The 55,624-nt window shown below is 70.7% G+C and carries 53 protein-coding genes and 2 pseudogenes (2 of these 55 only partly in view); 31 read left to right on the top strand and 24 right to left on the bottom strand.

Features of this window, described 5'->3' with window-relative positions; translation table 11 throughout:
- Nucleotides 1-1,874: the 5' portion of a serine/threonine-protein kinase gene (locus QSK10_RS14340; RefSeq protein ID WP_285663281.1), read on the bottom strand. 151 nt of this gene lie to the left of the window's left edge; the window shows 1,874 of its 2,025 coding nt (coding positions 1-1,874); the start codon lies at nucleotides 1,872-1,874; the stop codon falls past the left edge of the window.
- A 241-nt stretch (nucleotides 1,875-2,115) separates the two neighbouring features.
- Between QSK10_RS14340 and QSK10_RS14335 the strand changes: the two genes are divergently transcribed.
- From QSK10_RS14335 to QSK10_RS14320, 4 genes are read left to right on the top strand one after another with little or no spacing between them, the layout of a single operon-like run.
- Nucleotides 2,116-2,805 carry a vWA domain-containing protein gene (locus QSK10_RS14335; protein WP_285663280.1) on the top strand — a complete coding sequence of 230 codons (690 nt, stop codon included), beginning with the start codon at nucleotides 2,116-2,118 and terminating at the stop codon, nucleotides 2,803-2,805.
- 2 nt (nucleotides 2,806-2,807) lie between these two features.
- The gene (locus QSK10_RS14330; RefSeq protein ID WP_285663279.1) at nucleotides 2,808-3,815 is read left to right on the top strand and encodes a protein phosphatase 2C domain-containing protein; all 1,008 of its coding nucleotides are present in this window, start codon (nucleotides 2,808-2,810) and stop codon (nucleotides 3,813-3,815) included.
- Nucleotides 3,805-4,602 carry an FHA domain-containing protein gene (locus QSK10_RS14325; RefSeq protein ID WP_285663278.1) on the top strand — a complete coding sequence of 266 codons (798 nt, stop codon included), beginning with the start codon at nucleotides 3,805-3,807 and terminating at the stop codon, nucleotides 4,600-4,602. The genes QSK10_RS14330 and QSK10_RS14325 overlap by 11 nt, the downstream gene beginning before the upstream one ends.
- On the top strand, nucleotides 4,599-6,050 hold the full coding sequence (locus tag QSK10_RS14320; protein WP_285663277.1) for a hypothetical protein: 1,452 nt from the start codon (nucleotides 4,599-4,601) through the stop codon (nucleotides 6,048-6,050). Before QSK10_RS14325 ends, QSK10_RS14320 begins: the two co-directional genes overlap by 4 nt.
- 88 nt (nucleotides 6,051-6,138) lie before the next feature.
- Here QSK10_RS14320 and QSK10_RS14315 read toward each other — a convergent pair whose 3' ends face one another.
- Both QSK10_RS14315 and QSK10_RS14310 read right to left on the bottom strand, forming a co-directional pair.
- On the bottom strand, nucleotides 6,139-8,034 hold the full coding sequence (locus QSK10_RS14315; RefSeq protein ID WP_285663276.1) for an RICIN domain-containing protein: 1,896 nt from the start codon (nucleotides 8,032-8,034) through the stop codon (nucleotides 6,139-6,141).
- A 218-nt stretch (nucleotides 8,035-8,252) separates the two neighbouring features.
- A complete protein-coding gene (locus QSK10_RS14310) occupies nucleotides 8,253-8,969 on the bottom strand; it encodes a CAP domain-containing protein (protein WP_285663275.1) in 717 nt (238 codons plus the stop codon).
- Nucleotides 8,970-9,136: 167 nt separating this feature from the next.
- Between QSK10_RS14310 and QSK10_RS14305 the strand changes: the two genes are divergently transcribed.
- From QSK10_RS14305 to QSK10_RS14295, 3 genes are all read left to right on the top strand, one after another.
- Nucleotides 9,137-9,877, top strand: coding sequence for an alpha/beta fold hydrolase (locus QSK10_RS14305; protein WP_285663274.1), 741 nt, complete (start codon nucleotides 9,137-9,139; stop codon nucleotides 9,875-9,877).
- A 106-nt stretch (nucleotides 9,878-9,983) separates the two neighbouring features.
- On the top strand, nucleotides 9,984-10,409 hold the full coding sequence (locus tag QSK10_RS14300; protein ID WP_285663273.1) for a nuclear transport factor 2 family protein: 426 nt from the start codon (nucleotides 9,984-9,986) through the stop codon (nucleotides 10,407-10,409).
- Between the two features lie 81 nt (nucleotides 10,410-10,490).
- On the top strand, nucleotides 10,491-11,360 hold the full coding sequence (locus tag QSK10_RS14295) for a hypothetical protein (protein WP_285663272.1): 870 nt from the start codon (nucleotides 10,491-10,493) through the stop codon (nucleotides 11,358-11,360).
- A gap of 7 nt (nucleotides 11,361-11,367) precedes the next feature.
- Here the strand turns inward: QSK10_RS14295 and QSK10_RS14290 are convergent, their stop codons facing one another.
- Nucleotides 11,368-12,129, bottom strand: a complete 762-nt coding sequence (locus tag QSK10_RS14290) for a TspO-related membrane protein (RefSeq protein WP_285663271.1) — start codon at nucleotides 12,127-12,129, stop codon at nucleotides 11,368-11,370.
- Nucleotides 12,130-12,243: 114 nt separating this feature from the next.
- Nucleotides 12,244-13,683: a pyridoxal phosphate-dependent decarboxylase family protein gene (locus tag QSK10_RS14285; protein WP_285663270.1), complete on the bottom strand. Its 1,440-nt coding sequence runs from the start codon at nucleotides 13,681-13,683 to the stop codon at nucleotides 12,244-12,246.
- Between the two features lie 319 nt (nucleotides 13,684-14,002).
- Between QSK10_RS14285 and QSK10_RS14280 the strand changes: the two genes are divergently transcribed.
- Nucleotides 14,003-14,566, top strand: a complete 564-nt coding sequence (locus tag QSK10_RS14280) for a hypothetical protein (RefSeq protein ID WP_285663269.1) — start codon at nucleotides 14,003-14,005, stop codon at nucleotides 14,564-14,566.
- Nucleotides 14,567-14,677: 111 nt separating this feature from the next.
- Nucleotides 14,678-15,733 (top strand): ricin-type beta-trefoil lectin domain protein, encoded by a 1,056-nt coding sequence (locus QSK10_RS14275; RefSeq protein ID WP_285663268.1) that lies wholly within the window; start codon nucleotides 14,678-14,680, stop codon nucleotides 15,731-15,733.
- Here QSK10_RS14275 and QSK10_RS14270 read toward each other — a convergent pair.
- On the bottom strand, nucleotides 15,730-17,739 hold the full coding sequence (locus QSK10_RS14270; RefSeq protein WP_285663267.1) for an AfsR/SARP family transcriptional regulator: 2,010 nt from the start codon (nucleotides 17,737-17,739) through the stop codon (nucleotides 15,730-15,732). The two genes, QSK10_RS14275 and QSK10_RS14270, sit on opposite strands and share 4 nt — an antisense overlap.
- An 85-nt stretch (nucleotides 17,740-17,824) precedes the next feature.
- The gene (locus tag QSK10_RS14265) at nucleotides 17,825-18,271 is read right to left on the bottom strand and encodes a cyclic nucleotide-binding domain-containing protein (RefSeq protein ID WP_285663266.1); all 447 of its coding nucleotides are present in this window, start codon (nucleotides 18,269-18,271) and stop codon (nucleotides 17,825-17,827) included.
- A gap of 159 nt (nucleotides 18,272-18,430) precedes the next feature.
- On the opposite strand from QSK10_RS14265, the gene QSK10_RS14260 reads away from it, so the two are divergent.
- The 3 genes from QSK10_RS14260 (at nucleotide 18,431) to QSK10_RS14250 (ending at nucleotide 21,722) form a co-directional block, all read left to right on the top strand.
- Entirely contained in the window at nucleotides 18,431-19,321 is an 891-nt protein-coding gene (locus QSK10_RS14260) for a universal stress protein (protein ID WP_285663265.1), read from the top strand.
- Between the two features lie 19 nt (nucleotides 19,322-19,340).
- The gene (locus QSK10_RS14255) at nucleotides 19,341-19,907 is read left to right on the top strand and encodes a DoxX family membrane protein (protein WP_285663264.1); all 567 of its coding nucleotides are present in this window, start codon (nucleotides 19,341-19,343) and stop codon (nucleotides 19,905-19,907) included.
- Nucleotides 19,908-20,024: 117 nt separating this feature from the next.
- Nucleotides 20,025-21,722: a sensor histidine kinase gene (locus QSK10_RS14250; RefSeq protein ID WP_285663263.1), complete on the top strand. Its 1,698-nt coding sequence runs from the start codon at nucleotides 20,025-20,027 to the stop codon at nucleotides 21,720-21,722.
- A 3-nt stretch (nucleotides 21,723-21,725) separates the two neighbouring features.
- Here the strand turns inward: QSK10_RS14250 and QSK10_RS14245 are convergent, their stop codons facing one another.
- From QSK10_RS14245 to QSK10_RS14215, 7 genes are all read right to left on the bottom strand, one after another.
- Complete coding sequence (locus tag QSK10_RS14245; protein ID WP_285664456.1) at nucleotides 21,726-22,370, bottom strand: response regulator; 645 nt, start codon at nucleotides 22,368-22,370, stop codon at nucleotides 21,726-21,728.
- A gap of 54 nt (nucleotides 22,371-22,424) precedes the next feature.
- A complete protein-coding gene (locus QSK10_RS14240; protein WP_285663262.1) occupies nucleotides 22,425-22,976 on the bottom strand; it encodes a flavodoxin domain-containing protein in 552 nt (183 codons plus the stop codon).
- Nucleotides 22,973-23,788: a universal stress protein gene (locus QSK10_RS14235; protein WP_285663261.1), complete on the bottom strand. Its 816-nt coding sequence runs from the start codon at nucleotides 23,786-23,788 to the stop codon at nucleotides 22,973-22,975. Before QSK10_RS14235 ends, QSK10_RS14240 begins: the two co-directional genes overlap by 4 nt.
- A complete protein-coding gene (locus QSK10_RS14230; RefSeq protein ID WP_285663260.1) occupies nucleotides 23,785-26,124 on the bottom strand; it encodes a cation-translocating P-type ATPase in 2,340 nt (779 codons plus the stop codon). The genes QSK10_RS14235 and QSK10_RS14230 overlap by 4 nt, the downstream gene beginning before the upstream one ends.
- Nucleotides 26,112-28,460 (bottom strand): phosphoketolase family protein, encoded by a 2,349-nt coding sequence (locus QSK10_RS14225; RefSeq protein ID WP_285663259.1) that lies wholly within the window; start codon nucleotides 28,458-28,460, stop codon nucleotides 26,112-26,114. The genes QSK10_RS14230 and QSK10_RS14225 overlap by 13 nt, the downstream gene beginning before the upstream one ends.
- 130 nt (nucleotides 28,461-28,590) lie before the next feature.
- Complete coding sequence (locus QSK10_RS14220) at nucleotides 28,591-29,625, bottom strand: alcohol dehydrogenase catalytic domain-containing protein (protein WP_285663258.1); 1,035 nt, start codon at nucleotides 29,623-29,625, stop codon at nucleotides 28,591-28,593.
- A complete protein-coding gene (locus QSK10_RS14215; protein ID WP_285663257.1) occupies nucleotides 29,622-30,479 on the bottom strand; it encodes a universal stress protein in 858 nt (285 codons plus the stop codon). The genes QSK10_RS14220 and QSK10_RS14215 overlap by 4 nt, the downstream gene beginning before the upstream one ends.
- Nucleotides 30,480-30,685: 206 nt before the next feature.
- On the opposite strand from QSK10_RS14215, the gene QSK10_RS14210 reads away from it, so the two are divergent.
- Entirely contained in the window at nucleotides 30,686-30,892 is a 207-nt protein-coding gene (locus tag QSK10_RS14210) for a hypothetical protein (protein WP_285663256.1), read from the top strand.
- A 9-nt stretch (nucleotides 30,893-30,901) separates the two neighbouring features.
- Here the strand turns inward: QSK10_RS14210 and QSK10_RS14205 are convergent, their stop codons facing one another.
- Nucleotides 30,902-33,253 carry a tetratricopeptide repeat protein gene (locus QSK10_RS14205; RefSeq protein WP_285663255.1) on the bottom strand — a complete coding sequence of 784 codons (2,352 nt, stop codon included), beginning with the start codon at nucleotides 33,251-33,253 and terminating at the stop codon, nucleotides 30,902-30,904.
- 205 nt (nucleotides 33,254-33,458) lie between these two features.
- On the opposite strand from QSK10_RS14205, the gene QSK10_RS14200 reads away from it, so the two are divergent.
- A complete protein-coding gene (locus tag QSK10_RS14200; protein ID WP_285663254.1) occupies nucleotides 33,459-34,043 on the top strand; it encodes a hypothetical protein in 585 nt (194 codons plus the stop codon).
- A gap of 53 nt (nucleotides 34,044-34,096) precedes the next feature.
- Nucleotides 34,097-34,771, top strand: coding sequence for a GAP family protein (locus tag QSK10_RS14195; RefSeq protein WP_285663253.1), 675 nt, complete (start codon nucleotides 34,097-34,099; stop codon nucleotides 34,769-34,771).
- Between the two features lie 508 nt (nucleotides 34,772-35,279).
- On the opposite strand, the gene QSK10_RS14190 is transcribed toward QSK10_RS14195, so the two are convergent.
- From QSK10_RS14190 to QSK10_RS14180, 3 genes are all read right to left on the bottom strand, one after another.
- Nucleotides 35,280-35,438, bottom strand: coding sequence for a hypothetical protein (locus tag QSK10_RS14190; RefSeq protein ID WP_285663252.1), 159 nt, complete (start codon nucleotides 35,436-35,438; stop codon nucleotides 35,280-35,282).
- Nucleotides 35,439-35,769: 331 nt separating this feature from the next.
- Complete coding sequence (locus QSK10_RS14185; protein WP_285663251.1) at nucleotides 35,770-36,444, bottom strand: ABC transporter ATP-binding protein; 675 nt, start codon at nucleotides 36,442-36,444, stop codon at nucleotides 35,770-35,772.
- A gap of 2 nt (nucleotides 36,445-36,446) precedes the next feature.
- Entirely contained in the window at nucleotides 36,447-37,880 is a 1,434-nt protein-coding gene (locus tag QSK10_RS14180; protein WP_285663250.1) for an ABC transporter permease, read from the bottom strand.
- 181 nt (nucleotides 37,881-38,061) lie between these two features.
- Here QSK10_RS14180 and QSK10_RS14175 point away from each other — a divergent pair, with 181 nt between their 5' ends.
- The 4 genes from QSK10_RS14175 (at nucleotide 38,062) to QSK10_RS14160 (ending at nucleotide 41,791) form a co-directional block, all read left to right on the top strand.
- Nucleotides 38,062-38,727: a response regulator transcription factor gene (locus QSK10_RS14175; protein ID WP_285663249.1), complete on the top strand. Its 666-nt coding sequence runs from the start codon at nucleotides 38,062-38,064 to the stop codon at nucleotides 38,725-38,727.
- Complete coding sequence (locus tag QSK10_RS14170; RefSeq protein WP_285663248.1) at nucleotides 38,724-39,839, top strand: sensor histidine kinase; 1,116 nt, start codon at nucleotides 38,724-38,726, stop codon at nucleotides 39,837-39,839. The genes QSK10_RS14175 and QSK10_RS14170 overlap by 4 nt, the downstream gene beginning before the upstream one ends.
- Nucleotides 39,840-40,180: 341 nt before the next feature.
- Nucleotides 40,181-41,185 (top strand): papain-like cysteine protease family protein, encoded by a 1,005-nt coding sequence (locus QSK10_RS14165; RefSeq protein WP_285663247.1) that lies wholly within the window; start codon nucleotides 40,181-40,183, stop codon nucleotides 41,183-41,185.
- Between the two features lie 9 nt (nucleotides 41,186-41,194).
- Complete coding sequence (locus tag QSK10_RS14160) at nucleotides 41,195-41,791, top strand: hypothetical protein (protein WP_285663246.1); 597 nt, start codon at nucleotides 41,195-41,197, stop codon at nucleotides 41,789-41,791.
- Here the strand turns inward: QSK10_RS14160 and QSK10_RS14155 are convergent.
- Nucleotides 41,788-42,366: a hypothetical protein gene (locus QSK10_RS14155; RefSeq protein WP_285663245.1), complete on the bottom strand. Its 579-nt coding sequence runs from the start codon at nucleotides 42,364-42,366 to the stop codon at nucleotides 41,788-41,790. The two genes, QSK10_RS14160 and QSK10_RS14155, sit on opposite strands and share 4 nt — an antisense overlap.
- Nucleotides 42,367-42,443: 77 nt before the next feature.
- A complete protein-coding gene (locus tag QSK10_RS14150; protein ID WP_285663244.1) occupies nucleotides 42,444-42,878 on the bottom strand; it encodes a VOC family protein in 435 nt (144 codons plus the stop codon).
- Nucleotides 42,879-42,947: 69 nt separating this feature from the next.
- Here QSK10_RS14150 and QSK10_RS14145 point away from each other — a divergent pair, with 69 nt between their 5' ends.
- Both QSK10_RS14145 and QSK10_RS14140 read left to right on the top strand, forming a co-directional pair.
- Nucleotides 42,948-43,532: a TetR/AcrR family transcriptional regulator gene (locus QSK10_RS14145; RefSeq protein WP_285663243.1), complete on the top strand. Its 585-nt coding sequence runs from the start codon at nucleotides 42,948-42,950 to the stop codon at nucleotides 43,530-43,532.
- Between the two features lie 158 nt (nucleotides 43,533-43,690).
- Entirely contained in the window at nucleotides 43,691-44,215 is a 525-nt protein-coding gene (locus tag QSK10_RS14140; protein WP_285663242.1) for a DUF6247 family protein, read from the top strand.
- A 26-nt stretch (nucleotides 44,216-44,241) separates the two neighbouring features.
- Here QSK10_RS14140 and QSK10_RS14135 read toward each other — a convergent pair whose 3' ends face one another.
- On the bottom strand, nucleotides 44,242-44,475 hold the full coding sequence (locus tag QSK10_RS14135; protein ID WP_285663241.1) for a hypothetical protein: 234 nt from the start codon (nucleotides 44,473-44,475) through the stop codon (nucleotides 44,242-44,244).
- A gap of 92 nt (nucleotides 44,476-44,567) precedes the next feature.
- Here QSK10_RS14135 and QSK10_RS34280 point away from each other — a divergent pair.
- From QSK10_RS34280 to QSK10_RS14125, 3 genes and pseudogenes are all read left to right on the top strand, one after another.
- Nucleotides 44,568-44,801: pseudogene (locus QSK10_RS34280) on the top strand (helix-turn-helix domain-containing protein); the annotation flags it as partial.
- 132 nt (nucleotides 44,802-44,933) lie between these two features.
- Complete coding sequence (locus tag QSK10_RS14130) at nucleotides 44,934-45,839, top strand: hypothetical protein (RefSeq protein WP_285663240.1); 906 nt, start codon at nucleotides 44,934-44,936, stop codon at nucleotides 45,837-45,839.
- Between the two features lie 58 nt (nucleotides 45,840-45,897).
- Entirely contained in the window at nucleotides 45,898-46,434 is a 537-nt protein-coding gene (locus tag QSK10_RS14125) for a DUF6247 family protein (protein ID WP_285663239.1), read from the top strand.
- 24 nt (nucleotides 46,435-46,458) lie between these two features.
- Here the strand turns inward: QSK10_RS14125 and QSK10_RS14120 are convergent, their stop codons facing one another.
- Nucleotides 46,459-46,695, bottom strand: a complete 237-nt coding sequence (locus QSK10_RS14120) for a hypothetical protein (RefSeq protein ID WP_285663238.1) — start codon at nucleotides 46,693-46,695, stop codon at nucleotides 46,459-46,461.
- Nucleotides 46,696-46,917: 222 nt separating this feature from the next.
- On the opposite strand from QSK10_RS14120, the gene QSK10_RS14115 reads away from it, so the two are divergent.
- The 7 genes from QSK10_RS14115 (at nucleotide 46,918) to QSK10_RS14085 (ending at nucleotide 53,506) form a co-directional block, all read left to right on the top strand.
- Nucleotides 46,918-47,403, top strand: coding sequence for a hypothetical protein (locus QSK10_RS14115; protein WP_285663237.1), 486 nt, complete (start codon nucleotides 46,918-46,920; stop codon nucleotides 47,401-47,403).
- A complete protein-coding gene (locus QSK10_RS14110) occupies nucleotides 47,400-47,600 on the top strand; it encodes a hypothetical protein (RefSeq protein ID WP_285663236.1) in 201 nt (66 codons plus the stop codon). Before QSK10_RS14115 ends, QSK10_RS14110 begins: the two co-directional genes overlap by 4 nt.
- Nucleotides 47,601-47,608: 8 nt before the next feature.
- The gene (locus QSK10_RS14105) at nucleotides 47,609-48,115 is read left to right on the top strand and encodes an NUDIX domain-containing protein (RefSeq protein ID WP_285663235.1); all 507 of its coding nucleotides are present in this window, start codon (nucleotides 47,609-47,611) and stop codon (nucleotides 48,113-48,115) included.
- A gap of 595 nt (nucleotides 48,116-48,710) precedes the next feature.
- A complete protein-coding gene (locus QSK10_RS14100) occupies nucleotides 48,711-50,477 on the top strand; it encodes an ATP-dependent nuclease (protein ID WP_285664455.1) in 1,767 nt (588 codons plus the stop codon).
- Entirely contained in the window at nucleotides 50,455-51,915 is a 1,461-nt protein-coding gene (locus QSK10_RS14095; protein WP_349497690.1) for a UvrD-helicase domain-containing protein, read from the top strand. The genes QSK10_RS14100 and QSK10_RS14095 overlap by 23 nt, the downstream gene beginning before the upstream one ends.
- A gap of 60 nt (nucleotides 51,916-51,975) precedes the next feature.
- Nucleotides 51,976-52,890 (top strand): methyltransferase domain-containing protein, encoded by a 915-nt coding sequence (locus QSK10_RS14090; RefSeq protein ID WP_285663233.1) that lies wholly within the window; start codon nucleotides 51,976-51,978, stop codon nucleotides 52,888-52,890.
- A 232-nt stretch (nucleotides 52,891-53,122) separates the two neighbouring features.
- Entirely contained in the window at nucleotides 53,123-53,506 is a 384-nt protein-coding gene (locus tag QSK10_RS14085) for an alpha/beta fold hydrolase (protein ID WP_285663232.1), read from the top strand.
- A 198-nt stretch (nucleotides 53,507-53,704) separates the two neighbouring features.
- On the opposite strand, the pseudogene QSK10_RS34275 reads toward QSK10_RS14085, so the two are convergent.
- Both QSK10_RS34275 and QSK10_RS14075 read right to left on the bottom strand, forming a co-directional pair.
- Nucleotides 53,705-53,905 (bottom strand): annotated as a pseudogene (locus tag QSK10_RS34275) (hypothetical protein); the annotation flags it as partial.
- A 68-nt stretch (nucleotides 53,906-53,973) separates the two neighbouring features.
- Nucleotides 53,974-55,624 carry the 3' end of a DUF6923 family protein gene (locus QSK10_RS14075; RefSeq protein WP_285663230.1) on the bottom strand. 14,084 nt of this gene lie beyond the right edge of the window, so 1,651 of the gene's 15,735 nt are visible here — the last part of the coding sequence; the start codon falls outside the window, past its right edge; it ends in the stop codon at nucleotides 53,974-53,976.

Below are 55,624 nucleotides of genomic sequence, written 5' to 3'. Positions count from 1 at the left end.
CACACGGTGACGACACCACCGGTGTCCTCGCCGATCGTGCTGGCGGCGAGCAGGGTCCCGTCGGGGCTGAGGGCGATCGACTGGTACCCGGATTCGGCGTCGCCTACGAAGGTGGTGATGATCTCGTGAGAGGTGAGGTCCCACAACGCGACTCCGCCGTAGCAGGCGAAGAGAGCCTTCCCATCAGGGCTGAACACCAGGCCGCTGACCCCGAACGCGTCGGTGCTCTCGATCTTCAGCCGCGTGATCGGTGTGCGGGAGGCGGCGTCCCACAGCGCGATCCCGCCTTCGAGTTCGACACCGTAGCCCGCGGCGAGGATCGCCCCATCGGGGCTGCACGCCACCGAGCGCACGGCGCTGGTGTCGACGCCCTCACCCTCTCCGACCGTCAGGAGGTCGATCATCTTCTTGTCGGCGATGTTCCACAGTGGAACCTTGCCGATGCAGTCCTTGCCGTCCCGGGCACCGGCCACCATGGTCCCGTCGGGGCTGAAGGCCACCGCCTCCATCGAGAAGAGCCCGACCTTGCCCTCGGTCTCGGTGCTCAGCGTGGCGTACTCCCGGCGCGTGGCCACGTCCCACATCGTGATCGTCCCGATGTCCCACTCCAGGGCCTCGAAGGCGCGGCCCATGTCCGGATAACCGGCTCCGAGCAGGCCATTGGGGCCGAAGGCGATCCGCCGGATGATGTCGGTGCCGGAGATGTCCAGGGTCGTGAGCCTCTTCCGGGTGGCCGCGTCCCACAGCTGAACCCCGCCCTCGACCGTGGCGGCCAGAATCGCGCCATCGGGGCTGAACGCGATCGAGCTGAGCGCCTCGGTCGTGTCCAGTTCGATGGTCTGCGGCGGCGTGAATCTGATGGTGTCGGCGGCAGCGTCGTCCGGGGGCACGAACCGGGCGCTCGGGCGGGTCGCGAGCGCGATGGTCACCGGGATGGCGATGGCGGCGAGGACTCCGGTGCCGGCCGCGGCCAGGAGGGTGCGGCGCCCTGGGTTGTCCGGTCCGGTCCGGGCGGCGGTCTGGTGGGCGCCGACCATGGACGCCACCGGCGGGGGCAGCCATTCGAGGGTTCCCGGAGCCGGTCCGGCCAGGCGCTGGAGGATCTCGGCGAGCGCGGGCCGGGCGGCGGGATTCTTCGCCAGGCAGTCGCCGAGCAGTTCCTTCAGCGGGCCGGGGACGGCGGACAGGTCGGGCTCGGCGCCCACGACGCGGCCCAGGACGTCCACCGCCGGGCCGTGGCCGTAGGGGCCGCGCCCGGTGGCGGCGAAGGCCAGGACGCAGGCGAGGGAGAACACGTCGGAGGCGGGCCCGGTCGGGTAGCCCAGAGCCTGCTCGGGAGGCATGAATCCCGCCGACTCCGGCGCCCTGGTGGAGCGGTGGACGCCGTCCAGGGCGCGGGCGAGGGCGAAGTCGGTCAGGCGCGGCCCGTCCTCGGCCAGGATCACGTTGCCCGGATGGAGATCGCGGTGCGGCAGCCCACGGTCGTGGATCGCGGCGAGCCCCTCGGCCAGCCCCAGGCCCATGGCCTGCACCGCCTCGTAGGGCAGCCTCCCGCACGCCGCCACCGCTTCCTGGAGCGATGGGCCGGGGACGTAGTCGGCGGCCAGCCACGGCGGGTTCGCGCCCAGGTCGGCGTCGATGAGCCGTGCGGTGTAGAAGCCGTCGACCCGGCGGGCGGCGGCCACCTCCAGCGCGAGGCGGTGCCGGAACGCGGCGTCGGCGGCGAGCCCGGCGTCCAGGATCTTGACCGCCGCGAGACGGCCGCGCCGCGCCCGGCCCAGGTACACCCGCCCCATCTCGCCCCGCCCGAGCGGGCGCACCAGCCGGTACGGCCCGATGCGGCGCGGGTGCCCCGCCTCCCCCAGTTCCACCATTCGCCCTTTCCGATGCTTCGGTACCCGATGTCCTCCGCTGCCCTTTTACCAGAACCGGCGGCCCGGCTCCACCCCGAGAACCCGGTGCGGCGGCGGCCGGGATCTCAGATGCCGCAACCAATCCGGGTCCGCTGCGGGACCGGTCCCATACCCCCGGGCCTACCGTCGAGACAGCGACGGAACGGGTGAACACCGTCGCGGGGACGCGATCACGATCCGTGGTCGCAGGAGGGACGAGCCCATGCCCGATGTTCGAGGGATCCTGCTGCCGGCCTATGTCGTGGCCGACGAGTCCGGTTCCATGAGCGCCTGCTACCAGGAGCTGACCGACGGACTGACCTCGCTGTTCGAGACCCTTCGGGGCGAGCCGATGATCGCGGCCAAGCTGCGGCTGGCCGTTCTCGGGTTCTCCGATGACGTCGAAGTGCGGCTGCCGCTGTCGGACGTGCGCTATGAGGAGCGCCCGCCGACCCTGTCCATCCGGGGGGCGACCAGCTACGCGGCCGCGTTCAGCGACCTGCTCGGGCGCATCCCCGTCGACGTGGCGATGCTCAAGGCCGACGGGTACAAGGTGCACCGGCCGGTGGTGTTCTTCCTCAGCGACGGGCAGCCCACCGACCGCCGTGACCGCGACTGGCAGGACCCGCGGTCCCGGCTGGTGGACCGGGACCACACCCCGGCCGCGCCGAACATCGTCGCCATCGGCGCGGGCGGCGCCGATGCCCAGACCATCCTGGCCGTGGCGACCAGGCCGGAGTTCGGGTTCGTCGCCGTACCCGGCGCCGACCTGGGGCGGGCCATCTCGGAGTTCTTCCAGATGCTCACCGCGAGCCTGGTCGCCACCGGACAGGCGATGGCCTCGGGCAACCCCGAGATCGTCGTGCGCAAACCCGACCCCGAGCACTTCCGCCTCGCGATCGACGTGGTGTGAGCATGTGGAATCCGCTCCCACCGTGGCTCGGCGGCCGGAAGGGAACGCATCCGGTCGCCCCCGCCGATCCCGCCTGCCCCCAGCTCGATGAAGCCGACATCGCGCTCACATTGCAGCCGTGGTCGACGGTCGTCATCGACCGGCCCAGCCCCGAGGTCGAGCCCTCGCCGCCCGCCCCGGAGGGCGCCTACCACTCCGACGTCGAGTGTGGTGGCTGGTCGACTCCGTACGTCACACTGCGCGTGGCCTCGGTACGCGGCCTGAGCCACCGCTACTACGGCAAGCCCCGCCAGGACGCCGCCCAGGCGATGGCCGGCGACGCCGTCGTCCTCGCCGTGGCCGACGGGGTCTCGGGCGCCGAGTCCTCCGCGTGGGGCGCCCGCCGCGTCTGCGAGGCCGCCATCGGCGACGCGCTCCGCCAGCTGAGGGCGGGCGAGGCCGCGGTGGACTGGCCGACCGCCACCTCGGCCGCGGCCGCGATCCTCCACCAGGACGCCGCCATGTGGCTCGGGACCGGTGAGGCCGACCAGGCCCAGACCGAGCGGCTGTTCGCCACCACACTGGTCGCCGGAACAGTACGGCACACCGGCGAGGGCATCTCGGTCTCGCTGTGCCGCGTCGGCGACTCCGGCGCCTGGATCCTCACCCCCGCCACCGGCCACTTCCAGCCGGTCTTCGGACCCAAAAGCGACCCCGGCAACGCCCTGGTCGACGGCACGGTCCGCGCTCTCCCCCGGCTCCCGCAGACCCTTGAGCAGGCCGCCTTCAGTCTCGGCCCCGGTGAGGTCCTCCTCCTGGGCACCGACGGCTTCGGCGACCCCCTCGGCGAAGGCGACGGCCCCGTCGGCGCCCTGTTCGCCAAACAGCTGGCCACACCTCCCACCCCACTGTGGCTGGCACACCTGCTCGACTTCTCCCGCGAGACCTTCGACGACGATCGCACCCTGCTGGCGGTCTGGCCCCGGGCCGCCGCCGTCGGCACCGAAGAAGGAGTGCACAGTGGACGCTAAACCGTTCGCGCCCCGGGTACTGCCCGCCTCCACGCCCGGCCTCGCCACCGGCGCGCCCCTGGCCGCCCCGCCCGGCACCATCTTCGTCATGAGCGCCCGGGGCGGATACGCCGTCCCGCCCCGCCCCTTCACCCTCCACTTCGGACGCGGCGACGGGGACGTGCACATCGTCATCGGCGCCGACGATCCCTACGTCAGCCGGCAGCACGGCGTCCTGATCTGCGACGGCCGGGACTGGTGGATCCAGAACAAGGGCAGGCTCCCCATCCAGGTCCCCAACGGGCCGCTCCTGCTGTCCGGCCACGACACGCTGATCGCCCCCGGGTACACGCCCATGACCATCAACTCGGTGCGCAACCGGTCGCACGTCCTGGAGGTCCGCGTCAACGCCTTCGACCCGGCCGTGCGCGCCGTTCGGCCCACCTCGAAGACCAAGCCCCTCGACGTGCATGAACTCTCCAGGACCGAGCACTTGGTCCTCACCGTGCTCGCCCAGCGCTATCTGCTCGCCGAGCGCTACCCGCAGCCGCTGAGCTGGAAGCAGGCCGCCCTCACCCTCGGCCAGGTCCCCGGGCAGCGGGAATGGACGCCCAAGGCCGTCGAGCACGTCGTCAGCGCCGTGCGCAAACGACTCGCCGCCGGTGAGGCGCCGGTCCCCGGGATCCTTCGTGACCGCGAGATGGCCGAACCGGTCGGCAACACCCTCAACCACAACCTGATCATGGCTCTGCTCAAGAGCAGCACTCTCATGCCGGAGGACCTCGGCTTGCTCGGCGAGCCACGATGAAGAAGACCATCGACCACGACTCGCTGAACCTCGGCGAACGCGTCGGCCAGGGTGGGCAGGGCACCGTCTACCGTGTGCCCGACCTGCGGATCAACACCAAGTGGACGGTGGTCTACAAGGAGTATCACGACGGGGCCGGCGGGCCCGACGTTCTGTCCACCGTCGACGTCGGGGCCCTGACGGCGATGGTGGAGCTCATCGAGCAGCTACCGCTGGAGACCGGGAAGTGGCTGTGGACCAGGACCTCATGGCCGGCCCACATCGTCCACCGGCGGGGACGGCCGTCGGGGTTCTTGATGCGGACCGTGCCCGGCCGTTTCCACTTCCGCCTGAAGTCCCGCTCCGACCCGCGCGGCACCCGGCGCCTGGCCAATGCCGAGTTCCTGCTCAATGAGGACTCGTACACGACCAGCATCGGCCTCCGGGCAGGCGACCGGGACCGGCTGCTCCTGCTGGCGGACCTGGCCAGGACGCTGTCGCGGCTGCACTCGCTGAACATCGCCGTCGGGGACCTCTCCCCCAAGAACCTGCTGTTCTGCCTCGCGCCACGGCACGAGTGCTTCCTCATCGACTGCGACGCGATGAGCCTGCGCGGGCGCACCGTCCTGCCGCAGGCCGAGACCCCGGACTGGCAGGTACCGGCGGGTGAGGAGAAGGGCACCAGGCGCTCCGACGCGTACAAGTTCGCGCTACTGGCGATCAGGTTGCTGGCACGCGACCAGACGACGACCGATCCGGCGCGGCTGGCCGGGATCGACGCGAAGCTGGGGAGCCTGGCCAGGGCCGGCCTGGCCGCCCACCCGGGCACGCGCCCGGCGCTGGAGTCGTGGATCCGGCCGCTGGAGCTGGCGGCGCTGGCGGCACCGGTGTCGCCGCCCACCCGGGCCGCTCCGCCACCGGCGAAGACCGCCACCGTCTCGTCCACCGCGCCGAGCGTCCCCACCTCCACGACATCGCCGTCGCCGTCGCCATCCATCAACTGGGACCAGGTCTGGGGCTGGGTCGCCGCGATCGTGGCGGTGATCGCGGTGGTGTACTGGATCAACAAGAGCAACGATCATGCGCCCTCCACCCCGAAGGCACCACCGGTCGCCGAACGGCCCGCGGCCGCCCCGCCCAAGGACGACCCCTACGTTCCTCCCGCCGACGACAACGCCGGCTGCGCCGAGGCGACCGCCTCCATCAACCGCTACTTCGACGCCGCAGAGGACGACTTGGACAACGGCGATCTGGCCGCGACCGCGACCGACTTCCGCAACCTGGCCTCGGCCCTTACCCGCAACTCGGTCCTGGCGACCGACTCGTCGGTTTACAGCGCGATCCTGGCCCTGTCCAGCGACTCCACCTATATCGCGAGCATCGTCGAGTGGGGCGACTCCGGCTCGGTCAGCGCCGCCTTCGGGTACTTCGAGAGCGATCTGGCCGCCCTCAGGGACGCGTGTTCCTGACACGGCCGCCCGCGCCCACCGCGCCGCAAGGACCTCGGGCGGTGTGGCCTGAGGGGCGGCCCGTGCGGGCCGCCCCTGTCATCGCCGTCTAGAACCAGTTCTGGTCGGAGGTGTCGGCGCAGTCGCGCTGGAGCACTCTGGCTCCGGCCTCCATGACGCCGAACTCGGTGCCCAGGCACTTGCCGCTCGCGGTGTTCTTCACCTCGAAGGCGGTGTACGGGCCCCAGGTGGCGAAGCGGTTGGCGGTGGTCTGCCAGCGCTGCCCGGGAGCCCCTGTGCAGGCCTCCTGGGTCACCGCCACACCGTCGGCGCCGCCGGTGAGGCAGAGCGCGGTGGTGCGGTTGCGGAACTCGTAGACCCCGCTGGACACCCGCACGGGGTTCCATTGCTGGTCGGCGTTCTTGTTGCACGCCCACGTCGAGGCACGATCACCGGGTGCGGTGCCGCCCTGCGCGATCCCGAGGCACTGGAGGCTTCCGGGGGCGTGGATGCGCAGCTCGGGGCCGGGCAGTGCGAGGCCCGGCTTGGCGCCGCGGTTCCCGCTGGCGTCGACGAAGAAGGGGTCGCCGTCGAGGATGCGCTGCTCACCGTAGAAGACGGGGAGTGCGCGGCCCACACCGCCGTTCTGGGACTTGGGCATGCTGGCACGCCCGCAGGGCGCCTCCGGACCGGGGCCGGGACGCGGCCACGGGTCGGCGTAGGAGTCCCAATCGAGGCCGAGGCTCCACTTACCGGGGAACCGGACGGCGGCGTAGGCGTGGAACTGGTCGCATTCGAGGCCGGTGGCGGCCTTCTTGCCGTTGATGCCGGTGCCGCTCTCCTCGGTGCCGGCGAAGGGGTACTCGTCGCATTCGACCTTGTCCGTCGGGTCCTGGGCGAGGGTGGCCGCCAGGGTGTCCTCGCTGGTACGGAAGCCGGCGGAGGCGTTCTGGCAGATCTTGCGCCGGTTGGCGTCCTGCGTGCTCTCATCGGCCTCCCGGTGCAGCGGATGCGGCAGGCCGTCCCGGCCGCTTCGGGTGCCCTGGCCTCCCATCGCCATCTGTGCCGCGTCGATGAAGTAGGCGCCCGCCGGGTAGGCGTTGGCGTCGACGGTGAAGGTCGGGGTGTACTTGTGGAAGACGCAGCCCTCGGTCCTGGAGTACTGGCGGTCGCAGCGCACCTGGGTCATCGCGTCGTCGTAATCGGCCTCGGTCGAGACGGTGCCGGCGATGGAGGACACGAAGCTCATCTTCTGCGTCAGGTTCAGCAGGTCCCGCGCCCCGTCCACGTTGCGGCCGGTCCAGTTCCAGCTCTGGATCATCTCGGCGGGATGGAAGTCGCCGCTGGTCCAGGTGAACGAGCCCCACTGCTGCGGCACGGCCGCGGTGCAGGCGCCGGTGCACTTCGGCGCGAAGTTCAGCGTGATCTCCCCGACGGAGGAGTCGATCTGCACCGGGACCACCCGCAGCGACTGGGTCACGTACCCGTCGAGCCGGTAGGTCCGGATGCGCTGCTCGAAGGCCCAGGACGCGGTCCCGACCTGCTGTCCGGAGGGAATCCGGACCACGATCGCCCGGAACGGGGTCGAGTACTTCAGGCAGCTCTCGTAACGGCTGTAGCCGCTGAAGATGCGGCCGTCACACCAGGGCATGTTCAGGTGCACCGGGTTGGGGACCGGCGTCGCGACGACCGGGGCGGCCGCCGGCACCACCTCGGGCACCTCGGCCGGGGCCTCGGTGGCCTCGACGACGGAGGCGCCGTCCACGGCGGGAAGGCCGCCGTCAAAACACACCGCGTACTCACCGGTGGCATCGGTGGGCGTGCAGTCCTTAGTGGTCACCTTCGGCGGGGCGACGCCCTCGGCCCGCCCAGTCGGCGCCTGGGCGACGGTCGTGGGTGTCACCACCGTCGGCGCCGCCTCGGCAGGCGCCGCCTGGAAAACCATCAGCCCCACCGCCGCCACGACGGACATCGCGGCGGCGAGCAGTCTGGGTCTTGATCGCATACGGGAGAACCATCCTCGCTTCATAGATCGACAGGTGTCGATACGCGAAGCTAGGCGGGCTCCCGGGGACGGTCAAGATCGTTCCGTGGCGGCCACAAGGGACGGATCCGGCCCGTTCGGGCGCTGACCAGGCACAGTAACTTGCCGATGGCTAGATTCTAGACAGTGACAAGTGATTATGGACACTTGTTCGACCGTCCCTCGCGGCCTCTCTTCGCCTACGCCGGGGTCCCGAACACCTGCACCCAGAACGGCCCGTTGTCCGAGAGCGTCACACCCACCCCGATCTCCTTGAAATCGCAGTTGAGGATGTTGGCGCGGTGGCCGGGGCTGTCCATCCAGCCGCGCACGGCGTCCTCGGCGGTGCGCGGGCCCTTGAAGATGTTCTCGCCCCAGCCGCGCCAGGCGTAACCGGCGGCGTCCAGGCGGTCGCCGGCGCTGCGGCCCTCGGGGCTGTCGTGGGCGAAGTAGTCGCGCTCGGCCATGTCGTTGGCGTGGTACTGGGCGGCCTTGGTCGCCTTGGCGTTGACGCGCAGGGGATCGCAGCCGTTCTTGGCGCGCTCGGCGTTGGTCAGCTCGGCGACCTTGGCGGCGAGCTCGGCCGCCTTGCCCTGGGCGGGATCGCCGGTGCCGGGACCGGGCTCGTTCTTCGGCGGTTCGCTGCTGGGCTTGGGTTTCGGCTTGATGGTCTCGCCCTCGGTCTTGGCCGAGGGCGGCGCCGATTCCGGGACCTGGGACGACGAGGTGGAGCCGGTCGGTTCGCCCGCGGCCGGGCGCGCCCCGTCCTCGCCGTCGCCGCCGAGGCCGATGATCGCGGTGACGGCGAGCCCGGCCGTGACGGCGAGGGCCGCCGCGGCGATGAGCACTCGCCCGCGCGGGGAGCGGCGGGCGTGGCGTCCTCGGGAGGGGCGGTCGTCGTCGCTGGGGTGTGGCACGTGGGGGCTCCGCTCTGCGTAGGGGTACGCAGTGGAGAGCCCGGGGCGGGCGGGGGATAACGGTTTTCGTCACACCGGCGCGGGGAGAGGCGCCCGTCCTCGCCGAATGTCGTACCCGGGGCATAGGTTCCTGGCGACCTTGATCAACAGGATGGAGATCTCTTCTCATGGCTACCTACGTGCTCGTTCCCGGTGCTTGGCTCGGAGCTTGGGCCTGGCGGGATGTGACCGAGGACCTGCGGACCCGCGGGCATGATGTGTACGCGCTGTCCCTGACGGGGCTGGGCGAGCGGGCACACCTGGCCGGAGCGGAGGTCGGCCTGGAAACCCATGTTCGCGACATCATCGGGCTGATCGAGGCCGAGGATCTCCACGACGTCGTGCTCGTCGGCCACAGCTATGCCGGGGCCAGTCCGGTGCCGATGGCCGCGCACCGCATCGGTGACCGGCTCTCGCACGTGGTCTACGTCGACTGCGCGCCCATCGATCACGGGTGGGGGATGATCGACGAGTTCGCTCCCGCCACGGCCGAGCGCATGCGGGCCGAGGTGGCGGCCGACGGCGATGGCTGGCGGCTGGCGTTCCCGTCCGTCGCCGATCTCGGCTCGGAGGCCCTGCGGGAGGGCCTCGGCGCCGAAACGCTGGAGCGCATGAGGCGCAAGGCCACCCCGCATCCTTTCGCCTCCTTCACCGACAAGGTGGACCGGCCGGGAGAGGCGGTGGGCGATCCGATTCCGGTGTCGATCGTCTGCGCCGACATCCTCGCGATGATCGAGTCGCAGAACTCGTGGATGCTCGGGCTGCTGGCGCGCCCGGAATGGCAGCGCTACGACATCGCGACCGGGCACTGGCCGATGCTGTCGGCGCCCAAGGAGCTGGCGGACGCACTCGATGGACTGACGCGGTAGGGCGAGCGGACTCCGCCGCTCTCACGCCGATCGCGGCCGGTGCACGACGAGCTACTTTGGACGGTCGCGGCCGTCCACGGGGGACGCCGCGCGGCGAGGAGGACTGATGAGCGAGCGCGATGTGGCGACCGTGCGCACCTACCTGCGGCTCCTGGAGGAGAAGGACATCGACTCCTGGATCGAGCTGTGGGCCGAGGACGCCGACCACTACTACCCCTACGGCACCGAGATGTTCCCGCCGCACATGAAGGGCCGCGAGGCCATCTATCGGGCGTGGAAGGGCGTCCCGGATCTCTTCGACAGCCTGCGGTTCCCGATCCACGAGATCTGGACGGACGCGGCCACCGGGACGGTCATCGCCCGCTTCGACTCCGACAACGTGATGAAGGGCGGCGAGGGGGTGTACCAGAACACCTACATCTGCGTCTTCAAGTTCGATGAGGACGGTCTGATCCGGGAGTACCGCGAGTACTTCGACCCGATCGTCACCGCGGTCGCCTACGGGCTGGCCGACATCGCCTACCGGCGCTGACGCGGCGGGGCCGTGGGCGAGGGCGTCCACGGTCCCGTTTCAGCCCTTGAGACAGTGGCTCTACATCTGTAGCATTCCGTCATGCCCAACCCGCCCGCACAGCCCGAGATCTCCCTGGCCGGCTCCCGCCTCGCCGCCTCCTTCGATGGCCGCCGCCTGCTTTTACGCGCCGGTCGCACCACGTGGACGGTGCCCGTCAACGCCATCGCCGAGGCGATCCAGAGCGAGGGCACCTACGTCCTGCTGCGCCTGACCGGTCCCGCCCACGGCCTGGACGCCGAGTTCAGCCTCACCGCCCCGAACAAGAACTCCGCCGAGACCTTCGTGCGCAGCGTGGAACGGGCTCGCCGCAAGGCCGGAACCGACCCCGAGGCGCACGCCCGGATCGAGCGCGTCGACGCACCCGGCTGGACGGCCACTCCGGCGGGCCGGAAGGTCACCCGCTGGGTGCTGCCCGCCGGATGCCTCCTCGCCGTCCTCGTCCTGCTGCTGATCGTCAGCCCTCTGCCGGGCTGGATCGCCGCGATGTCCCTGTTCTTCGCCATGGCCGCCGCCGGCGGAGGCGGCTTCCTCACCTGGCGCGTCCTGCGCCGCGTGCGGTCCCTGTGGATCCTCAAGCAGCGGGGCATCGGCGTCGTCGGCCGCAAGACCAGGGACCACTACGTCGGCAGCCGCGGATCCATGTGGATCTTCCCCGTGATGGAGTTCCGCACCGCCGAGGGCAAGACCTACCGCGAGGTCATCTCGGTGGCCACGTCCTTCTCCTTCTCCCCGGCCGAGATGTCGGGCAAGCCCATCACCCTCGACCTGATCTACGACCCGCAGGACCCCCGCCGCGCGACCAGGACGTACGGGATCGGGTTCCTCCTGCGCACGGCGCTGCTGGCCGTCCCCGCACTGGGGTTGTCGGCGACCGCGCTGAGCACGGTCCTGGTGAACCTGCCGATCTGATCCGCCGTCACCCCAGCAGCCATCCCCTGCCCGAGCGGCGGGCCACGCCGACGACCAGCACCACCGCCATCACCGCCAGAACCGCGGCCACCGCGATCCGCAAAGGACCATGGGCGACGGCCGCAATCCACACCAGCGCCCACGCGCTGGCCAGCGCGAAACCGAGGACGCCGCGTCCGAAGACCAGCCCGAGCGCGATGAACCCGACCGCCACCACCCACGCCGCCCACGAAGGCCACGTCAGCGACGCCGACGGGGAGGCCGACACCAGCGTGGTCAGCGCGCCGACGAGGGCGGCGAGCGCGACCCAGCCGGTGTAGGCCGAGACGGTCAGGTGCAGCAGCAGCCGGTCGGACCAGGAGCGCGCCGGGGTGGCGGCCAGTGCGCGCCAGGCGATGGCGAGGGTGACCAGCAGGCAGACGATCACCACCTCCGACAGCGCGATCCACCCTTGGGTGAACACCGCGATCCAGGCGGCGTTCAGGACGCCGGCGGCCGCCAGCCACCAGCCGGTGCGGCGGTGGACGTCGCGGTCGCGCTGCGCGGGGAACATCTGCCGCACGGCCGATGCCAGGCACAGCAGGTAGATGACGTTCCAGATCAGGAACGCGGTGCCGCCCGGCAGCAGCGGGTGCGGGTGGGCGTTGGCCACGTCCCCCACCCGCTCACCGATGGCGCCGGTGGCGCCCAGGGCTCCGAAGAGCGCCTGTAGCACCGCCGCCGCCAGCACGCAGGTCGCGCGCGTCAGGTCCGTTCGCCGTCCGGCCATGGGGTCCCCTTCCGCCGTGTCACACGGCGATACCCGGTACGGGGACGGGCCATGCGGTCGGGACCGGCCGTGGAAGGCGGTGGGTGACCACATGGACGCACGCCATCACCCTGATCAGCCGCAGAGCTCCGCACCGATGGCCAGGACCTCGGCGACGAGCGTGCGGATGTCGGCCTCGCTCGTGCGGTAGTTGCAGATGGACGCCCGCAGCGCCAGCTCACCGTCGATGTCGACGGTCGCCAGAAACGCCCGGCCGCGATCCCGCAGGCGGTCGGCGATGGCGGTGGTGATCGCGTCGCCGCGGCCGGGCGTGCGGTAGCGGAAGCACGTGATGGACCAGGGTCCGTCGGCGACCAGTTCCAGGTCCGGGTGCGCCTCGATCAGCTCGCGCAGCAGCGCGGTGTGGCGCAGGTACCCGTCGAGCAGCGCGGTGACGCCCTCGCGGCCGAGCTGGTGCAGGACGGCCCACACGGTGAACGCGCGCCCGGCCGGGCGGGTCAGCTCGATGGTGTAGTCCGACAGCCACGGCCACGCGTCGTTGCCGTCGAGATAGGACGCCCGCAGCGAGAACGCGCCGCGCAGCCGCTCGGGGTCGGTGACCAGCGCCGCCCCGCAGCCGATGGGCACATTGAGGGTCTTGTGCGGGTCGACGGTCAGCGAGTCGACGTCGGCGATGCCCGCGTAGTGCGGGGCCAGCGCCGGATGGGCCGCGCCGAGACCGCCGAAGGCGCCGTCGACGTGGTGCCATAGCCCGTAGTCACGGCAGACGGCGGTGATCTCGGCGATCGGGTCGATGGCGCCGGTGGCGGTCGACCCGGTCGTGGAGACCACGCAGAACGGCAGGAGCCCGGCGGCCAGGTCGCGCTCGACGGCCGTGCGCAGCGCGCCCGCGTCGAGGCGGCGGTCGTCGGTCAGCGGGATCGACCGCAGGCGGGAGGCGGGCAGGCCGATGGTGCGGGCGGACTTGCCGACGCTCATGTGCGTGTCGGCCGACTGGTAACAGACCAGCAGGGCGTGGGCGGCGTCGTAGCGCTCGCCGTCCTCGGCGTCGATGGACGCCAGGTACCAGCTGCGGGCGGCGGCCAGGCACAGCAGGTTGGCGGTGGAGCCGCCGCTGGTGAGCACTCCCCCGGCGCCGTGCGGGAGCCCGGCGAGCTCGGCGAGCGCGCGCACCGCGCCGCGTTCGAGGTCCATGGAGGCGTGCTCGCCCATGCCGCAACTGGCGTTGATGGTCACCGACAGGAGTTCGGCGATGATCGCGGTGGGCGCGGGCGGGCTGTTGATCCAGCCGAAGAAGGCGGGGTGCCCGTTGCCGCAGGGAAAGGGCGCGACCTCGCGGTCGATGAAGTCGGTGAACTCGGTGTGCGGGCGGCCCTCGTCGCGCAGGGGCGAGGACGCCAGCCAGCGCCGCTCGTCGAGGGCACGCGGGCGGGTGACGGGTCCGGCCGGGACGGCCTGGAGGTAGTCGGCGACCCAGTTGGCGGCGCGGATGAGCTCGGTGCGCAGTTCTTCTGGGGCGATGTCGAGCCCGGTGATGGGCAGGGTCGGCAGCATGGGTGCTCCTGGTGCGGGTGCCAGACCGGCCGGACTCGGGATCCGTCAGTTGTTGATCGAAGACGACGGGAGCCTACCGCATCGACTACTCACTGTAGATGGTGCGGTACGTGGTGTGATCGACGGCGGCGGGGACGCGGTGATGACGAAACGGTGTCGTGGTGGGTGAGGCTGTGGCGGCGGGCGCTTCGGCGTCCGTCCCTTCCCATTGAGAGCGCCGGTCGGCGGGACGTAGGCACATGGGGCGGCCGTGTCCGGCGGCGTCCCGCGCGTGAGCGCACGTCCCGCCGGCCGGCACCGCCGTGTCCGAGGAGACGCCATGACCCCGCACGAGGCCTTCACCGAGCATCCCCGGCGGTACCTGGCCGAGCGGGGGCTGGCCGCCCACTCCGCGGCCTTCGAGCCGCTGACGGCGGCGATCATCGCCTTGACCGCCGACCACGCCTGGGTCACCGCCTGCGCCGGGACCTGGCGGACGGTCGCCGCCTCCCTGTCCGACGACCGGGACGCGATGCTCGCCTCGATCGAATGCGATCTGCCGACGGCGAGCGGCGGGTACCGGCGCCGGTTCATGGACGTCGCCGAGACGGTCGGGCGGATGTCCTCGCGGGCGCTGGACCTGGTGGTGGCCGCCGAGGGCGTCACCGCGGCCGTCGAGCGGGCGCGGGGACTGGTGGTCGGGGAGTTCCTGGCGGCGGTGGCGGCCATGCACCGCCCGGACCGCCCCGAGGACGTCACGGAGGTGCTGGCCGGGCACGTGGAGCGGGTGGCGGCCGTCCGCGCCGGCCTGGACGTCGAGCTGGCGGGGATGCGGGCGGTGCTGGTGGCGCTGACCGAGCGTATGGCGGGTGAGGCCGGGCGACTGGAGACGGTGACGGAGTGATGACGGGACGGTGACCGGCTCACCGAGGCTGTGAGGCGGCGGCCGGGTTCCCGTGCCGCGTTTCGTCACATGGAGAGGGCATCGCTTATGCGTGCCGTACTACGTGCCTTGATGGGCTTGCTGCTCGTGGCCGGGCTGCTGGCCGCCGCCGCGCCCGCCGGGGCGTCACCGCAGACGCCGAATGAACCGCTGGCGGCCGGGGCGTTCTCGCTCTACACCGAAGAGACGTACGGAGGGAAGCCCCAATGCACGGACAGGGGCCAGAACTACGTCAGGTACGGCTGGCGCAACCGCGCCGTCACCGGCTATCAGTGCGAGCTGGCGGGCCAGAATACGATCATGTACTGGCGGTTGCACGTGCTGATCGAGGGAACCACCGTCAGCCCGGCGATCCTGCCGACCGGCGCGATCTACGGGCAGGCCGAGGAGGACATTAGCTTCGAGCCGTGCCTGGGCCTGGCCAACGCATCGCCGCCGATGGTGATCATCGACGTCTGCAATGGAGCGTCTCCGGGGCAGCGCTGGACCTGGATGCCCAACCACACCGTGCGCAACCAGAATGGCCAGTGCCTCGATGTCCAGTACGGGAACACGGGCAATGGGAGCCGTCTGGTGACCTGGGCCTGCGACGCGGCCAAGCCCAATCAGATCTGGGATTACGACGACAGTGGACGGCTGGTCAATCCCGCCACGGGCAAGTGCGTCGACGACCCCAGCCACTTCACCTCACCCAACCGTCAGGCGGAGTTGTGGGCCTGCATCGACGCGGACTGGCAGAGGTGGGACCCACCCCGCCGGGGCGAGCTGGAGTCGGCCATGCCGGGTAACTGGTGCGTCCAGGTGACGGGTGATCACGAGGCCACGCTCGGCAAATGCGCCTACGGCGCGGCTAATCAGACCTGGCAGCTCTTCGCCAACGGCGATGTGATCGACACCGAGGGACGCTGCCTCGACGTCTATAAGGCCGGAACGGCGAACGGCACGAAGGTCCTCACCTGGCCGTGCAAGGACCAGCCGAATCAGAAGTGGGAGCTGACGCCCACCGGGCTGCGCAACCCCGCATCCGGCCGCTGCCTCGACATCTACAAGAGCATCCTGCGGCCGGATGTCGGGCTGGAGATCTGGGACTGCCATGGCACCCAGAACCAGCGCTGGACCTACCTCTAAGCCAGCGAGATCCGCTCCCGCAGGATGACCGCCCGCGGGTCGTCCAGGGCGGTGTAAGCCGAAAGCGCCGCCGCGCGCAGCCCGGCCGCCCGGCCGGTCTCGACGGTCTCGGCCAGTTCCTCCATCGCGCGTGCCTCCACCCAGGGGTGACGCAGGGCCCGGGCGTCCTCCAGTGCGCGCTCCAGGTGCGTCCGGGCCTCGGCGGTCTCACCGGCCTGGCGTAGCGCCTGGCCGAGGAGGGTACGGGTATAGCAGCCGTGCCAGGGGTCGTCGAGGACGTCGTGCGCCTCGACGGCCGCGGCGAGATGGCGGACGGCGGCGGTGATGTCGCCGTGTGCGAGGTGGGCTTCTCCCAGGCCCGCCTCGCACACGCTCATCGCCCAGGTGTCGGGGGCATCGCCGCCGGCGAGCATGGCCCGCGCGCGGGTGAGCAGCCCGATGGACAGCTCGTGCTGCCCGGTGCGCATCGCGAGGTCGGCAAGGTTGCCGAGGGCGTAGGCCTCGCCGTCGCGGGCGCCGACGGCCCGGAACAGCGCGCGTGCCCGGGTCAGTTCGCGCATGGCGAGGTCGTGGCGGCCGTCCTCGGCGTAGGCGCCGCCGAGGCTCATCAGGACGCGGCCCTCGGCCTCGCGGTCGCCGAGGCGGCGGGTGGCCAGGACGGCGTAGTGGGCCAGGCGGTGCCAGTCGCGGCGGTGGGGTCCCAGGGAACAGAAGGCCCATAGGGCGACCGGCAGGCGCCAGGCGGTCTCGTCGTCGCCGGACTCATAAGCGTCGACGACGACGGCGGCCAGGTCGGCGAATTCGGTCTCGCACCAGCGCAGGGCGCTGTCGCGGGTCTGGAACGGCGTGGGTGTGGCGGTGGCGCCGGGGATGGGGCAGGGCACGAGACGGTGGGAGGCGGCCTCGGTCTGCCGGGTGTACCAGCGATAAAGGCGGAGGGCGGACGCGGGTTCCGGTGTCTCTCCGGCGAGGCGGGCGGCGTGGGCGCCGAGAAGTTCGTGCAGGCGGTGGCGGCCGGGCGCGGTCTCGGTCACCAGGTGCGCCGAGGCGAGTTCCTTGATGGCGTCGCTGGCGGCGGTGACGGGGAGTCCGGCCAGGTGGGCGAGGGCGGGGAGGGTGAATCCCTTCACCGGCACGGTCGCCATCAGCCGGTACAGGCGTGCCGCCGACGATGTCAGCGCGCGGTAGGAGCGGTCGAACAGCGGCGTCAGGTCCGCCGGGGCCACCGGTTCGCCGCGGTCGGTGTCGGCGGCGGACGCCGCGTCGCGCTCGTCGTCGCCGCGCAGGATCCGGTCGTGCAGGGCCCGCAGGTCCGGGCTGGGGTCGAGGCCGAGGTCGGTGGCCAGGCGGCGGCGGTAGCCGACGAAGACGCCGGAGGCCTCCGAGGTGCGGTTGGAGGCGTCCAGCGCGCGCATCAGCAGCTCCACGAAGCGTTCCCGCAGTGGACGGTCCTCGACGAGGGCGGCCAGTTCGGCGACGGCCTCGCGGTGGTTGCCCGCGCGCAGGTCGAGCTCGACGCGGTCCTCCAGGGCGGTCAGCCATCGCTCGGTGAGCGCGGCGGCCGCGCCGTCCAGCAGCGGCCCGCCGATGCCGCCGAAGACCGGGCCGCGCCACAGCGACAGGGCCTCGGTGAGGCGCTTGTGGGCGTCCTCGGGCCGTGTGGCGGTGCGAGCGGCGGCCAGGTGGGCGTCGAAGTCGGCGATGTCGCTGCCCACCGAGGCGAGCAGGCGGTACCCGGTCCCGAGGGTTTCTACGAAGGGGACATCGGCGTCCAGGCCGCAGCGCAGGCCGGAGACGAGGTTGCGGACCTGCCGGACGGCCGTCGCCGGTGGCCGCCCGTCCCACACGATCTCGGCGAGCCGCGCGACGGGCACGACCACACCCCGGTTGACCAGCAGCGCGGCCAGCACGCGTTGCACGCGAGCGCCATTGAGGACCACCGCCCGGCCCGCGACGTGCAACTCCAGCGGTCCCAGCCCGGCCACGGTCACCGTCGATGCGTCCACACCTCATCCTGGCCGCCGATGGGTCCACAGGGGACCCCGCGGGGACGAAACGTTACAGCTATGAACCTTTTCTGTGACCGGGCGCTCAGGCACCGCCGGCCAGTCTCGCCCGCGTGGCCTGCAGCCGCGACAGCAGGACCCCGAAGAGCGCCTTGGTGACCGCGTAGCCGAGGCCGGGATCGGTGGCCGCGAAGTTCTTCAGCCGATCGGTGTCCAGCAGCACCGCGGTGACGTCGGTGCGGGCCTTGGCGGTGTGGTGCCAGTGGTGGGGCGCGACGAGCCAGGACCAGCCGAGCACGTCGCCGGGCCCGAGGGTGTCGATGACCAGGCGCCCGCCACCGGGCGCACCGGTCTCCAGCTCCACCTCCCCGGAGGTGATCAGCCAACAGCCCCACGCGGGGGCGCCCTCGGTGAAGAGGAGCTCGCCGGCGCGGTGACGCACGTCGCGGGCGGTGGCGTCCAGGAGCATCAGCTGCTCACGGGTCAAGTCGCCGAAGACCGGGAAGTCGGTGAGCGTGGTGAGGGTCGGCATGGCGGTCTCCTCATGAGTCGGGCCTTCTCCATCGAGACTCGTCCTCCGGCGTCATTCGCTCCAGAGTCGACCGACGCCATGCCGGTGGGGTCTTTGGTCCCTGCGCATCGACGTGGTTCGGCTCTGCCGCGTGAGCCCGGCGACGACGACGCTGATGGCATGAACGCAGCCAGCAGCACCTCGGCCACCGAGGTCACCACGCCGATCGTGATCGGCGTCGACGATGAACCGCAGAGCCTGCTCGCCCTGCGCTGGGCCGCCCTGGAGGCCGCCTCCACCGGACGGCCGCTGCGGCTCGTCCACGCCATCGACCGCCTGGGACGCATGAGCCTCGCCGACGAGATGCGGCTCCCCAACGCCGCCGACGAGATCGAGCGCGACATCGAGGCCCACGCCCACGACATCGCCGCGGCCGCCGAGGGCCTGGTCCGCGAGGCCGCACCCGGCGTCAGCGTCCTGACCCGCGTCGAGGACGGCACACCCTACGAGGTGCTCAACCGCGCGGCCAAGGGCGCGGCGATGCTCGTCCTCGGCAGCCACGGACGCGGCCTGCTCGGCCGGATGCTGCTGGGCTCGGTCAGCACCGCCATCGGCGCCGAGCCGCCCTGCCCCGTCGCCGTCATCCGCGCCCACGCCCCCGCCGCCGCCGACCCCGACGCCCCCGTGGTCGTCGGCGTGGACGGCACACCCTCATCGCTGGCCGCACTGCGGCTCGCCGCCGACCACGCCCTGCGGCACGGCGTGTGGCTGGTCGCCCTGCACTGCCACCGCGAGGTGCGCCACCCCGCCGCCGGGACCCTCGACCAGCAGCTCCACAAGCGCGCCGCCTGGCTGCAGGGCCTGGTCACCACCACCGAGAAGCGGTACCCGGGCCTCCAGATCACCTGCGCGGTCAGCGCCGACAAGCCCGCCCAGGCGCTCGTGGAGCGCTCGGCCGGCGCCCGCCTGGTCGTGGTCGGCACCGACGGCCGCCCCGCCCGCTCCGGTTCGGTCGGGCAGGCGCTGCTGCACCACTCCTGGTCGCCCGTCCTCATCGTCCCCGAGTCCTGAGCCCCCCAAGGAGCCCGCCATGTCCGTCAAAGACCGCACCCGGCCCACCCACCTCGACCAGACCCGCTCCACCCTCACCGACCGTTCCCTGGCGGTACTGCGCCTGGCCACCGGCTTCATCTTCCTGTGGGCCTTCGCCGACAAGCTCCTCGGCCTGGGCTACGCCACCCCCTCCGAGCGCGCCTGGACCTCGGGCGGCTCACCGACCAAGGGCTTCCTCGGCCACGTCGACGCCGGCCCCTTCCAGTCGATGTTCCGCGACTGGGCCGGCGCGCCCTGGGCCGACTGGCTGTTCATGCTCGGCCTGGCCGCCATCGGCATCGCCGTCATGCTCGGCGTCGGCCTGCGCGTCTCGGCGGTCGCCGGTTCGCTGATGATGCTGCTGATGTGGGTCGCGGAATGGCCCCTGGCGCAGACCACCTCGGCCGGTGCCCCGAGCGGCTCGACCAACCCGATCGTCGATTACCACGTCATCTACGCGATCGCACTGGTCGTGGTGGCCGCCGCTCACGCCGGGCACACCTGGGGCCTGGGACGCCTGTGGGCCGCGCTCCCCTTCGTGCGCGCCAACCCCTGGCTCATCTGATCCCCGCCCCGACCGCCGCCGGTACCACGCACCGGCGGCGGTCGCATCGCGTATTGAACCGGTGCCGGAGCGCATGGGAAGCTGGACGCCTCTCCCCATCGATGGCAGGACGGACGCATGCCGGACGAAAACGTCCCCACCGGCCACGCCGTGGTCGGCGCCGAACTCGGCGGACTGCGCCTGGGCGCGCTACTCGGCGAGCTCCAGGAGCGCCTCGCCGAGATCGTCCACACCCGCGACCGCCTCGAAGGGCTCCTCGACGCCGTCCTGGCCATCGCCTCGGGCATCGAACTGGACTCCACACTCCAGCGCATCGTCCAGGCCGCCGTCGACCTCGTCGACGCCCGCTACGGCGCCCTGGGCGTCCTGGACGCCCAGGGCAGCGGCCTCAGCGAGTTCGTGCACGTCGGCATCAACACCGAAGAACGCGCCCACATGGGCCACCTGCCCGAAGGACGCGGACTACTCGGCCTGCTCATCGAGCACCCCCAGGTCATCCGCCTCCCCGACCTCGCGGCCCACCCCGCCTCGGTCGGCTTCCCCGCCAACCACCCGCCGATGCACACCTTCATCGGCGCGCCCGTCCTCGTGCGGGGAGAGGCCTTCGGGAACCTCTACCTGACCGAAAAGCGCGGCGGCGGCGAGTTCACCGCCGACGACGAGGTCGTCCTGCGGGCCCTGGCCGCCGCGGCGGGCGTGGCGGTGGAGAACGCGCGCCTCTTCGAGCAGGCCAAGCTACGGCAGGGCTGGCTGGCGGCGTCCTCGGAGATCCGCTCGGAACTGCTGTCGGGGGCCTCCGCCGAGGACGCCCTCGACCTGGTCGCCTCCCACGCCAGGCGCCTCACCGGCGCCGACTGCGTGCTCATCCTGTTCGCCCGGCCCGAGGCACCCGAGGTCCTGACGGTCCGCACCGGCGCCGGGGACGCCAGCCGCCCGCTCGTCGACGGCAACACGGTGACCGAGGCCGAGGTCATCCGCCAGGTGGCGGCCTCCGGTGAACCACGTGCCATCCCCGACCTGGCCACGGCCGTCCCCGAGCACGGCGGGGAGTTCGGCCCGGCCGTCGCCGTCCCCCTGCGGTCCTCACGCGGCGTCGGCGGCGTCCTGCTGGCCATCCGCGCCAAGGGCGCCGCGGACTTCACCACCGACCTCATGCCCGTCCTGGCGTCCTTCGCCGACCAGGCCGCACTCGCCCTGGAGGCCGCCGACCGGCAGCAGGCGCAGCGGCTCCTGGACGTCCTCGCCGACCGCGACCGCATCGCCGCCGATCTCCACGACCGCGTCATCCAGCGCCTCTACGCCTCGGGCATGAGCCTGCAGGGGCTGCTGCGGCGGATCGAGAACAGTGAGGTGCGCGCCCGCGTCGGCGGCGTGGTGGAGCAGCTCGACCAGACCGTCCGCGACATCCGCGGCTCCATCTTCGACCTGCGCGCCTCGGCCGACCAGGACGACAGCCTGCGCCGCAGGCTCCTCGACATCGCCACCGAGGGCGGGGAACCGCCCGCGTCGGTGCGGGTATCGGGCGCCGTGGACACGCTGGTGACGCCGGCGCTGTCCGGTCATGCCGAGGCGGTGGTCCGCGAACTGGTCAGCAACGCCCGCCGCCACGCCCACGCGACATCCCTGACGGTCACCGTGGACGTCGCCGACGCCCTGACCATCGAGGTCGCCGACAACGGGCGCGGCATGCCACCGGCGATCGCGCGCAGCGGCCTGGCGAACCTCGCCGCGCGGGCCGAGGCCTGCGGCGGGCGCATGCTCATCGACTCCGGTGAGCACGGAACCAAGGTCGTATGGTCGGCGCCGCTGCCGTGACCGTCAGGGAGCCGGACGCTCGCCGCGCAGCTGCGTGACCATGACCGCGGCCTGCGTGCGGCGCTGCATGCCCAGCTTGGCCAGCAGGTGCGAGACGTAGTTCTTGACCGTCTTCTCGGCCAGGAACATGCGCTCGGCGATCTCCTTGTTGCTCAGGCCCTCACCGATGTGGCCGAGCACGACCCGCTCCTGCTCGGTGAGCACCCGCAGCGGGTCGGCCTTCTCCTGGTCGCGGCGCAGGCGCGCCATGAGCGCGGCGGTGGCGCGCGGGTCCAGCAGCGACTCGCCGCGGGCCACCGCGCGCACCGCCGACAGCAGATCGGTGCCCAGGACCTGCTTGAGGACGAACCCGGCGGCCCCGGCCATGATCGCGTTGAAGAGGGCCTCGTCGTCGTCGAAGGAGGTGAGCATGAGGCAGGTCAGCTCAGGCATCGCCGAGGTCAGGTCGCGGCAGAGCTCCACGCCGTCGCCGTCACCGATGCGCACGTCGAGGATCGCCACGTCGGGCTTCACGCCGGGGATGCGCGCCATGGCCTCACCCACCGAGGCGGCCTCGCCGACGACCTCCAGGTCCTCCTCGGCCTCGAACAGGTCGGCCAGGCCGCGGCGGACGAGTTCGTGGTCGTCGACGAGGAAGACTCGGGTGATCATGACGGTACCCTCCGGTGGTGCGCGCGCTGTGTCTTTCTGAACGGTACCCATTCAAATGGCGGTCTGCGCGCGTCCAGATACTCGATCATCACGGGACCTTGGGCCCTGTTCTGACAGGCGCATGAGGCTCTCGCCGATACCGGCCGCCCACGCCTCGATGTCGTCGGTGTCGCGGTAGTCGCCGTCGGCGGCGGGGATCAGCCGCGCCACGGCGCGCTCCACCGGCCCCAGCGAGCGCCGGTCCAGGCGACCACCGAAAAGGCGGTGCCCGCGTGCGCCGGTCAGCCGCAGCAGGCCCGGAACGCCGGACGGGCCGTCGGACGGGAACAGCGGGTCACCGACGGGGCCATTGGAGAACAGCCAGACCGGCATCGTCCGCAGCCCGGCGGCGTGGCGTCCGGCGAAATCACGGGCGGCCGGCAGCCAGGACCCGTAGTAGACGGCGCTGCCGAGCACGACCGCGTCATAGCCGCGCAGGTCGTCGACCGTCCCGGGATTGCGGACCTCGGCGTGGAAGCCGCGCTCGCGCAGGACGCGGGCGATCAGGTCGAGGATCTCGGCGGTGGCGCCATGGCGCCCGGCGGCGGTGAGCAGGATTCTCATCGGTCTTCTCCGTTCGTGCGGGGCACGGCCGGGACGATGAGGACGTCGCGGCGCGTGTGGTGAAGGACGTATTGGCTGAAGGAGCCGAGCAGCAGGCCGGTGAGCGCACCGTGTCCCCGGCTGCCGACGACAACGATGCGGGCGCCGGTGGTGTGCCGGACGAACGCGGCCGCCGAATCCCCGACCAGCACCTCCTCGACCACGGGCAGCGAATGGCCGCGCATGAGGGCGGCCATGTCCGGGACGTTCACAAGGTCGTCGAGACCGGCGACGTGGGCGAGCACCAGGGGCGCCTTGCGCAGCTCGGCGGTGACCAAGGCCGCCGCCAGCGCCGCCTCCGAGGCCGCCGACCCGTCGATGCCGACGACCACGGGGCCCGACGCCCGGCGCGGGCCTTTGACGACCATGACGGGGCAGGCCGCCCGATGGGCGACCGCGACGGCGACGGAGCCCACGAGCAGGCCGCTGATCGCGCCGAGACCACGGTCGCCGACCACGACGAGCTGGGCCTCGGCGGCCTCCTCGACCAGCACGGCCGCCGCGGCGCCGGTGATCAGCCGGGTCTCGACCGGGATCTCCGGCGCGGTGTAGCGGGCGGTGTCGGCGGCGTCGGACAGCCAGCGCTCGGATTGGTGGCGCAGCCCGCCGCCCTGCGGGCCGAGCGGGGCGGGGCGGGTGTCGATGTGCATGAGCGGCCAGATGAAGGCGTGCACGATCCGCAGATCCGCGCCTCGCTCGGCGGCCTCGGCGGCGGCGGTGCGAACGGCTTCCAGGGCCGAGTCCGAGCCGTCGATGCCCACTACGATCCTCATCGTTGTCTCACTTTCCGGTAGATCAGGACGGCCAGGGCGGGACCTGCGGCCAGCGCCGCGCACACCGCCAGGCGTCCTGCGGTCAGGGGTTCGGCGCCCATGAGCGTCCGCAGAGGACCCCAGGTGACGGCGGCGATCTGGGCGCCCGCCGAGAGCACGACGGCCAGCAGGAGTCCCGGGTTGCGGCGGCCCGCGCCGCGCGGGCGCAGGGCCAGGGCGATGCCGAGCTGGGCGAGCCCGAGGGTGGTGAACAGCGCGCTGCGCCAGGCGTCCCCGGCCGCCAGCGCCGAGCCGAGTGTGGCGATGGTCAGTAGCACGCCGATGGCGAGGACGCCCCGCCACAGTCCGGCACCGAGGATCTGCTCGCCCGGCGCGCGCGGCGGGCGGCGCAGGACGCCGGGCTCGGCCGGTTCGGCGCCGAGGGCGACACCGGGCAGTCCGTGGGTGAGCAGGTTGATCCAGAGGATCTGCGCCGGGAGAAGCGGCACCGCCAGCCCGAAAAGGGGCCCGGCGAGCATCACCAGGATCTCGGCGGTACCGCCGGCCAGGCCGTAGAGCAGGAAGCGGCGAATGTTGTCGTAGACGCGCCTGCCCTCACCGACGGCGGTGACCACGGTGCCCAGGGAGTCGTCGGCGAGGACGAGGTCGGCGGCGCGGCGGGCGACCTCGGTGCCGCCGCCCATGGCCACACCGATGTCGGCGCGGCGCAGCGCGGGGGCGTCGTTGACACCGTCGCCGGTCATCGCCACGATGTGCCCGGACTCCTGGAGCGCGGCGATGATGTCGAGTTTGCCTTCGGGGCGGATGCGGGCGTGCACGCGATCGTCCCCGGCGATGCCGAGCTCGGCGGCGATGGCGGCGGCGGTGGCCGGGTGGTCGCCGGTGATCAGGTCGAGCCGGATCCCGGCCCGCCCGATCGCCTCGGCGACCTGAGCGGCGTCGCCACGTAGAGGATCGCCGATGCCGATGACGCCCAGGACGCCCAGCCCGGCGGCCTCCGTCCCGGGCCCGGCGGCGACGGCGATGACGCGCAGGCCTCGCGCGGCCAGGCGCTCGGCCTCGGCCAGCGCGGCGGCCACGTCCGGGTCGCCCGGGTCGGTGACGGGCGCGGCCAGGACCGTCTCGGGTGCGCCCTTGCACACCGTCAGCGGACCCGACGGGGTGTCGTGGACGGTGACCATGCGCCGGGTCGCCTGATCGAAGGGGACCTCGGCGAGGCGCGGCGCGCCCGACCGGACGGTCTCGGCGTCGAGCCCGAGGCCGGCGAGGTGGGTGAGGAGGGCGGCCTCCATGGCGTCGCCGGTGGCGCGCCCGTCCTCATCCAGCGTCGCGTCGGAGCACAGGACGGCCGCGCGGGCGAGCCCCGCCGGACCGCCGCGCACCGGGACGGCCGCGCGAACGCTCATCCGCCCCTGGGTGAGGGTGCCGGTCTTGTCGGAGGCGATCACGGTGACCGACCCGAGGGTCTCCACCGCGTGCAGGCTGCGGGGAATGGCGTTGTGGCGGGCCATCCGGCGGGCGCCGAGGGCCAGCGCGAGGGTCACCACCGCCGGGAGCGACTCCGGGACGGCGGCCACCGCGAGGCTGACCGCGATGAGCGCCATCGTCAGCCACGGCGTCCCGGAGGCCACGCCGAGAGCGAAGACGATCGCGCACAGCAGGACCACCGCCGCGCTGAGGATCCGCCCCAGCCGCGCGATGCGCCGCTGCAATGGGGTGGCACGGCCCGAGGCGGCCGCGACGAGCCCGGCCACACGGCCCATCGCGCTTCCCGCGCCGGTGCGGGTGACCACGCCCTCGGCGCGTCCGGCGACCACGACGGTGCCCGCCTCGACTGCCTCCCCGCTGACGCGTTCGGCCGGGAGGGACTCACCGGTCAGCGCCGACTCGTCCAGCTGGCAGCGGTGGGCCGCGGTGAGGGTGAGGTCGGCCGGTACGACGTCACCGGCGGCCAGGCGCACCAGGTCACCGGGCACGAGGTCGGCGGCCGGGACGCTGGTGTCGCGGCCGTCGCGGACCACGTGCGCGATGGGCGCGGTGAGGTCGCCGAGGGCGGCGACGGCCTTGTCCGCGCGGGTCTGCTGCGCCACGCCGATGGCGGTGTTGAGGGTGATGACCAGGGCGATCACCAGCGCGTCGGTCCAGTCGCCGAGCAGGGAGGTGACCAGCGCGGCGGCCAGCAGGAGTGTGACGAGCGGGTCGATCAGCTGCGCGGCGACACGGGCGGCGAGGCGGGGCGGGCGCGGGGCGGGGATGGTGTTGGGGCCCGTCGCGGCCAGGAGCCGGGCGGCCTCACCGGTGGTGAGGCCGCGACGGGTGGTGGTCACGGTGTCCATCGCCAGTCCTTGATCTCGGGGGCGTCCTCGCCGTGTTCGCGGGTGTAGGCGCGGGCGCGCTGGCGGGCGTCGTACATGCGTTGCCGTAGCGCGGCTTCCCTGACGGCCAGGCCCGGTACGCGGTCGATGACGTCCATGACCAGGTGGAAGCGGTCGAGGTCATTGAGCATGACCATGTCGAAGGGCGTGGTCGTGGTGCCTTCTTCCTTGTAACCGCGCACGTGGATGTTGTCGTGGTTGGTGCGGCGGTAGGTCAGCCGGTGGATCAGCCACGGGTAGCCGTGGTAGGCGAAGACCACCGGCTTGTCGGTGGTGAACAGCGCGTCGAACTGCGCATCCGGCATCCCATGCGGATGCTCGGAGTCGGGTTCGAGCCGCATCAGGTCGACCACGTTGACCACCCGCACGCGCAGGCCCGGCACGTGGGCGCGGAGGATGCCGACGGCGGCGAGGGTCTCCAGGGTCGGGACGTCCCCGGCGCAGGCCATCACGACGTCGGGCTCGCCCTCGTCATTGCTCGCCCACTCCCAGATCCCCACACCGCGCCGGCAGTGGTCGCGGGCGTCCTCAAGCGACAACCAGGCCGGTTGCGGCTGCTTGCCCGCCACGATCACGTTGACGTAGTGGCGTGAGGCCAGGCAGTGGTCCATGGTCGACAGGAGGGTGTTGGCGTCCGGTGGCAGGTAGACGCGGATGACCTCGGCCTTCTTGTTGACCACGTGGTCGATGAAGCCGGGGTCTTGATGGGAGAAGCCATTGTGGTCCTGGCGCCACACGTGCGATGACAGGAGGTAGTTCAGCGACGCGATCGGGCGCCGCCACGGGATGTCCAGGGTCGACTTGAGCCACTTGGCGTGCTGGTTGAACATCGAGTCCACGATGTGGATGAACGCCTCGTAGCTGGTGAACAGCCCGTGCCGGCCGGTCAGAAGATAACCCTCCAGCCAGCCCTGACACAGATGCTCACTCAACACCTCCATCACCCGCCCATCGGGCGCCAGATGGTCGTCTCCGGGGACGATGGCCGCGTTGAAGCGCCGGTCGGTGACCTCGAAGACCGCCCCCAAACGGTTGGAGGCGACCTCATCGGGACCGAAGAGGCGGAAGTTCTCCGGGTTGGCCGCGATCACGTCGCGCAGCCACTCCCCCGCCGGGCGCGTGCCCTCGACGTCGGACGCGCCGGGCTCCTCGACGGCCACCGCGTACGGCTCCAGCGGCGGCAGCGCCAGCGGGCGCAGCAGCGCACCACCGTTGGCGCGGGGGTTGGCGCTCATCGGCCGCGCGGGGATCAGACGACCGTGGTGGGCGTCGGGCCCGAAGAGCTCCTCGGGACCATAGGAGCGCAGCCACGCCTCCAGCTGCGCCAGGTGCGCCGGATTCTCCCGCACCCCCGGGAGCGGAACCTGGTGGGCACGGAAGGTGTTCTCCACCGGCACGCCGTCCACTTCGACCGGACCTGTCCAGCCCTTCGGCGTACGCAGCACGATCATCGGCGGGCGCGGCCGGTGCCCGCTCGCACCCGCCCACCAGCGGATCTCGGAGAGCCGGTCGAAGGCGCGGTCGAGCGCGGCGGCCAGCTCCCGGTGCACGTCCTGCGGGGTGCAGCCCTCGACCTCGATGGGGTCGAAGCCGTGCCCGCGCATCAGCGACAGCAGGTCCTCGTCGGGGATCCGCGCCAGCACCGCCGGATTGGCGATCTTGTAGCCGTTGAGGTGCAGGATCGGCAGGACCGCACCGTCGGTGCGAGGGTCGAGGAACCGCTGGGAGAGCCAGGACGCGGCCAGCGGCCCGGTCTCGGCCTCACCGTCACCGATCACGCACGCCACCGTCAGGCCAGGGTTGTCGAAGGCCGCACCGTAGGCGTGGGCGAGGGAGTAGCCCAGCTCGCCGCCCTCATGGATCGAGCCGGGCGTCTCGGGCGCGACATGGCTGGGCACCCCGCCGGGAAACGAGAAGCGCCGAAACAACCGGCCCATACCGGCCTCGTCGCGTCCGACCTCGGGATACACCTGACTGTAGGTGCCCTCCAGCCACGTGTTGGCCAGGATCGCCGGGCCGCCGTGCCCGGGACCGGTGACGAACAGGACGTCGAGGTCGCGGGCGATGATGACGCGGTTGAGGTGCGCCCACAGCAGGTTCAGGCCCGGGCTGGTACCCCAGTGGCCGAGCAGGCGCGGCTTGATGTGCTCCGGCCGCAGCGGCTCGCGCAGCATCGGATTGCCCATGAGGTAGATCTGGCCGGCGGTGAGATAGTTCGCCGCGCGCCACCACGCGTCGATCGCGGCGAGGTCGGCGTCGGACAGGCGGGCCGTGGTCGGTGTCACCTCTGCTGTCATTCCCTGATCGTCGCGTCCGGGACGGTCCCGGTCACAGAGCGCGACGGCTTCACCCGGCAGGGACATAAGACCCTGCCCCGGCACCGACGAAAGGGGCGGCCGAAGCCGCCCCTCGTCCCGTATCCGGCCCTCAGCTCGTGAGCGCCACCTTGAGCGCGCCGGTGCGCCCGGCGTCGGCGAACACCGCATAGGCCTCCTCCATGTCGTGCAGGGAGAAGCGGTGACTGACCAGGTGCGCGATGTCGAGCCGCCCGGCGGCCAGCATGCGCAGCAGCCGCGCCGTGGTGTGCCCGTCGACCAGGCCGGTGGTGATGGTGACGTCCTTGGTCCACAGCCGCTCCAAGTGCAGCGGCGCCGCCGAGCCGTGCACGCCGATGTTGGCGACCCTCCCGCCGGGCCGCACCAGCGTCGTGCACAACTCGAAGGCCTCCGGCGTCCCCACCGCCTCGATGACCACGTCGGCCCCGTCATCGGTGACCGCGGCGACCATCTCCATGACCTCCACCGGGCGCGCGGCGGTGATGTCGGCGCCCATGAGCTTGGCGGTGTCCCGGCGGGCGCCCACCGGGTCGACGGCGATGATGTGGCCCGGGGAGAACAGCCGCGCGGTGGCCACCGCGGCCAGGCCCACCGGCCCGGCCCCCACGATCACCACGGTGTCACCGGGCCGGATCCGCCCATTGAGGACACCGACCTCGTAGGCGGTCGGGAAGATGTCGGCGAGCAGCACGGCGTCCTCGACATCGACGCGCTCGGGAAGCACGAAGGTCGAGGTGTCGGCGAACGGGATCCGCGCGTACTCCGCCTGCACCCCGTCGATGCGGTGCCCCAGCAGCCATCCGCCCCCGCCACGGCACTGGCCGTAGCGCCCGTCGCGGCAGTACCCGCACGTCCCGCACGAGGTGATGCAGGAGGCCAGGACACGGTCACCCGGACGCAGGGTCCGCACCGCCAGGCCGACGTCGACGACCGTCCCGACGGCCTCATGCCCCAGGACCAGCCCGGCGGGGACCTCGGGGACGTCACCGCGCAGGATGTGCAGGTCGGTGCCGCAGATCGTGGTGGCCTCGACCCGGATGACGGCGTCGGTGCGATCACGGACCAACGCGTCGGGCACGTCGGTCCACTTCACCACGCCCTGCTTCTCGTACACCGCGGCTTTCACGACGTCTTCCTCTCATGAACGACGGCCACCGGGCCGTGCGCGTGGTGCAGCAGCCCCTGGCTCACCGAGCCCAGCAGCAGACCGGTGAAGCCACCGTGCCCGCGGGAGCCGACGACGGTGAGCCCAGCGTCGCGCGAGAGCTCGGCGAGCCCGTAGGCGGCGTTCTCACCGACGAGGGCCAGCGCCTCAACCTCCAGGCCGGGGTGCTCGCTCGCCAGGCGGGTCTTCACCGCGGCCATCGCCTCCTGGGCGCGCTCGGCGGCATTGTCGAAGGCGGAGTCGTAGAAGCGCGCGACGATCAGCCGGACCCCGCGCGCCACGGCCTCACCGACGGCGAAGCGCAGGGCGAGCGCCGAGGCGTCCGATCCGTCGTAGCCGACCACGACCGGCGAGCGGTCGCGCTCGCCGTCGCCCTCGTGGACGACTTCCACGACGCCGTGCGCGTGCCCGGCGACCTGTGTCGAGACCGCGCCGAGCAGGAGCTGCGCGAAGCCTCCGGCGCCGCGTGCTCCGACGACGGTGAGCACCGCCGTGCGCGAGGCGTCCACCAGGGACAGTGCCGCCCCGCCCTGCACCAGCGTCACCCGGACCTCGGGCACGTCCGGGAACTCCTTGCTCACCCGCTCGGCCTCGGCGGTGAGGAACTCGGCGGCCGCGCGCCGCCACTCCTCCGACTCCGACACCGGGTAGACCGCGCCCAGCATCGAGTAGTACCCGTAGGGGTGCTGGTAGGCGTGCAGGATCTCCAGCGTCGCGTGGTCGCGCGCGGCGATCCGCGCGGCGTGGTCGACGGCCGTCTTACCCGCCGTCGACCCGTCCGAGCCGACCAGGATCACCTGAGCATCACCGGACATGACATGCCTCCTTCGAGCCGTCCGCCAGCCGGTTCGGCTGGACAAGGCCATCGTCGGCCCGCCCGCGCTCGCGCGGCAGTGCCCGAGGGCGCCTCTCGGCAGATCCGAAAGACCCCGGGACCTACGCCTCCGCCGACGCGGGCACTCGGCCCGTCGCCCCACCCGTGCCGCTCGCCTTACGTTGCGGATGAAAGGAGGTGGACCTCATGGGCATGATGTGGGGCTGGCACAGCGCCTTCTCGCCGATGATGGCTCCGTGGACGTGGTTCGGGTGGATGGCCGGCCTGGCCGTCTGGACCGGCGCGGTGGTCCTGGTGACCTGGGCGCTGACCCGGCATCCGGATTCGCGCGGCCGGCACGACGAGCGGCCACCGTCCACACCGCACGAACCACGGCGTCCCGACGACCGGTAGGACCGCGCCTCACACCAGCGGCGGCGGCTCCCCGGCCAGCTCGGCGGCGATCAGCGGCGTCTCCTCCAGGCGCAGCAGCACCTCGCGGGCCTGCGCGGCCACCGCCGCGGCCTCCTCGCCGCGTCCGGCGAGGGTGTGGACGCCGGTGAGCGCGCGCAGGGTCTGGGCCTGGCGCACCCGGTCGCCGAGCTCGCCGAAGATCCCGGCGGCCGTGGCCAGGTGATCGGCGGCCTCGTCGTGGTGGCCGAGGGCGGAGATCGCCACGCCGAGGGCCTGCGCGGCCGCGGCGGTGCCCCAGGCGTCGTCGTGCTCGGCGAACAGGCGCGCGGCCCGGCGGGCGTGCTCGACGGCTTCGCCCGCGCGTCCGGTCGCGGCGTGCACGACCGAGAGCCGGTAGTGGGCCATGGCGAGGGGACGGGTGGCGCCGATCGCGTGCCAGACCTCGCGGGCCTCGTGGAGTGCGGCGAGGGCGGCGTCGTGGTCGCCGGTGCAGGTGAGGGTGGCGCCGAGGCGGTTGAGGGCGGCGGCGATGGTGGTCGGATCGCGGTGGCCGCGGGCGAGGTCGAGGGCGGTGGTGTGGTGTTCGGCGGCGGCGGTGAAGTCGCCGAGGTCGCGGAGGTTGTTGCCGAGGTAGCCGAGGCTTTCGACGGCGTCGGCGACGGCTCCCCGCGACATCGCCAGCCGGTGGGCGACGCGGTGGTGCTCGGCGGCGCGCTGGAGCTGCTGGGTCTCGCCCGCGGCCAGGCCGAGGGTGCCGTGGCAGGCCATGCGCAGCCGGTCGTCGTCGGCGCGCTCGGCGACGGCCGTCAGCGCGGTGGCCAGGGTGCCCGCCTCGTGCCAGCGGCAGCGCAGGTCCAGGTACCAGTTGACGGCGTCGAGGAGGTCGCGGGCGGTCCCGGGCTCGACGGGGGTGGTGGTGACCAGGGCGAGGACGTGGTCGAAGTGGACGTCGAGCCAGGAGCGGGCGGCGGCCTGGTGGGCGTCGGCGGCCGCGCCGAGGGCGAGGAGACGCCCGTGGCGCGTGGCGGTGTCCAGGAGCCGGTCGCGGTAGGCGTCGCCCGCCTCCCGCCGCTCCTGCGCGGTTTCTTCGAGGCGGAGGCGGTGGGCGGCGTAGTCGGCGACGATGTCGTGGGCCTGGTACATCCCGACCGTCGCGGTGGGCGTGATGAGGCTGGCGGCGGCGAGCTCGGCCAGCGCGCGGGCTGCGTCCGGACCGCCGGTGAGCATCGCGGCGATGGAGGCGGTCACGCCGGGCCCCGGAGCGAGGTTCCAGCGGCGCAGGAGCAGCCGCGCGGCGGGTGAGAGCGCCTCGTAGGCGATGTCGTGCCCGGCGAGCAGCCCGAGATCGCCGCTGTCCAGGGAATGGAGCCGGGTGTCTGCGTCGCCGAGCAGGTCGGCCAGGTGCGACAGCGGCCAGTCGGGATGGAACTCACCGCACCGGAAGGCCGCCCCGCGCAGGGCCATGGGGATGCCGCCGCAGGAGTCGATGACGCGCTCGGCGGCCTCCGGCTCGGCCTCGCAGCGCCGCTCGCCGATCAGGCGGCGCAGCAGGATCCCGGAGGCGTCGCGGTCGAAGGGGTCGAGGCGGACGGCCTCGCTCACCGCGACACCCGCCAGCCTCCGTCTACTGGTGACCAGCACCAGCGCGGGTCCCTTGTGGGGAAGCAGCGGCTGGACCTGCGCGGCATCGCCCGCGTCGTCGAGGATCAGGATCGCCGGGCCGCGATGGGCCAGGAGCGTGCGCAGCAGCGCCGAGCGGCGCGCGGGCTCCTCGGGGATGTCGGCGTCGAGGACGCCGAGGGTGGCCAGCAGCCGGTGGGCGACGCGCTCGGCGGCCAGCGGCCGCCCGTTCTGGGAGAGCTCGGCGCGCAGGACGAGCCGGTAGCCGCTCAGCCGGTGCCCCAGCTCGACGGCCAAACTGGACTTGCCGACCGCCGGTGGCCCGTGCAGCAGCGCGATCACCGGGTCCGCTGCGGTCAGCGCCGACGCGGCAAGGGCGCGCAGGCGGGCGCGTTCGGGCTCACGGTCGGTGAAGTCGCTCATCGGCGGCGGGAGCGTGGCCACCGTCCCCACGCCCTGGACGCGCGCCGCGCGCAGGGCGTTGGCGCGGTCGCGCAGGCCGGTCAGCAGGCCCGGCGGGGCCGCGAAAAGCCGCTCGCACTCGGCCAGAACGGCCGCCGAGGGGCGCACCTTGGCGTTCTCGTAGTCGCTGAGGGTCTGCTTGGAGTAGTGAAGGTGCGCGTGCAGGCCCTGGAGACTCAGCCCCGCCCGGACGCGCCACTCGCGCATGGTCTCGCCCAGCAGCCGCCAGGCCGCCGACTCCGAGTCGGCCGAGATCGGCCCATCGACGCCGTCCGTCACAGATCCACGCCCCCATCGCCAGCGCCGGACCGGACTGTATCGCGACCGCCCCCACGGCGCATCCTCCGTCCACTCCGGACGTTTTCCGGACGCCCGACACGAGCACCGGCGGCGGTGCCGTCCCTACCGTGAGAGCGATCCTCCACTCCACATCGGACGCCGCCACCGTCCGATGTGGACCCACGCCGTCCCCGATTGGATCCCCATGTACCCGCCCCCTCCCCCACCTCTGCCGCGCACCCGCCCACCGGCACTGATCCTGGCCGTCACCATCGCCTACGGCATGTGCGCCGCGGCCCTGCTGGCCAACATCTGGACCATCGCCGCCACCGGCGCACCCGGCCGGCCCGGCGCCGACGCGCTCTACGACATGGGCGCCGATGCCGACGTCATCGACTCCTACCAGTCGGGGGCCGCCGTGGGCATGCTGCTGGCCCTCATCATCATCGCCGCCTACATCCTCCTGGCCTCATTCGTGCTCGCCGGACGCAACGGCGCCCGCGTCGGCATGTGGATCCTGGCCGGACTCGACCTGCTCTGCTCGGTCATCACGCTCATGCTCCGCGCGCCCGGCGGACAGGCCGGCCAGTACATCGACACCAACGCCGTCCTGGACGCCGAGGCCGCCGCCCGCCCCTTCCCCCTGCGCGTCTTCGACGACACCTGGATCCTGCTGGAGCCCGCCCTCGTCATCGTCATCGTGGTCCTGCTCGCCCTGCCCTCGGTCGGCGAGCACCTGCGCCGACGGACGTACACCCCGCCCCCGATCACCTGGCAGCGTCCACACTGACCGGTCCCGCGAATATGGGCCTAAGTGCATCAATCCCCGCATAGTGTCCAGGCATGGGCGAAACGATCGGCGAACTCCTGCCACTCGCCATCGGCGTGGCCATCAGCCCGGTACCGATCATCGCCGTCATCCTCATGCTCTTCGCACCACGCGCGACCGGAACCAGCCTGGGGTTCCTCCTCGGCTGGATCGCCGGGATCATCGCGGCCACCGCGCTGTTCGTGTGGCTGGCCGGGATCACCGACCTCGGCTCCGGCACGGGACCCTCGGCGGCGGTCTCCTGGATCAAACTCGCCCTGGGCGCCCTGCTACTGCTGCTGGCCCTGCGGCGATGGCGCGCCAGACCCGCGCCCGGCACCGAGGCCGCGCTCCCGACATGGATGGCCGCCATCGACGAGTTCACTCCCGCCAAGGCACTCGGGCTCGGCTTCGCCCTGTCGGCGATCAACCCCAAGAACCTCGCGATGTGCGCCGCCGCCGGCGTCACCATCGGCGGCGCGGCCCTGCCCGGCGGGCAACAGGTCACCACGGCCGCGATCTTCACGATCCTCGCCGCCTGCACCGTGGCCGTCCCGGTCATCGCCTACGCGCTCGCCTCGTCCGCGATGCGCGCACCGCTCGACCGGCTCAAGGCGTGGCTGCAGGGCAACAACGCCACCGTCATGGCCACGCTCCTGCTCGTCCTGGGCGTCGTCCTGGTCGGCAAGGGCCTGGGCGGGCTCCTGTGAGCCGGCCTCACACCTCCCGGAGCGGGACGCGCCCGCCGAGCAGCTGCTCGTTGTCGGCGGACTTGCGCACGCGCTCGGCCAGCGAGCCGTAGGCGTCCAGGTGCCCGCTGTCGGGCACCGCGTAGCAGGCGGCCAGGCGGCCTTTCGTCCCATGACCTGATCGACCCAGCCCGCCGGAAGGGGCACCCGCCCCGCCCAGATCACCCCACCGGGACGCCGGAGGGCGACCAGCACGTCCCCGCTCGCGCGCCGCTCGACGATGAGGCCCCACGCGAAAAGGTCCAGGATCCCGCCGCTGGCCGGATCGATCATGACCCGCCACCCCCACAGGCGAAAGAACTCCCAGGCGAAGAGCACCCGCGCGTCCCCCGGCCAGACCCGCACCGAGTACGGATCCAGGCGCAGCAGCACCGCCGGGCGGATGTCATCACCGCGGCCGAGGACGTAGACCGGCTCCGGGGCGGCGGTCAGCATCGGCGCCCCGGCCCGAGCCCGCCGAGGAGTCGCGTCATCTGGCGCTGCCCGTCATCGCCACCCGCCGGATCACCCTGGGCTCGGGCCGCGCGTCCGGGCACGGCCAGGGGCCGGTGCAGGCGCACATGCCGGTGAGGACCTTCTCGCCTTCGCGTTCGACGTATCGGTAGACGGGCAGGTGATGCTGCTTCATCACGCCTCCTCGGTACGGCCACTCGCGTGTGGGCTGTCGCGAGGGGCCCGCCCGTATGGGTCAGCGGACGAACGGGCCCGCAGCCGGGGTGCCCGACGCCCGCGGGCGTCAAGCGGGGGCCGCGGGCCGGGAGCGGGGCGTCACCGTGAATGCGGAGGTGGTCACGCAGAGTCCGATGCGGCGGCGTTCCTACTGGCAGCGACCCTCGGAGCATGGGGGCCGGGTGGCGGCGGTAGGGCCATCGGTCGGCCGGCATTCAGCGTCTGAGCGCTTCGTGCCGTCTTCACCGAAAGGCCCCGCCGGCGGGCGGGCCTTACTCGCGGCGGGGTGGTCAGCGCCGGGTCAGCTTCCCCCGCTTCAAATGCAGCACCTCATCGGAGGCGGCCGCGACCTGCGGTGAGTGCGTCACGATCACCACGCACTTGCCCTCCTCGTGGGCCAGGCGCCGAAAGACCTCGATGATCTCGGCGGCGGTGTCCTGGTCGAGGCTGCCGGTCGGTTCGTCGGCGAACAGGACGTCGACGTCGCAGGCGAGGGCGCGCGCGATCGCCACGCGCTGCTGCTGCCCGCCGGATAGGCGGGCGGGGCGCCTGCGGCGGTCGGTGTCGTCGATGCCGAGCAGGTCGAGGAGCTCATGGGCGCGTTTGCGGCGGGAGACGCCGCGGACGCCGGTGATCTCCATGGCGGCGGTGATGTTCTGCACGGCGGTGAGGTAGCCGAGCAGGTTCAGCTGCTGGAAGACCGTGGCGACGTGCTTGTTGCGGTAGGCGCCCAGGCCGATCTCGGCGACGTCGCGGCCGCGGAAGGACACCGTCCCCGAGGTCGGCGCGTCCAGGCCCCCGGCGAGGGCCAGCAGCGTGGTCTTGCCGCTGCCGGAGGGCCCCACCACCGAGTACACGCGGCCCTCCTCGAAGTCGCAGGTGACTCCCTTGAGGACGGTGCGGCGCTTGTTGCCGCCGGGAAAGGTCCGGACCAGGTCGGTGAGCCGCAGGACGGGTGTGGTCATGGTCAGTCGCCTTTCGTGAGGATCTCGCGGGGGCGCAGCCGCAGGACGCCGATGCCGGGGACGACGGTGGCCAGCAGCGCGATGCCGAGCCCGGCGGCGCCGACCTTGACGAGGTCGCCCGAGGCGAGGCGGATGTCGAGGCGGTCGACGGGATGGACGGCCGGTGCGTCCTTCTTTCCACCGCCGATGTCGCTGAGGTCGGGCGCGTCGGCGTCCTCGGCGGCCTGCGCGGCGGCTCCGGCGACCTCATTGGACAGCAGCGCGTCGCCGACGGTCTTGGACAGCAGCGGGCCCGCGCCGGCGGCGATGCCGATGGCCAGCAGCGCGCACGCGGTGATCTCGACGACGTGCTGGCCGAGGATGCGGGCCTTGCTCTCCCCCAGCGACATCAGCACGCCCAGCTCGCCGCGCCGCTCGCGCAGGGAGGAGGCGGCGATGAGGCCGACGATGACGAGCCCGGCGACCGAGACCAGCCAGACGGTGACGGTGGCGAAGTCGGCGGTCTCGCCGATGGGGCCGACGAGCGTCCGGTACTGCTTGTCGTTGACGCTCAAGGGGAAGACGGTGAGGTCCGCTCCGGCGGCGAGCGCGTCGGCCTTGAGGCGGTCGAGGTCGTCGGGGTCGCCGAGGGTGAAGGTGGCGCGGCGGACGACGCCGCCGCCGGTGGCCGGGTCCTTGCCCTGCAGGCGGGAGGCGCCGTCGATGGTGCTGTAGATCTGGTTGCCGGGCTCGGATCCCGGCGGGGTGTAGCGCTGGGAGTCCGACTTCTTCTCGTCGCGGTAGATCCCGGCGACGGTGTACTCGACCATCACATCGGTCGCCTCGGGGTTCCACTTACCGCTGGAGAGGGTGAACACGTCGCCGACGGCGAGGCCGTTGGCCTGGGCGAAGCGCTCCTCGATGAGCGCGCGGTTGCCGGTGTCGCCGGGCTTGACGCCCGTCCCGGACAGCAGCGTGCGGCTCCCGTTGCGGAACCCGGCCTCCTGCTCGGAGTCGCGCACGCCCAGGACGGGGAAGAACTCGGCGATGGAGTCCAGGTTCAGCTCCGGCGGTGGCGGGACGGCCCGGTAGAACCGTGCCGAGTCGGTCGGGGCGCCCGCGCCCTCGGAGACGTAGTTGTAGCCGGTGACCACGGGTGAGGAGCCGATCTTGTCGGCGAGGTCGCGGTGCAGGTCGCCGCCTGCGCCGATGAGCGAGGCTCCCGGGCCTCCCCCGCCGTCGCGGCCCTCCTTGGCCAGCAGCGCGTTCAGGTCGAGTTCCATGGTCACCACCGCGCCGACGCTGCGCTTGGCGTCCTCGGCGGCCCGCGCCGCGGCCGACTGGATGAGGAATCCCGAGAGCGACAGCGTGCAGATGACCAGGAAGAGCCCGGTGAGCAGCAGCGTCCGGCCGATGCGCACGCGCAGGTGCCACCAGGCCCGTTTGAACAGGTTCATCGTCTCCACTTCCGCAGGTGATCGGACGCAGACGTTAGGCGCGCGGGCGTATCGCGCGCGTTCGCCGGAGAGTGCGTCCGCGTGGGCTCTCATACACCGCTCACATACCCGCAGGCAGCCGCGCACACAGGCTCTGACCAGGCACTTCGGTTACCATGGCGGCCGAAACCGAGGAGGGCTCATGCGCGTACTGGTCGTGGAGGACGAGGAGATCATGTCCCGCGTCCTGGTCATGGGACTGCGCCGGGAGGCCTTCGCCGTCGACGCCGTCGCCGACGGCGAGGCCGCGCTGCGCCACCTCGCCTTCCACGACTACGACGCCATGGTCCTCGACCGCGACCTGCCGCTCCTCCACGGCGACGAGGTGTGCCGGCGGGCCGCCGAGCTGCACCCGTCCTGCCGGATCCTCATGCTCACCGCCGCCGGGCGCCTCGGCGACAAGGTCTCCGGGCTGGGCCTGGGCGCCGACGACTACCTGGCCAAGCCCTTCGACTTCCCCGAGCTCGTCGCCCGCCTGCGCGCCCTGCACCGCCGCGCCCCCGTCGCGCACGCCCCCGTCCTCACCTTCGCCGACCTCGCCTTCGACACCCACCGCCGCCGCGTCACCCGCGCCGGACGCGAGGTGCGCCTGACCCCGAAGGAGCTGGCCGTCCTGGAGCTGCTCATGCGCGCCGACGGCGGCGTGGTCGGCACCGAGTACCTGCTGGAGAAGGCCTGGGACGAGCACGCCGACCCCTTCACCAACGCCGTGCGCCTGGTCATCCACACCCTGCGCCGCAAACTCGGCTCCCCGCGCCTGGTGCACACCGCCGTCGGCGCCGGATACCGCCTCGGGACCGACGCGTGAAGCGCCGCCTGAGCATCCACGCGCGCCTGTTCCTCGGCTTCGGGATCACCCTCACGATCGCCGGGATCCTCATGGTCGCCATCATCTATGTGGCGATCCGCTTCATCCCCTCCTACCAGCTCGGCGAGAGCACCCCCATGTCGCCCGGGACGCCCGTCGCCACCGGCGAGGTCGACCCGGCTTATGCCCGCTACGCCCACACCGTCGAGATCCGCAGCAAGGAGGACGTGTGGGCGACCGTGCTGACCAGCTCCGTGGGTGCACTGGCCGTCATCGTCTCGGCCGGGCTGGCCGCCGGGTGGATCGTCTCCCGCCGGTCCCTCTCGCCCCTGCGCGCGGTCGGACGCGCCACCGCGCGCGCCGCCGGCGGCGACCTCGGCCACCGCATCAACGCCATCGGACCCGGCGACGAGCTCAAGCACCTCGCCGACGACTTCGACGCCATGCTCGCCCGCCTCCAGCGCTCCTTCGACGCCCACCGCCGCTTCGCCGCCAACGCCTCCCACGAGCTCATGACGCCCCTGGCGGCCAACCGCGCGATCCTCCAGGTCGCCACCCCGGAGTCCTTCGCCGAGCTGATCCCCATGCTCACCGAGACCAACGAACGCAACATCGCCGTGGTCACCGCCCTCCTCGACCTCGCCGCCGCAGAGCACGCCCAGCCCGGCGCCGAGCCGGTGGACCTCGCCGCGCTCGCGGCCGAGACGGCGGCGTCCCTGGCGGGCGAGGCCTCCGGTGTCGCCATCGAGGTCGAGGCCGAGGACGGCGTCACCGTGGGCGGGGACGCCGCGCTGCTGCGCACGCTGCTGGCCAACCTCGTCCGCAACGCCGTGGCCTACAACCGTCCCGGCGGGCTGGTCTCGGTGGCGGTCATGTCCGACGGCGATGAGGTGGTGCTGGAGGTGGACAACACCGGACCGCTCGTCGACCCGGCCACCGTCGAGCGGCTCTTCGAGCCCTTCTACCGTCCACAAGGACGCGTCACCGGACACGCGCGCGGACTGGGCCTGGCCATCGTCCGCGCGATCGCCGCCGCCCACCGTGCGAGCCTTATCGCCGAGGCCAACCCGGACGGTGGCCTGCTCGTCCGGCTCCACCTGCCGAGACCATGAGCCCGCCCGCCGCAACGTGTCCGGCGGCGAACAATCCCGTCCCGGCGCATTGTGCACCGAAACGATTGGCGCGAATCCCCGGCGGGACCTTGTACCCATTGCATCGCCGTGTTAACGAACCGTAGCGTGAGCTTTACCGAACAGGGACGGCGACAATCGAATAAAGCTTCGACAATGCCGAATGCGCGACCCCAGCACGCGCTCATTCGCACCTCCGCGCGGCGCCTCCACCACGCCGCACGGAAAGGAAAAACGCGCACCACTGGTCGCGATTTCGGCCGCCCTCGCCCCTGTGTCACCGCAGCCCAGTGACACCACCCTCTCCACGGAAAGGGGCCAGAATGCCATTATCAGCAGCCGACCTCGCCACGATCGGCGACATTCCCATCACCATTCGATCCACCGCGTTCACCAATGTCTACCTGCGCCTGGACGGTACTGGAGTCACCGCGTTCAGCGGCTCCGGCGCGGGAAAGGTGAACTGCCAGTTCAGCGCCGGATCACCCGGCCCGTATGAGAAGTTCCGGCTCCGCAAGCAGGCCGACGGAAGCTACGCGCTCGAATCGGTGGCCTTCCCGAACGTGTACCTGCGCCTGGACGGGACCGGAGTCGTCTCGCAGACCACCGGCGGCGGCGGAACGGTCAACTGCCAGTTCGGCGCCGGATCATCCGAGCGGTTCAACCTCACCGCGCAGGCCGACGGGTCCTTCTCCATCGAATCGACGGCCTTCACCAACGTCCAGCTGCGCATGGACGGCACCGGCGTCACCACGACCACCGACGCCGGAGGCGGGCGGGTCACCGCCCAGTTCGGCGCCAGCGGCGGCATCCACGAGAAGTTCTACCTCGCCCTGTCCGACCAGCGCCTGGACTTCGCCGAGCAGCACCAGCAGCAGACCCAGTGGTGCTGGGCGGCGACATCGGTCAGCATCACCGCGTTCTACGAGCCGGCCACCACCTGGACCCAGTGCAAGCTCGTCAACGCCGAGTACGGCCGCGACGACTGCTGCGGCGCCGCGGGCTCCGGAGTCAACTGCAACAAGCCCTGGTACCCCGACCTCGCGCTGCGCCGCATGAACCACCTCAACCAGTACATCAAACGCGCCCTCACCCTCGGCGAGATCGGCGTCGAGCTGGCCAAGTCCGCGCCCTTCTGCGTGGCCACCTACTGGCAGGGCGGCGGCGGGCACGCCGTGGTCATCCGGGGCCGGTTCGTGTCCAACGGCGTGGAGTACCTGACGGTCTCCGACCCGTGGGACGGCGAATCCGACGTCACCTACGACAACTTCCGCAACAAGTACAAGGACAGCGGGACCTGGGGCAACACATACACCACGAAGGCCTGAGGAGCGCGCATGCCGTTACATCTGCCCGAACCGCCGCAGGTCGTGCCCGACCGGATCCGCACGAAACTGCATGAGTTCGCCGACGGGAAGAAGTTCTCCACCAAGGCGCTGCGCGGCGCCCGCAAGGAACAACTCGACATGTCCACCCCGCATCGCGTCTACACGATGAGCCTCGACGACGTCGCCTCCGGCGGCGGCCTCGACCGCGCCCGCGCGGGCGGCTGGCGCTACCTCATCGAGGACGGCGGCCAGCTCATCGCCAGCGCCGAGGCGACCCAGACCGCCGACGGCGAATTCGAGCTGTCCCAGTTCACCGAGGGACCGTTCGTCGCCGCCACCGACAAGGCAGTCAAGGCCGTCCGGAAGCTGCCCGCCCTGGTCGCGGACGGATTCGAGCTGCGCCTCCTGCGCGTCCCCGCGCTGTACATGATGGCGCTGTGGCTGCACTCGGCCGCCGCCGACCTGATGGTGCCCCTCGCGCCGTCACCGATCGGCAAGGACGGCAAGGCCATGCCCGCCGCGGAGTTCTTCGGCGATCTCGCCGGAGAGGTCCGCCCGGCGGCACAGCCCGGACCGCCGGAGGCACAGGGGCCCCGGATTCCCTAGTGGACGATGCGAGGGGACGGCGGACGGGCCGTCCCCTCGCCTCTGCCCGGCTGGCGGGTGCGGCGCCGGTAGGACCAGGTGACCAGGCCCAGCAGCGGCCCCCACAGCACCAGCGGCGCGTAACAGGCGTACATCACCGCCAGGTGGATCCCCGTCAGCCCACCGTCACCTTCAACGAAGAAGGCCAGAAGCGCCTGGCTGCCCCACAGCAGCGTCATGACCACCGCGCCGATCACCGCCGGGACGATCGCGGCCATCGGCCGCACCGGCCTCCCGCCAATGAACGGAATCCATTGCGGCACCACCAGGCCCCAGTCGCGCACCAGTCCGAGGGTCATGAACGCGGCCAGCTCACCGAGCAGGCTCAGCCCGATCATGTACGCCGTCCCCCAGCCGGGCGAGTGGTAGTCGGCGCGCAGGGTCTCGGCGCTGAATCCGACGGGGATCCCGATCGCCATCGCGATCCGCCACAGACTCGCCGGTAGTACACACAGGACGGTCAGGTGCGCGGCACGGACGGCCCAGCGCGGGGCGGGCGGGATCGGCGTGACGGGCGGGATGAGCGTGGCGGTCATGGATCCAGCCTCGCCGGACGGGCCCGCCCGTCCCTCCCGCGCGATGGTGGAGCACGTCCCCCGGGCGGGGGAACCGCCTACTCGACCGCCACACCCTCGGCGTAGGCGGCGGCGTACTCACCACTGGGCGCGATGTTGGTGATCACGTCGATGAGGACGCCGTCGGGCGCGGCGACGATGAAGTGGCGCTGCCCGAAGTCCTCACTGCGCAACGGCAGCTCGACGGTGAGCCCGGCCCCGTCCACCAGCCGCGCGTACTCGGCGTCCACATCGGCCACCTCGAAGTTCAGCACCAACCCACCCCGCAACGGCCGCCGGTAACCCTCCGGGACCGTCGGGTGCGACGGGTCGAGCAGCGCCAGCTCGAAGGCGGGCGCGTCCGGGCGGCGCAGGCTCACGTACCAGTCGGCCTCGAAGGTGATCGCGAAACCGAAGTGGCCGACGTAGAAGTCGCGGGCGGCGGCGACGTCGGAGCTGGCGAGGACGGGGTAGAAGCCCTGGAGAGCGGTCATGGCGAACTCCTCAATTTGACATACCCAAGGTATGTGAACTCCGCCGAGACTAACTGGCATACTCTCGGTATGTCAATCCGGGCCCAGCAACGCGAGCAGACCCGCACCGCCCTCCTCACCGAGGCCCGCCGCCGCTTCGCCGCCGACGGCTACCACGCCGTCGTACTGGAGGACGTCGCCAAAGCCATCGGCGCCACCAAAGGCGCCGCCTACCACCACTTCGGCAGCAAACAAGGCCTCTTCACCGCAGTCGTCCGCGCAGCCCAGACCGAACTCGGCGAACGCGTCGCCCACGCCGCCGACGCCATGGCCGACCCCTGGGACTCCCTCCTCGCCGGCTGCCGCGCCTTCATGGCCGCCGGATCCGACCCCGGCATCCGCCGCGTCGTCCTGGAGGACGCACCCGCCGTCCTCGGCTGGAACGAATGGCGCGCGATGGACGAGTCGGCCTCCGTCACCCACCTCACCGAAGCACTCGCCGAGCTCATGGACGCCGGCCTGCTGCGCCGCGTCCCACTGCCCGCACTGTCGCGCCTGCTGTCGGGGGCGATGAACGAGGCCGCCCTGTGGCTGGCGCAGGAGCCATCGCCCGACGGGCTCGACGAGTGTGTGGCGGTGCTCGAAGGGCTGCTGGCCGGACTGCGGACGGGGTGAGCGGGGACGTCCAGGCCGCGATCACACCCACGTCCGGTCACATGAGGCGTAGATGCTCGACCAGTTCAGGCAGGTGACGCTGGCCGCAGGCGGCGTTCTGGTCGCGTTCCCGACAGAGCGGCGGGATTCGCGACTCCTGTGCTGCGAGACTGCCCAGTATGGACATGCTGTACGGCCCCGAGACCTTCGAGCGGCTGGAGTGGGAGCAGCGGCCCGTCTTCGATGGGGAGTGGCAGGCGGCGCTTGATGTCGCCGCGAGGGATCTGGATCTTTCGCCTCTGGTGTTGCTGGTGTGCCGGTGGTGGTGTGCGACGGGAGGCGACGCGGCTCGCGCAGGGCGTACCCGAACCGAGTTCGCACGGTGGTCGCAGCGACGCAAACTCCAGGGCAACGCCGTCTCCGGGCCAGCAGTATGCGAGTGCAGCGGGCCTGCGATCTATGACGTGCTAACCGTCGATGAGCGCGCGGCGCTCTTGGCGTCGTGGGAGTCGGCGATCGGTGAAGCCGGTGTCCGGCGTGACTGGGGTGGGCTGTGGGGGGTGATTCGGGCGGCCTACGTCCAGACACAGACCACCGATGCCGACCGGGCGGTGCTGGCCACCGAGATGGCGCGTGTGGAGGAGGCGGCCCGCACCGGCGACTACGAGGCGGCCGGTCTTGTGGAGTGGGTGCCGACCGAGTAGACCGGCACCAGTGCGGCATCCGGTGCTCAGAACCGGATCGCGATGATGTTGGCGGTGGTGTCCTTGGTGATCAGCACGTAGGACACGGTGATCAGGTTGGCGGTGATGGTCCACTGCTCGCCGACCTGTGTGCCGCTCTTGGGGTCGGCGGCGATGCCGTTGGCAATCGCGTCGACCAGGTTCCGGGTTCCGCCGGGGAGCTTGCGGTAGACCCGCTCGGCCTCGACACCTCGCGTGATCTTCCACTTCTTGTTTCCCATGACGCCCTCCTGCTGTCGGGGTTGTGACTGCGGAATCCGTTCCGCTCCGTCCACGATCGGCCCTACCTCGTCGTGAGCGTCAGGGGTGAGCTGTGGGCGCCTTGCTGCGTCCACAGTGTCCACACGGTCGGGAGGGCACAGTGACGGCCGAATCCACCTATGGGCAGGCACTTCGCGCCCGCCGGGAGCGGCGCGGGATCTCACTGCGCCAGGCGGCCAGGGCATGGAACATCGATCCGTCGTACCTCTCGCAGATCGAGCGCGGCCTACGGCCGGGACCACCGGGAATCGCCCGCGCAGCCGATGAGGCACTGGACGCGCACGGCGCCCTGGAGGCGCTGTTCGCCGAGGCCGCCCGGCCGCGGCTGCGTCAGTCGATTCCGCGCGTCGTTCCCGTCGTGGCCGCCGTCCCACTACCGTGGGGGCAATGTGGTCCGGCTTGCCGAGGATGTGAGGTCATGACCGAACTCGCCGCGCTCGTGGAATCGGTGCGGATATCCCTGGCCGCCGGGGGGACGGCCGCGACGGAGGCGGCCGAGGCCGCCGTGGAGACCTTCGCCCTGGACTACTCCCGTCACGCCCCGGCACACGTGTTCGCCGCGGTGGCCGGCTACCGCACCGCCATCGGCGGCGCCCTGGAGCGGACACAGCGCGCGACCGTGGCCCGGTCCCTGGAGGACTGCGCCGGCTGGGCCTCACTGCTCCTGGGAAACCTCGCCGAGCACCTGGGCCGCGACCCAAGAGTCCACCTGACCGCCGCGCACTCCATCGCCACCGGCGTCGGTGATGCCCGCCTGGCCTGCCATGCCCGCAACCTCCAGGCACTTCACTCCCGCCTCGCCGGGGACCTGCGCGCGTCGCTGGCCTACGCCACCGACGGGCTCGAACACGCTCCCGACCGGACCGAACGCGCCCGCCTGGCCGCCGCCGGACAGCTCCCCACCCTGGCGGCCATGCACGATGCGACCGGAGCGGCCACCGCACGCGGCATCGCCGAGGCCGACTTCACCACCGACACCCCTGGCCGGTTCGGGTTCGACGCCGCCGAGCTGCACCTGTACTTCGCCGAAGCCGCTCTGGCCCTGGATCGGCCCGACGACGCCCTGGGTGATGCCGGAAACTCCGCCGCGGGGCTCGACACCTCACGGCCCGCCTGGGTCGCGGCCAGGCTGACCGGCGCCCTGGCTCACGCAGCAGCCGGGCGCTTCGATGCCGCCGACGAAGTCGCGCACGGCGTCCTCGACATCACCCCGCCCGAGCGGCTGCGCGCCACATCCCGGGCACGCCTGGCCCGCCTGGCGTCGGCTCCGGAGCTGGGCGACATCCGCGACCGCGTCGCCGCGCTGCCCGCCCTGGCGGCCTGACCCGCATCGCACGGCGTGTCCGGCGACCACGGTATTGCCCGGTGGCAGACTCCACGGCATGGAGATGCTGACCGGGCAGGAGACCTACACGCTCCTCAACGCCGGCGACCGCGAGCTCTTCGACACCGAGTGGCGCCAGGCGCTCGCGCTCGCCGCGAAGGACTTCGACCTGGAAGCGTTGATGCTCATGGTCTGCCGCTGGTGGATCACCGCAGGCGGAGACCCGGCCCGCGCCGAGTCCACCCGGACCGACTACGCCCGCATGTCCGCCCCGCAACGACTCACCGGACTGTCCGGCCCCGTCATCGCCTGCACCCCAAAAGCGGTGCGCGAAGCACTCACCGACGAGCAAGCCTGGGAGTTCGAAGCGAGCTGGGAGGCGACCTGCCGCGGTGAAACCCTCGACACCCACGACTGGAACCCCCTGAACCAGCTGACGGCCGCCTGGTACCGCTGGACGCAGACCACACCTGAGGATCTCGCCCGCGAACAGGAACTGACCACCACCGTCGAGAACGCCATCGCCGAAGGACGTCTCGGGGACCTCTACGCCCAAGGCGTTCTGATCGACGGAAAGCACACCGGCCCGGAGTGAACACCCCGGGCCGATGCTTGGCGGCTACGCCGCGACGTCGGTGATCATGATGTGCTGATCGTGGTGGCGACCGATCAGCTTGTAGTCCACCCGCGCCGGCCCTAGCCGGCAGGTGCGGGTGTCGCTGGCCTTCAGCAAGTCCCCGATGGCCGGGTTCAGCTGAATGGCTTTGATCATGTTGTTGAGCGTCGCTTTCCCGGCGGCGTTGTAGCCGTTGTACCGCTGCTTGGCATAGAGGGTGAAGGCGTAACTGGCGAGCATGACGGCCTCCTGTCGACCACGTGAGGCCGGGCACCGCACTGCCACCACCATCAGCCCAGAGCGCAGGCGTGGAACAGGAGTGAGCTGTGGGCAGACCAGCTTGTCCACAGCACGCCTCGCTGTGAACACAGGATGTTCTCGTGGCTCCAATGGCAAGTCCGGCTACGGCAAGGACGACGACAGCCGCGGTCGGCCCGATGACAAGGGCGGGAAGCACGACAAGTGACGATCACTCCCGAAGGGCACGCCACGCAGGTGGCGTTGCTCGATCAGCTCGAAGCCGCCGGGGACCTCCGTGGCCTCTGGCGGCCCGCCTTCGCCGCCGTGGACCGGTCGGTGTTCATCCCGCCCGACGTCTGGGTGTGGGACGAACACACCGGCGACCACCGCTTGATCCGCCGCGCCCGCGGCTTTGCCTCGCTCCAGATGACGAAGGAGTGCCACCAGCTGCTGGCCCGCGCCGAAGCCGCCCTTGGTGCCATTCCGAACGAGGCGCCGTCGCCCTGGGTCAGTCGCTTCGATGAGGGATCGCTCGCCAACTCGCTCGCGCACTGCATGCGGCAGCTGGGAGACCTCAGTGAAGTCCACGCCAGGCGCAGCGGATCGTCGCGCTGCGGCCCAGTTCATCTCAGCGAAGTCGAGCCTTCGGCCAACTGCTCCTGGTCGGCACCCTCATCCGCCAAGGCAAGCCAGACGAGGCCTGCATGATCGCTCAGGAGGTACTGGACTCGACGCAGTCCTTGGGGTCGTACCTCGTGATCCAACAGCTCACCGACCTGAAGCGCATGCTCGCCGGCCAGCGGACGAACACGGTCGTCACGAGCTTCCTGGAGTACCTGGACAAAGCGCTCAAAGCTAGGCTGCGGATGTACCAGTGGCTTAGCAAGGGCGATCGCCAGCACTAGGAGCACACGTGGCGGCGGACGTGCCGTTGTACGAGTCCGACCCCGAGGCGTACCAGGCCTACCTCGCCGAAGGCAACGCCAAGCAGCCCCGCAAGCGGGTCGCCGCGGACGTCCTGATCCGCGACAAGGCTGGACGCGTGCTGCTGGTCGATCCCAAGTACAAGCCGGACTGGGACTTGCCCGGCGGGATGTGCGAGGCCAACGAGGCTCCCCACGACGCTGCTCAGCGCGAACTCCGTGAAGAACTTGGGCTCGACGTCCGGGTCGGCGCACTGCTCTGCGTGCACTGGATGCCGCCGCATGGGCCATGGGATGACTCGCTGGTCTTCGTCTTCGACGGCGGTGTCTTGAGCAACGAACAGACCGCCGGGCTGACGTTCGCTAACGACGAGCTTGGCGGCTTCCGGTTCGCCAGCCCCGAAGAGGCGAAGCGCCTCCTACGGCCGTATGTGCATGGGCGGCTCGCGGATGCACTTGAAGCCCTGACGACAGGCGTCGCTGAGTACTCCGCTTAGGCTCTCACCCCGTTGCGCGCCTTGCCTGAGAGGTTCGACCGGAGCCAAGACATGATCGAAAGCGTTACGCTGGGAGTGGTCTGACGCACATCACGGCCGGAAGATGCTTTGCGGACGCTCAGCTAAACGTAGCGCTGCACTCTCGGTCACGGTGGGTAGATCGGGGGATGCTATTTGCGAGCTTTCGATACAAGTATTTCACCCAAACGGGCGACTCTTAGTTGATCACTGTCCGAGATCGGGTAATCACCAAAACTGCCGAGCTTCTATCCAAAACGGACTCGGCAAGCGATTGCCGGATTGATCTAGCGGGCTTGATCAATTTGGGGTTCGAGTTAACCCGAGTGTAACGTCGCGACCTGGTGGTATCGCACAACGACGCCCCGGGGCAGCGCGCCAAACAGGCCGCTTTCAAGAAACATACTTTTGTTCTAAACTATCAGCAGCAGCTAGGCTCGGCAATGGGTGGGCTGTGCCCGCATTGCCGCCGGCGAATCCTGCTGTCATTCCTCGGCTGCTTCGCGCGCCTCCACCCTTGAGCGGCGGCATGCGTCCGCGCCAGGCTGTCAATCCTTATACAGAAAGCGTGAAACCTATGAGAATTAGAAAAGTCACTATACGTAACTTCCGAGGCATCAAAGAAGCCGACTGGATCTTGCCGGACAACCGCTTTGTATGCCTCGTAGGTTCAGGGGACAGCACAAAGACGACGCTCCTGGATGCTATCGCTTTTACTCTCAGCTCTCGTTGGAACATCCCCTTCACAGACGCCGACTTCTATAATTGCAACGTCGATTCACCGATTGTGATCACGGTTGTCATTGCAGACCTTCCGTCCGCGCTGCAACGCGACTCAGCTCTGGGCATGCACCTATCTGGAATAACGGATGATAATGAGATTCTGCACGACCCCGAGGATGGTTCCGAGCCGTGCGTCATTGTGCGGCTGGAAGTCACTTCGTCACTTGAACCGCAGTGGACGGTCATCCGACTCGGAGAGGAGGACACTCCGCACATCGTCAACGGGGGCCTACGAGAGAAGTTTGGGCTGTTTCGTGTCGACGATCGAATTGATACCCACATGCGATGGGGGCGTGGGTCAGCCCTGACTAGGCTCACAAACGAGCGTGCCGGTGTCAACGAGGCTGTAACCGCCGCGCATCGAAGCGCCAGGAATGCCTTCTTCACAGCTCCACCAAAGGAGTTGGAGCAAGCAACACAGGACGTCGTCGCGGCCGCACACAAAATCGGGAGCAAGTCGTTCGGGAATCTACGACCAGGGCTTGATCCCACCGGTAATGCTGCTAGCAGCAACCTTCTGTTGCACGACGATACTGTTCCCCTGACGTCGCATGGCCTGGGCACGCGGAGATTGACTAGCCTTGCTATCCAAGAGAAAGCCCTCGCTGAGACGTCTGTGGTTTTGATCGACGAGGTTGAGCATGGACTTGAGCCGCACCGTCTGAATCATCTGCTGCAGCACCTTAAATCAAGAACCGTCTCCGGCAGGGGCCAGGTGCTGATGACAACTCACTCCCCGATCGCGGTGCAGTATCTTTCCGCAGGAGACATATCTGTGGTTCGATCTGCCCAGGGTGCCACGTCTGTTCTCTCGGTTCCCGCTGACCTGGATGAGCACCAAGGAACCTTGCGTGCTGGCCCTGCCGCTGTGCTGGCTAAGCGCATCATCGTGTGTGAAGGTAAGACAGAGAGTGGGATCTGCCGGGTGCTGCTCCGGTGCTGGGATGAAAAGAGAGAAACTGAGGGTGCAGCGTCACACACCGCTCTGGGGGTCACGCACATTAACGGCGGCGGTCACACAGCACCAAAGCGCGCACGCTCGCTGATGGAGCTTGGCTACCCGACGCTGCTAATGGTAGACAATGATGACCGCGGAGTCGACGCTCTCGTACAGACAGCCGAAGAGGCCGGCGTCAAAATGGTGCGATGGAGCGTGGGTAAAGCGATCGAACATGAAATAATCGACGCATTCGAGGGCGATGCTCTCAAGGAGCTGGTAGAGCTCGCCGCTGAGATCAAAGGGCGAGAGTCCGTACTCTCATCAATCAACGCGAGACTGACGGGAACATCTCCCATCACAACCATCGACCCCGACGAATGGCTCGACGGTACGCGAACGCTCGAAGATGTCAAGGCTGCACTTCGTCAAGCTGCATGTCCCAAGAAAGAAAAGGACAAAGACGACAAGTCATGGTTTAAGCGCGAAGATCATGGCGAAGCTCTCGGTGAACTTCTGATCACTCACAAGGGGCAACTCTCTGATGTCCTCAAGAAAGGGTTCACACGCTTGAGGAAATTCGTGTACGACGAGCCTCAAGATGCCGAGCAGGGGGACGACTGAGCCAATGAGTCAAGCGTTGAAGAGTACCGCTGAGGGCATCCGCGACTCCCTACCTTGTTCAATCGAGCTTCCAGCTGGCACAGGCAAGACTGAGCTCGTTGCTGCCCTAGTAAGCGCTGCTCAGGAAAGAGGAGAAAGAGTCCTCATCCTGACTCATACAAACGCTGGTGTCGATGCGCTGCGTAGACGCCTGAGGCGGTTCGGTGTCAGTAGGGAAACCTCCCGCGTCGACACTCTGGCTGGGTGGTCTTTTAAGTTGGCATTGAGCTACCCAGAGCTTTCTGACCTCCAAGTCGGACACCTGCCTGATTGGAAAGACTCAAACCTGTATTACATTGCGGCTGCGCGAGCTGTGCGTTCGAGCGCGATTCAGCACATGCTACAGGAAAGCTACTCCTTTGTGGTCATAGATGAGTACCAGGACTGTGTTGTCCAGCAGCACGCCTTGGTCGTGCAGATTGCGGATGTTCTACCGATTTGCGTTCTCGGAGATCGCCTCCAGAATATTTTTAGCTTCGGAGACAACGTCACGATTCGATGGAGTGAGCACGTTGTTCCTCGATGGCAGGAATTTTCGACCCCGAACTTCCCTTGGCGCTGGCATGGCCACAACATTGAATTGGGAATGTGGCTCATTGAGATTCGGAGCAATCTCTTGAACGGAGAAGCAATAGACCTCCAAAATGCGCCGTTGGTGTGGGTAAGCGACGTTCATGGAGGGGCGGTCAACGCCTGTCACTCGCGGGCGAAATCCCCCGGCTCGACAGTTGCTATCGGTACGTTTCCCTCGGATTGCACTCAAATCGCATCAAAGCTGAATGGTTCATACGGCATGATGGAGGAACTACAAGGGAAAGTCATGGAGAAGTTCGCCGTGATAGTTGATCAAGGATCGACAAAGAACTTGGCCTTCGAAACGCTCGAATTTGCCAAGCGTTGTTCGGTTGGCATTCCTGCCCTACTCGATTCTGCGATTGCAAACAAGCTCAAGACAGGAAAGCCGGTTAGCCATCTTAAACGTCGAGGGGCCGAACCGCAGCTGGCTGCACTCGACCATCTGCTAAGTCACACGTCTCCACAGGACGTATACGATGCCCTGATTCTGCTTCGCGACCTTAAAGGCGTGCGAACGTACCGCCGCGAAGCATGGCGAGATATGCTTCGCGCCTTGCGGCTTGCGTCGAGTGATAGTGGGTTGACTGTCCGGGATGCGGTAGTCAGCATCCGCTACCAAACTCGGTCGGCTGGCCGCCCCCAGGAACAGCGCCTGGTGTCAAGGCCACTGCTTGTCAAGGGGCTCGAATATGACCATGCGATTGTGCTGAATGCAGCCGACCATGACGCTCGCAGCCTGTACGTTGCTCTGACCCGGGGTCGGGAGACTCTGACCGTGGTGAGCAAAGATCGGTACCTTATGAAGGATCCAGCCGTGGTCTGACCTACGGGCGAACGACGCCTACGAGAGTCTGCGACCTTGCGGTGTTATGACGCTCCGCCCATGCGATCTAGCAACCGCCTTGCCTCCCAGTCCGGCCTAGAAAGACCCCCGATAAGGTGCACCCAACCTGGCGACGAGACCGGCATCCCCACCTCATCGTCATCCGAGCCCGGGGTCATGGCCGTCATGCTCGGGCATCTCGACATCACCGAGGAGCCGGTGCTGGAGGCGGGCACCGGCACCGGCTACAACGCCGCGATCCTGTCCGCCCACTTCGGCGCCGACCGGGTGGTGAGCGTCGAGACCGACGCCGAGGTGGCCGCCCGCGCTGCCGCCGCACTCGACTCCACAGGCGTCACCCCCCGCCTGGTCATCGGCGACGCCTCCGCCGGTCACACACCGGGCGGACCCTACGGCGGCGTCATCGCCACCTACAGCGTCACCCGCATCCCGTACGCCTGGGTGGAACAGACCCGCCCCGGCGGCATCCTGGTCGTTCCCCTCGACACCGGCCTGCGCCGCCAGTTCCTCACGAAACTCACCGTCGCAGCCGACGGCACCGCGACCGGCCGAGTCGTCGGCGGCGTGGCGTTCATGCGCGACCGCGGCCAGCGCGTCACCTCCGACGACGTCCCCGAGATTGACGGCATCGAGACCACCACCGACCTCGACCCGCGCGACGCGCTCTACGACCACGACGCCAACATGTTCGTGGCCGCCCACGTCCGCGACGTTCTTACCTGGACCGGCGACAACGACATCATGGGCGCCCACATCGGCCTGGAGGATCCCACGAGCGGGTCGTGGGCGCACATTGGACTCACCGCTCCGCCACGCCGCGTCCGGCAGGGTGGTCCCCGGCGCCTGTGGGACGAGATCGCCGACGCCGTCCTCCAGTGGCGCGACATCGGCGCGCCCGCCGCGACGACGGCGACCATCACCGTGACCGCGAACGGCCAGACCATCGGCTACTAGCCCGGCCGCCCATCCGCAAGGGCCCCACAGAATCGCCCACGCCCCTATGCTCCGCCACGTGACCCCACACGACCGCGTCGCCGTCGTCGTCCCGCGCGTCGACTCCGGCCCGCACATGCCGCTACTCCTCTACCCCGCGCTCGCCGCACAAGCGCGGGGCGCACGAATACACCGGCTCGACTGGGACGCGCCACCCGAACTCCAGACCCGGCCCGAGCTGAAGGGACCGTGGGTGACCGGGCAGGTCGCGCCCGTCCTCGACGAGATCGGGCCGCACACGACCCCGCTGCTCATCGGCAGCTCGCTGGGCAGCCGCGCCGCGGCACTCGCCGCCGAGCGCGGGCTCCCGGCGGTGTGGATCACCCCGACGCTCACCACCGACGACTGGGTCCCGGACGCGCTCGCCAAGGCGACAAAGCCGTTCCTGCTCGTCGGCGGGACGGCCGATCCGTTCTGGGACGCCCGGCTCGCCCGCGAGCTGAGCCCGCACGTCATCGAGGTCGACGGTGCCGATCACGCGATGATGCTGCCCGGTCCGCTCAAGGCGTCGGCCGACGTCCTCGCCCAGGTCGTGACGTGTGTCGAGGCGTTCCTCGACGAGGTCGTGTGGCCCTAAGGACCGCCGTCGCCGCCACAGCACGACCCCGCCGACCCCGACCGCTCCGGCGAGGACGCCCGCACCGGCGATCAAGAGTGGCGACGGGCCGGGCTTCTCGGCGGTGAGCGCGTCGGCGTCGGTCGCGCACGCCGAGAGCGGCTCGCCCGGTTCGGCACGCACACAGGCGGTCGTGGACACCTTCCCGGCGGCGGCCTCGGTGACCGTGCCGGTCATCGTCACCGTCACCGTGCCGTGCGCGGGGAGCGTGACGTGCCAGGTGACCTCGTTGACGGCGACGTCGGCGGCGGGCCCGGATTCCTTGTGGCCGAGCCCGGCGGGCAGCAGCTGGGAGATCACGGCGCCGGGGTACTCCTCCTCACCGTCGTTGCGGACCTCGATGGTGTAGGTCGGCTCCATTCCGGCGGCCACGTGCTCTTCGCTGTCGCTGACCATGATGGTCACCGGCGGTGGGGACATGGCGAGCATCAGCGGTTCTCCTTGTCGCGGCGGGAGCGGGTGTAGAGGGCGAAGAAGGCGCCGATGAGCAGGAGCCCCAGGCCCCAGCCGGCGATGGGCCACAGGCGCGAGCCGGTCACCGGGATCGGGTCGGCGGTCGGGGACGGCGGCGGCGGTGTCGGACGGCGGTCGCCGGTACGCACGACCCAGGTCGTGGAGTTGTTCTCCAGCACCGGGTCGCCGGACCTGGTGTGCACGGCGGTGCCGCCGGGCAGGATCGCGTTGGCGGGCGCCGAGGAGGCCACCGTGATCGGGATCGTGAACGCGGTCGCCGCCTCGATGCGGGCCGACTCGGGCGCGAGCCCGTCGCCGACGCGGCAGCGCACCACTCGTCCTCGGTCGGACGCGGTGCACGTGGCGGGCAGGCCCGATCCGGCGGTGACGTTGGCGGGCATCACGATCTCCACGGGGATCTCACCGCGGACGGTGGACGGCCCGAGGTTGCGCAGGGTCACCAGCAGCTTGTCGGCGGCGCCGGGGATGACGCGCCCGGCGGGTTCGACGACCGAGATGGCCACGTCGGCGCTGGCGGGCAGGATCTGGTCGTCGGGCAGACCGTCCACGGTGGACTGGTTGTTGGAGTCGTCGGGGTCGACGTTGTCGGCGGTGACCTTGGCGGTGTTCTTGATGTCGGAGCCGTTACCGGTGTAGGCCGGGTCGAGGCGGACGGTCAGGGTGTAGGTGATCTTCTCGCCGGGGGCGACCTTGGCCACCTTCGGACACGTCACCAGGCGGCCCTTGGCCGTACAGCCCGCAGGCGACGAGGACACGAAGCTGAGCATCGCCGGAAGCGGGTCGGAGATCACGACGTTGACCGCCGAGGTCGCCGAGCCGTTGTTGGTGGCGGTGATCTGGTAGTCGAAGGTCTCGCCGGGCGCGATGGGCTTGGTCGAGCCGATGGTCTTCACCACCGACATGTCGGTCTTGGGGATCGGGATGCTCCCGTCCTGGATCATGTGCGAGGCCGAGTTGTTGGACGTGTCGGGGTCGGCGGTGTCGGCCGAGACCGTCGCGGTGTTCCGCAGGCCGCCGCTACCGGTGTAGGCCGGGTCGAGGCGGACGCGGATGGTGCGCACGGCCGTCTCACCGGCGGCCATGGTCCCGATCGCGCAGGTGACCGCCTGGCCGTTCGCGGTGCACCCGTCGGGCGAGGACACGAAGGTCCACACCTGCTGGAGCGTGTCGGTGATCTTCACACCGGCCGCGTTGGACGGTCCATTGTTGACCACCTCCAGGCGGTAGACGGTCTCCTCACCGGGCCGGGGCACGGGTGCGCCCAGGCTCTTGGTGATCCACAGGTCGGCCTTCGCCGGTGCCGGTCCCCCGTCGGGCAGGGTGCCGGTGTCGGCGCCGGAGGTGTTGTTGGACGTGTCGGGGTCGGCCGAGTCGGCGGCGACCGTGGCGACGTTGCGGATGTCGGAGCCGTCACCGGCGTAACCGGCGTCCAGGCGCACGGTCAGCTTGTAGACCTGGACGCCCTTGGCCGCCAGGACCGCGATCTTCGGGCAGGTCACCTTCTGGTTCACGGCCGTGCAGCCGGCCGGGTTGGACGACACGTACTTCAGCGCGTCCGGCAGCGTGTCGCTCACCTGCACGCCCGCGGCGTCGGAGGGCCCGTTG

The sequence above is a fragment of the Actinorhabdospora filicis genome, from assembly GCF_030269765.1.
Lineage (GTDB): Bacteria > Actinomycetota > Actinomycetes > Mycobacteriales > Micromonosporaceae > Actinorhabdospora > Actinorhabdospora filicis.
The sequence above is the reverse complement of the archived record's forward strand: the minus strand, read 5'-3'. Positions and strand labels throughout refer to the sequence as shown.

Bases quoted from the DNA above. Each gene is read 5' to 3' on its own strand.
- QSK10_RS14335 (WP_285663280.1), top strand. From the start codon at position 2,116: ATGCCCGATGTTCGAGGGATCCTGCTGCCGGCCTATGTCGTGGCCGAC.
- QSK10_RS14330 (WP_285663279.1), top strand. From the start codon at position 2,808: ATGTGGAATCCGCTCCCACCGTGGCTCGGCGGCCGGAAGGGAACGCAT.
- QSK10_RS14320 (WP_285663277.1), top strand. From the start codon at position 4,599: ATGAAGAAGACCATCGACCACGACTCGCTGAACCTCGGCGAACGCGTC.
- QSK10_RS14315 (WP_285663276.1), bottom strand. From the start codon at position 8,034: ATGCGATCAAGACCCAGACTGCTCGCCGCCGCGATGTCCGTCGTGGCG.
- QSK10_RS14305 (WP_285663274.1), top strand. From the start codon at position 9,137: ATGGCTACCTACGTGCTCGTTCCCGGTGCTTGGCTCGGAGCTTGGGCC.
- QSK10_RS14300 (WP_285663273.1), top strand. From the start codon at position 9,984: ATGAGCGAGCGCGATGTGGCGACCGTGCGCACCTACCTGCGGCTCCTG.
- QSK10_RS14295 (WP_285663272.1), top strand. From the start codon at position 10,491: ATGCCCAACCCGCCCGCACAGCCCGAGATCTCCCTGGCCGGCTCCCGC.
- QSK10_RS14290 (WP_285663271.1), bottom strand. From the start codon at position 12,129: ATGGCCGGACGGCGAACGGACCTGACGCGCGCGACCTGCGTGCTGGCG.
- QSK10_RS14285 (WP_285663270.1), bottom strand. From the start codon at position 13,683: ATGCTGCCGACCCTGCCCATCACCGGGCTCGACATCGCCCCAGAAGAA.
- QSK10_RS14280 (WP_285663269.1), top strand. From the start codon at position 14,003: ATGACCCCGCACGAGGCCTTCACCGAGCATCCCCGGCGGTACCTGGCC.
- QSK10_RS14275 (WP_285663268.1), top strand. From the start codon at position 14,678: ATGGGCTTGCTGCTCGTGGCCGGGCTGCTGGCCGCCGCCGCGCCCGCC.
- QSK10_RS14265 (WP_285663266.1), bottom strand. From the start codon at position 18,271: ATGCCGACCCTCACCACGCTCACCGACTTCCCGGTCTTCGGCGACTTG.
- QSK10_RS14260 (WP_285663265.1), top strand. From the start codon at position 18,431: ATGAACGCAGCCAGCAGCACCTCGGCCACCGAGGTCACCACGCCGATC.
- QSK10_RS14255 (WP_285663264.1), top strand. From the start codon at position 19,341: ATGTCCGTCAAAGACCGCACCCGGCCCACCCACCTCGACCAGACCCGC.
- QSK10_RS14250 (WP_285663263.1), top strand. From the start codon at position 20,025: ATGCCGGACGAAAACGTCCCCACCGGCCACGCCGTGGTCGGCGCCGAA.
- QSK10_RS14240 (WP_285663262.1), bottom strand. From the start codon at position 22,976: ATGAGAATCCTGCTCACCGCCGCCGGGCGCCATGGCGCCACCGCCGAG.
- QSK10_RS14235 (WP_285663261.1), bottom strand. From the start codon at position 23,788: ATGAGGATCGTAGTGGGCATCGACGGCTCGGACTCGGCCCTGGAAGCC.
- QSK10_RS14230 (WP_285663260.1), bottom strand. From the start codon at position 26,124: ATGGACACCGTGACCACCACCCGTCGCGGCCTCACCACCGGTGAGGCC.
- QSK10_RS14225 (WP_285663259.1), bottom strand. From the start codon at position 28,460: ATGACAGCAGAGGTGACACCGACCACGGCCCGCCTGTCCGACGCCGAC.
- QSK10_RS14215 (WP_285663257.1), bottom strand. From the start codon at position 30,479: ATGTCCGGTGATGCTCAGGTGATCCTGGTCGGCTCGGACGGGTCGACG.
- QSK10_RS14210 (WP_285663256.1), top strand. From the start codon at position 30,686: ATGGGCATGATGTGGGGCTGGCACAGCGCCTTCTCGCCGATGATGGCT.
- QSK10_RS14200 (WP_285663254.1), top strand. From the start codon at position 33,459: ATGTACCCGCCCCCTCCCCCACCTCTGCCGCGCACCCGCCCACCGGCA.
- QSK10_RS14195 (WP_285663253.1), top strand. From the start codon at position 34,097: ATGGGCGAAACGATCGGCGAACTCCTGCCACTCGCCATCGGCGTGGCC.
- QSK10_RS14190 (WP_285663252.1), bottom strand. From the start codon at position 35,438: ATGAAGCAGCATCACCTGCCCGTCTACCGATACGTCGAACGCGAAGGC.
- QSK10_RS14185 (WP_285663251.1), bottom strand. From the start codon at position 36,444: ATGACCACACCCGTCCTGCGGCTCACCGACCTGGTCCGGACCTTTCCC.
- QSK10_RS14180 (WP_285663250.1), bottom strand. From the start codon at position 37,880: ATGAACCTGTTCAAACGGGCCTGGTGGCACCTGCGCGTGCGCATCGGC.
- QSK10_RS14175 (WP_285663249.1), top strand. From the start codon at position 38,062: ATGCGCGTACTGGTCGTGGAGGACGAGGAGATCATGTCCCGCGTCCTG.
- QSK10_RS14165 (WP_285663247.1), top strand. From the start codon at position 40,181: ATGCCATTATCAGCAGCCGACCTCGCCACGATCGGCGACATTCCCATC.
- QSK10_RS14160 (WP_285663246.1), top strand. From the start codon at position 41,195: ATGCCGTTACATCTGCCCGAACCGCCGCAGGTCGTGCCCGACCGGATC.
- QSK10_RS14155 (WP_285663245.1), bottom strand. From the start codon at position 42,366: ATGACCGCCACGCTCATCCCGCCCGTCACGCCGATCCCGCCCGCCCCG.
- QSK10_RS14150 (WP_285663244.1), bottom strand. From the start codon at position 42,878: ATGACCGCTCTCCAGGGCTTCTACCCCGTCCTCGCCAGCTCCGACGTC.
- QSK10_RS14145 (WP_285663243.1), top strand. From the start codon at position 42,948: ATGTCAATCCGGGCCCAGCAACGCGAGCAGACCCGCACCGCCCTCCTC.
- QSK10_RS14140 (WP_285663242.1), top strand. From the start codon at position 43,691: ATGGACATGCTGTACGGCCCCGAGACCTTCGAGCGGCTGGAGTGGGAG.
- QSK10_RS14135 (WP_285663241.1), bottom strand. From the start codon at position 44,475: ATGGGAAACAAGAAGTGGAAGATCACGCGAGGTGTCGAGGCCGAGCGG.
- QSK10_RS14130 (WP_285663240.1), top strand. From the start codon at position 44,934: ATGACCGAACTCGCCGCGCTCGTGGAATCGGTGCGGATATCCCTGGCC.
- QSK10_RS14125 (WP_285663239.1), top strand. From the start codon at position 45,898: ATGGAGATGCTGACCGGGCAGGAGACCTACACGCTCCTCAACGCCGGC.
- QSK10_RS14120 (WP_285663238.1), bottom strand. From the start codon at position 46,695: ATGCTCGCCAGTTACGCCTTCACCCTCTATGCCAAGCAGCGGTACAAC.
- QSK10_RS14110 (WP_285663236.1), top strand. From the start codon at position 47,400: ATGATCGCTCAGGAGGTACTGGACTCGACGCAGTCCTTGGGGTCGTAC.
- QSK10_RS14100 (WP_285664455.1), top strand. From the start codon at position 48,711: ATGAGAATTAGAAAAGTCACTATACGTAACTTCCGAGGCATCAAAGAA.
- QSK10_RS14095 (WP_349497690.1), top strand. From the start codon at position 50,455: ATGCCGAGCAGGGGGACGACTGAGCCAATGAGTCAAGCGTTGAAGAGT.
- QSK10_RS14090 (WP_285663233.1), top strand. From the start codon at position 51,976: ATGCGATCTAGCAACCGCCTTGCCTCCCAGTCCGGCCTAGAAAGACCC.